Origin of the sequence: Gluconobacter sp. (assembly GCF_047723935.1) — a bacterium.
GTDB lineage: Bacteria > Pseudomonadota > Alphaproteobacteria > Acetobacterales > Acetobacteraceae > Gluconobacter.
Window position 1 is genome coordinate 72,837 of record NZ_JBDOBO010000004.1, and the last position, 48,402, is coordinate 121,238.

A 48,402-nucleotide genomic window follows, 5' to 3' on the forward strand; every position below is an offset into this window, starting at 1 on the left:
TAATCGTATATTTCGGCCGCACCAGTCACAGTCGGTACAACCCAACTGTATCCATGGACCCCCTGTTGCGGGCGGGGGCGTTTTCGTGGCCCGGGCATTTCGGTACTACCCCCCGGGCGGAGTAAAAACGGTCGGGGTCACTGTTACCCCCTCCGCTATATTCCCCAGAGACACGCTGAAATGGTTCTGCCGGGCATCCACACCCTGCAAACCAATCAGCAAGAGCTTTCCGGCGGTGTCGGAGAACTGGAGTGTCAGCAGTCCCTGTGAAGGGTTATCCGCTTCTGCGACCGAAACCTGAAGAGACCCCTGGCCGCGTCGCACATCCGTCACCTGGATCCCCTGGTCAAACCGGATTGGGTAATGAAGCAGCAGCCCCAATGGGTTCCGCTTCAGGGACAGATGAGTCACAGCCCCGCTATCCATATCATCCAGAACCAGATGACCATCCCCGGCCACAAGTTCCATTGTGTGCGGCGTCACGTAATCAAGTCGCAGATGCCCGGGCATGTAAACGAATCGTCCGGCACTGACCCCATTATCAGGGCCAGTCTGATTGAAAGACGCCTGCATCCCGGTCACACCGTTCATGTAGGTTTCAATTCTATGAACGTCTGCCTGCTGGTCTGCAGGGAGATGCCCGTACCCACTCGTGGCGCAGCCAGACAGAAAAAGAAGAGCTAGAAGTGCACGCTTCATGGAGTAGCTTCTCCGTGCAGAACAAGAGACAGGGCATGAAGCCCTGTTTCAAACTCTCCTGCCAGCAATCCGTTCACCAAGCGATGCCGGGCAATCCGGTTCAGTCCGTCAAACTTCGCACTGGTGATGGCGACATTGAAATGCGTTTCTCCCATACTCCCCAAAGCTTTTGCTCCTGCATGATGGGCATGCCGGGCACTGTCATCCTGAATTTCAAGGACGCTCGGCGCCAGTTCCCGCTGGAGAATTTCAGCTATTCGATCCCGTCTGGTGAGGGGCTGCGTCATGGTCAATTAAATCCGACTTGGTTTGTCCGCTTGCATCAAACGGCTCACATTGCCCATATCAGACACCATGCAGCGTAAATCTACCAGACATCGGGCTTTTGACCCCGATCCAGAGGCACCAGACCAGACCTGCGATCATCCAGGCTGTGCGGAGCCTGCCGGCTACCGTGCTCCCCGCGGGCGCGATGCCCTGCGGTCCTACTTCTGGTTCTGCCTTCAACACGTTCGCGACTATAACGCGCGATGGGACTTCTATCGCGGCATGACACCGGCCCAGATCGAAGCCCAGCTCAGAGCTGACACGTCGTGGCAGCGCCCTTCGTGGAAACTTGGGACTGGTACAGCACAGAAAGCCGAATTCAACGAAGAAGATGTTCTGGACCCTCTGGATATTCTCGGCGCCAGCCGCCGCGACAGAGCCCAGCGCGCCAAGGACAGTGCGCGTCAGCGCGCCGCAGCTGATGGCCCACCAGAACCGCTTCGACTGCCTCTCGCAACGTTGGACCTGACATGGCCCGTGTCGTTGAATGACGTCAAAAGCCGATATCGTGCCCTTGCCCGCCGTCACCACCCTGATGCGAATATTGGCGACAAGCAGGCTGAAGAGCGTTTCAAGGCCATTGGATCCGCGTACGCCGTGCTGAAAACGCATTTCAGTCGCGAGTCAGAGTTCGTTTCCTGATTTTCTCTCTGGAAGAATAGAGCCTAAAGGCCCATCTTTTCAGAACATTCCTGAATTCAATGAAAGTCCGCCAGTCTCATGAGTGATTTCGCGACGATCGACGCCCCGGAAACCGTCACCACCGCCGAAAGTTCTGCGGTCCCAACCAGTGTTCTTGGTGCGCCCGACCTCACGGTGTCTTCGCGTGAAGTCTTCGGCATCAAGACTGATCTTCAGATCCCAGCCTATTCCGTCCGGACAGAGCACGTCCCTGACATCGATCCATCCTACAAGTTCGATGAAGACACGACGCGCGCCATTCTTGCGGGTTTTGCCTATAACCGCCGCGTAATGGTTCAGGGTTTCCATGGAACGGGAAAGTCCTCCCACATTGAGCAGATCGCTGCGCGCCTGAACTGGCCCTGCGTCCGTATCAACCTCGACAGCCACGTGTCCCGTATTGATCTCATCGGCAAGGACGCCATCGTGCTGCGCGACGGCAAGCAGGTAACGGAATTCCGTGAAGGTTTGCTGCCTTGGTGCCTGCAGCATCCGTGTGCGCTGATTTTCGATGAATATGACGCAGGCCGTCCGGACGTGATGTTCGTGATCCAGCGCGTTCTCGAAGCAGAAGGTCACCTTACCCTTCTGGACCAAAACCGCGTGATCCGTCCCAACCCGGCCTTCCGACTCTTTGCGACCGCAAATACCGTTGGCCTTGGTGACACGACAGGCCTGTATCACGGCACGCAGCAGATCAATCAGGGCCAGATGGATCGCTGGAACATTGTCGCGACCCTGAACTATCTGCCGCTTGAACAGGAAGTTGCGATTGTCACCTCCAAGCTGAAAATCGGTACGGAAGACAAGGACAAGACGAAGATGGTCGAACGTATGGTCGCTCTGGCCAACCTGACACGCTCGGGTTTTATGGCCGGAGACATCTCCACAGTCATGTCCCCACGAACTGTCATTGCCTGGGCTGAGAACTTCAATATTTTCAATGATGTCGCATTCGCATTCCGTCTCACCTTCCTGAACAAGTGTGACGAAGCCGAGCGCGGCATTGTCGCGGAATACTACCAGCGCTGTTTCAACACCTCCCCGGTGGAGTAAAAAACCTTGTCCGCGCCCAAGAACTCCCCTCCTGACGAAAACCGTCAGGAAGGTTTCCGCCGCGCCACAATCGCAACCCTTCGCGCCATGGGCGGCACGCCTGAACAGAGCGTGGATTTTCAGGGTGCGGTTGTTGGCAATAGGCTGCCCGCTCCGCCGGCACCTGATGCCGTGCAACTGCCCTACCTGTCCCGCAGCATGCACGACCGCGAAATTCAGAAAATTCGCGGAGCGGCCGATGCTGCGGCGCTGAAGCTGCGCTACCACAAGAGTGGCCTGAACGCGCAGTTTCCAGAGCCACAAGCTCAGGAGGCGTTTAACGTCCTCGAACAGGCGCGCTGTGAAGTTTACGGCTCCCGCCATATGGCCGGCGTTCGTGCCAATCTTGACCAGCGTGTCATCCAGCAGTGTGCCGAAGCTGGATGTAACCGCATGGCGACCAAGGACGAAATGCCTGCCGCCATGGCTCTGAGCCTGCTAGCTCGGGAGGCCATGTCAGGAGAGCATACCCCTTCGCAGGCTGGCCCGGCGCTGGAAGCCTGGCGTGCGTCCCTCTCTCCGTTAGCCAAAAACGCACTGGCGGAAATGGCTGTCACGCAATCTGACCAGAAAGCCTTCGCACGCGCGATCACGCATCTGCTCGGTGCCTGCCAGCTCACAGAACTACCAGAGGAAATCGAACAACAGGCCCCTTCAGACGATCTATCTGAAGACGAACAGCCTTCCGAAGATAAAGCCGCGGTTCCGCAAGAAGATCAGCAGACACCTGCAGGCGATGACCCTGATGAGGAAGATGGCTATCAGCCAGAAAGTGGTGAAAGCGGAATAACAGGCGAGACAGAGACGTCTTCTGACGCGCTTGATTCCCCTGAGACAGGTTCGGAAGAAGCTGCGGGTCCGTCTGATCAGTCAGGTGAAGGCACGGCCATCGGCGGCGGCTCAACTTATAAAGCTTACACCACAAGGTTCGATGAAGAAGTTGGGGCTGCTGACCTCTGTGACCCGGACGAACTGGACCGGCTACGCCAACAGCTCGACCAGCAGCTTGTTCAACTTCAGGGCCTGATTTCTCGTCTTGCGCATCGTCTGCAACGGCGGCTCATGGCTCAGCAACAACGCCGCTGGGAGTTCGAGCAGGAAGAGGGCATCATCGATGCCGGGCGCCTCTCCCGCGTCGTCACGAACCCTACCATGCCGCTTTCGTACAAGTATGAATGCGAAATGGAGTTCCGCGATACGGTCGTCACACTCCTGATCGACAACTCAGGCTCAATGCGTGGTCGCCCAATTGGAACCGCTGCAATATGCGGCGACATTCTCGCCCGCACGTTGGAGCGCTGCGGCGTGAAAGTCGAAGTTCTGGGCTTCACGACGCGTCAATGGAAAGGTGGTCAGAGCCGGGAGCAATGGGTGAAAAATGGGCGCCCACCCGAGCCGGGACGCCTGAATGACCTGCGTCACATCATCTACAAAGATGCAGATACACCTTGGCGCCGGGCCCGGAAGAACCTTGGCCTCATGCTGCGTGATGGTCTCCTCAAGGAGAACATTGACGGCGAATCGCTGCTCTGGGCTTGGAAGCGCCTGAAACGGCGTCCGGAACACCGTCATATCCTCATGGTGATTTCAGATGGTGCACCTGTGGATGACAGTACGTTCTCTGCCAATCCGCATAACTATCTTGAAAACCATCTGCGTGAGGTCATCAAGCGGATCGAAAGCGATCGGAACACGGAGCTTCTGGCTATTGGTATTGGCCATGACGTTACGCGTTACTATCGACACAGCGTAACCATCAGTTCCGCCGAAGACCTCGGCGGCACCATGATGGCTCAGTTGAGTGAGCTCTTTACCCCCGCCGGTCAGCGGCGAGTGCGATAACGGCATCCAGCATACGGTCGGTATCGGCGGTCGTGGTGCGGTGATTAACGATCGCCGCCCTCACCGCCAACCGACCGTTGATCCGCGTTGTGGATGGGGCCGCCACACCGCTTTCATGCAAATCCTGCACCAGCTCGGAAACATTCTGATCTGACAGGCCCTCTATTCCGAAGCAGACAATATTCAGCGTTACTGGCGCGAGCAGAACGAGCCCGGGCGTGGCCTGCACGCAGCGCGCAAGATGCTGTGCAACGTCACAACATTCTTCCACCATCTGCCCCATACGCTGTGAGCCATAATGGCCCAGCGTCATCCAAACTTTGAGCGCCCGAAACCCACGTGAAAGATCTGGCCCAAAATCACAGAACCAGGGCGCGCCACTCGCAAGCCCTCTGGCTTCACGCGTCAGATAGTCGAGCGACTGAGCAAACGCCGCCGCATGAAGTTCACGATTTCTCACGAGAACACAGCCCGCGTCGTAGGGGACTTGTGCCCATTTATGAAAATCGAATGCCAGACTGTCAGCCTTTTCAATGCCGGAAAGCTGCGCCTTGAAACGTGACGACAAACAGGCCAGCGCCCCAAAAGCTGCATCCACATGAAACCAGAGGCCGTTCTCCCGTGCGATAGCCTCGATCCCCTGAAGATCATCAATAGCCCCACAATCCACCGTTCCGGCCGTTCCGGCTACCATGAAGGGCACCAACCCGCTCTGGCGGTCCTCGGCGATCATTCGGCGCAGTGCCGCAAGATCCATCCGATGATCATCCGTCACCGGAACACGGCGCAAAGCCTCACTTCCGAAGCCAGCAAGGTCAAAGGCACGAGGCAGACACCCGTGGGCCGTTGTCGCGGCGTATCCAACCATTCTGCTCTGCCCAACACCATGCCGTCGCAACGATGGATCACGCGCCCGACTGGCCGTAATGATGCTGATGAAGTTGGCCATGGACGAGCCCGTCACGAGGCAGCCCGACCCATCTTCCGGCATACCCACCATGGAAAGAGCCCAGCGGACAACTTCGCGCTCGACTTCATTTGCGGCATGGCTGCGGCCACCACAATTGGCGTTCATGCCGGCCGCCAGCATTTCTGCCAGCATCCCGACGGGTGTTCCGGCGCCATGCACCCACCCCATGAAACCCGGATGAGTATTACCATTGCCATAGGGAACAACGAGCTCTGTGAAACGCTCATGCAGTTCTTCCAGAGAGGTCCCTTCGGCAGGAAAGCCTGTTCTCAGCTCATCCCTGGCTGCCTGCGGCATAGGACGCCAGACCGGGCCTTCCCCGACATGTTCCATGCGGTCAAACAGAGCATCCAGCATCTGATGCCCCATGGCACGAATGCCGCTCCAGTCTTCAGGGTCCAGTCCCGCCATGAAGAGAGATCCTTTTCGCTGCCACGTTTCCCTAGCCGCGATACAGGCCTCCTCTCAGGATGTCACGCAATCGGGTCAGAGAAGTGCGGAATACAGCGATGACGAGGAACTGCTACTGCTTCCTGTAAAAAGGGACAAAATACCGTCCGATGTCCCTCCACTTCCGTAAAGTGTGAGCATACTGGCAGGCGTCGTGGATGCTTCAGGGCTGATTTGCAGAAGCGCAAGATATTGTTCAGCAAACCGCTGCACGCCTTGGGACGTACTAAGACGTGAAAGATCCAGCTTGTTCCCCAGCAGTCGAACCTGCTGGTCGTAATCCAGTGCGCCAAACTGGGTTGTATCGAACCCACACACTTTTTCCGCCACCTTCAACAGTTTCGGATCTGCCATGATGCTGGAAAGCTTCATGTCTGACGTGACGGTTCGGGTAAAATAAAGAGCGTCCCCGAGGCCCGGCGTCTCGTCCTGAACACTGCTTTCATACCCGTTCGTCAGGTAATTCTGGGCAATTTTAGACAAAGTGTCTTCTGACGAGAGAGGAGACGTCGACCAGTCTGAAAACGCGGTCGCAAACGCTTTCCAGGACGCATTCCCGCTTCTCTGTGCCAACGACTTGGAAGACGTAGGGTCCTGCGTCATGAGCTGCTTAAGGACGGCCGTCTGATCAATATTGGAAGACATGTTATAGGCGCCAAGAACGACTTTCAGCGCTTTGTAATTCTTCAGAAGCTGATCAGGCGTCGTGATGGAAGACGCCTCAGCCTTGAACGCCGTCAATGCCTGCTGCGAAGATGAACTGGTCTTTTCCCATCGGTTCACGGAGGCCTGTTCGTCTTTCACGATGGACAGGTATTGCGGCACCGCTGGCATGGCGAAAATGGACGAAGACATGCACACTCACCCGCAAGGAAGGATTATGGGGAACCATTGTCTCTCCATAATCCTAAGAGAGTCTTAACAGTCTTTCTGTCTGAGAGATCAGACACCACAGCATTGAGGGCATGATGTCTTTTAAAACCCTTCTCATAACAGCTCTAGCGACGGCTCTGCCTTCCTTTGCGTCATCTGCTCTCGCAGACACGCTGCCGAACATTCCTGCGTCCTGCTTCACCTATTCCCTGAACGGCCACCAAGCTGCTGCCCACGGCTTTTCAGCATCAGGCCTGCACGCCACCCTGACAGGAACCGGCATCGGCCTCGATATCGGGCCTATCACCCTGAAAGACCCCAAAGGCGCTGTCCCGGAAGCTAAGCTGGAACAGTTCAATGCAACAGCCGCTTATGCAGCACTGAGTGCTTTCCGCGGCGGTATCAGCCCGGCCTGTCAGGGACAGGATGCCACGATTACAGTCCACAACATCCATGAAGGAACGCCCGAGGCCTCATGGAGCAGCGTAAAACTGTCCCGCCCCGGTCACACAATGACCATCCAGCACGCGACGATCAACGCAGTCCAGACCAGCCCTGAGCTCCACATCAAGGTCAATGGAACAGGCATTCACGACTCGAAACAGCCACTCATTCCGTCGTCCCTGTCCGCCGATCTGTCCGTAAGCGGCCTCTCCGGCTCCTCACAGCAGATCACGATCAACGCCTTGCATGCCATTTCCGGAAGCAGCACTGTTGATGGCACAGGAACCATTCAGATCGGCTCGTCAGCTGCAACATCCACCGCAGACACCCATGTCAGCATCACCAATGTTGCGCAGTTGATCGAGGCCATTCGCCAGACAGCCCCAACCAAAGTGGTCACCGCCCTTACCATTGCCCGCCTGATGGGACGCCAGAGCGGCGACACCACCACATGGGATATTGCCCTTCAGGGCGGCGTAGCGACGGTCAACCGTATTCCGCTCCCTATCGCCGTTCCCTGAGCGCCACTGCGGAAACTGGAAAAACGCTTAGTCTGCGTCTTCCAGTTTCCGCACGAGTTTGCACAGAACGGTCGTTACTTTCTTCGCAAAGCCAATGCGGGTAGCGTTCGTCATTTCGCGAATAATGGCCAGCTTCTGATCGGGGCGGATCTTCACGCCCGAATCCTTCTTACGAGTCGCCCAGTCGATCAGCCCGGCGGGGTTCTGGAACCGGTTCTTGCGGAACTGAAGCACCATACCCTTTGGCCCGGCTTCCAGACGCTCCACACCAGCCTCACGGCAAAGACGCTTGATGAGCACGACGTCCAGAAGATTCCCCACCTCTGGCGGCAAGGATCCGAACCGGTCCACGAGTTCAGCGCGCATGGCCTCGACTTCCGCTTCTCCGGTCAGGGACGCAATACGCCGATATAGCCCCAGCCGAACCGGCAGATCAGGCACATAAGTGTCTGGAATCAGCACAGGCAATCCGAGGATAATATTCGGCGTCCAGCTGTCTTCTTCCTCCGCCTTCCGACCACGTTCGCGACGCAGATCCAGAACGGCATCTTCCAACATCTGCTGATACAGCTCGATCCCGACTTCCTTGATATGCCCGGACTGCTCATCCCCCAGCAGATTTCCGGCACCCCGAAGATCAAGATCGTGCGACGCCAATGTGAAGCCAGCACCAAGTGAGTCGAGCGTCTGCATAATTTCCAGACGTTTTTCAGAAGCGGCCGACAATGGGTTCGTCTGCGGCCAGGTCAGATAGGCATAGCCACGCTGCTTACCGCGCCCCACACGCCCGCGAAGCTGATAAAGCTGCCCCAGGCCAAACATATCTGCCCGATGAATAATTATCGTATTCACGCTGGGCATATCGAGACCACTCTCCACGATATTGGTGGAAAGCAGGATGTCATATTTGCCGTCGGCAAATTCGGTCATGACGCGTTCCAGTTCGGTCGGCGTCAAACGTCCATGCGCCTGAATGACCTTCGCATCCGGAACAATCTCAGCCAGGCGCTCTGCCATCCGGTCCAGATCAGCGAGTCGCGGCAACACACAGAAAACCTGCCCACCGCGGAAACGCTCACGCTGAATCGCTTCGCGGATCATGACGCTGTCAAACGGCGTAATAAACGTGCGAACTGCCAGACGATCCGTCGGCGGCGTCGCAATCAGGCTCATTTCCCGCACACCGGACAGGGACAACTGGAGCGTACGTGGCAGCGGCGTGGCTGACAGTGTCAGGACGTGCACGTCTTCCCGCAGGGCCTTGAGCTTTTCCTTGTGAGAGACACCGAAGTGCTGCTCTTCATCAATGATCAGCAGGCCCAGACGTTCGAAAGAAACCGTCTTGGCCAGAAGGGCATGCGTCCCGATGACGATATCCAGACGCCCATCCGCCATCTCTTCGCGAACTTTTGTCGCTTCCTTGGGGGTCACCATGCGTGACAGTTGCCCGATCCGAACTGGCAGACCTTCGAATCGCGCCACAAAGCCACGATAATGCTGACGAGCCAGAAGCGTTGTCGGAACAACAACAGCCACCTGCATTCCTGAGAGCGCAGCAACAAAGGCAGCACGCAAGGCAACTTCGGTTTTTCCAAAGCCGACGTCGCCACACACCAGACGGTCCATCGGGCGACCGGAGCTCATATCCTCCAGAACATCAGCGATGGCACGGGACTGATCTTCCGTCTCCACGAACGGGAAGCGGGCACAGAATTCGTCCCACAGTCCCTCTGCCGGCGCGAGCGTCGGAGCTTCACGCAATGCACGCGCAGCTGCCGTCCGAATCAGTTCACCCGCCATGATGCGGATGCGCGATTTCATCTTAGCCTTACGAGCCTGCCAGGCCGTACCACCGAGCTTGTCGAGCTGGACGCTGGCCTGCTCCGACCCGAACCGGCTCAGGAGTTCGATGTTCTCTACCGGCAGAAGAAGACGCTGCTCTCCATCATACAGAATGGAAAGATAGTCATGCGCAACCAGCCCTTCGCGGATGGTCTCAAGCCCGACATAGCGCCCAATCCCGTATTCCTGATGAACAACGAGGTCCCCTTCGGAAATCTCGCCCACCTGAGAAATGAACTGTTCACCACGCTTCTTGCGACGGGGCGGCCGGGAAATACGCTCTCCCAGAAGGTCCTGTTCAGACACAAAACACAGACGATCTGAAACGAACCCACGCTCCAGCCCGAGAACGAGCAGACCAACTGTCCCGCGGGACATGCCTGCTGCGGACGGCCAGTCGTCATAACTTTCAACGCCGACACCATGTTCCTGAAGCAGATGGGCAATCCGCTCCCGCGAGCCACGGCTCCAGGCCGTGACATACGTGCGGCGCCCAGACTGCGCCCACTCTTCAACCTGCTTGCCAAACGCTTCAAAAACACCCTCGCGAGACCCGTCCTTGGCCCGGGCAAAAAGCGGTCCGGGACGGCTTCCGGCCTCTACGCCTTCTCCCAGATCCGGCTTGCCAAATGCATTCAGCAAAACAGATGGCGCCCTGGAGAGCATGGCATTCCAGCCATGCTGGTCCAGATAGAGACGATGCGGCGGAAGCGCCCGATACGGCATCTCGCCATCACGAACAGGAACACGACGCGCCTCATAGTGGTCGGCGATCATGTCCAGACGGGCTTTCAAAATCTCCGGTGCATGGCTGTCGAAGCTGATTGCAACGTCTGGCAGATAATCCAGCAGCGTTTCCATCTGGTGGCCATCGCCATCATGGAAAAGCGGCAGATAGTGCTCCAGACCCGGATAACGCCGCCCGTCAGAGACGTTTTCATAAAGCGTGTCAGATGCAGCTGATGGCCCAAACGTATCGCGCCATCCCGTTCGGAAAAGACTGATACTCTCTGGACTGAGCGAGAACTCCGAGACAGGTCGTAACTCGAAACGCGCAAGCTTTTCTGTCGAGCGCTGAGTAGCGATATCAAAGGCACGGATATTTTCGACTTCATCGCCGAAAAGGTCGAGGCGGATAGGGTCTGGTGCGCCGGCAGGGAAAAGGTCGAAAATGCCGCCCCTCGCCGCGAACTCACCCGCTTCCATGACTGTATCAGTCCGCGTGTAGCCATTGGCGACAAGAACTTCGATCAGGAGAGACTGATCGAGCATTTCACCCGTAGCCACACTGATGGACTGGCCTTTGAAAGCCGATCGCGGTGGAACGCGCTGCAACAGACTGTGCACGGTCGTCAGAACAATCCGGCGGGCTTTCGTCGGCTCCAGCAGGCGACACAATGTTCCAACACGCTCCGCAACCAGAGCGGCGTTGGGAGAGACACGATCGTAAGGCAGGCAGTCCCACGCAGGCAGACGCAGAACCTCAACTTCCGGCATCAGATAGGACAGCATGTCCATCAGAGCCGCAACAGCAGCGTCGTCCCGCGCAACATGCAGCAACGGCCCTTCATGCTCTGCCAGCCGCTGGCGAAGCAGCAGCGCCACACTCCCGTCCGGGACACCCCAGACGGTCGGACCAAAGGATGTGAGGGGCATTTCACGGCTCATGGTTTCGTTTTGTTCCATCCTGCTCTTGCCCTATACCTGCCGTTCCAGACCCTGCCATACCAAGAAAAGCCCCGGGGAGCGCCCGTTGCAATGCAGTCCGAACAGCCCTCTCCAGATTTTCTTGCTCCACTCTTCGCACCACTGACGTCCCTGCCCGGAATCGGGCCAAGACATGCAAGTCTGCTGGAAAAGATCGCAGGAGGACGGCGCGTCCTGGACCTGCTGTTCACCCTTCCCGAGCGAATTGTTGACCGTCGTATTCTGCGCACAGTTGCCGCAGGACACAATCTCGCACCCGGAGAAATCCTGACAACGCGTGTCCGTGTCCTCTCAATCCGCAAGGCTGCACGCCCCGGCCAACCCTCCATCATTCGCACAGAAGACGATACAGGCAGGCTGGATCTGGTTTTTTTCCAGCAGAAAAACATGCCTGCCCCAACGGCTGGGGTAGAGCTTCTTGTCTCTGGCAAGACCAGCCGGTTCCAGGGGGAATTGACGATGCCCCAGCCGGATCACGTCACAACATGGGAAAAGCGTGACAGCTTTCCCAGACTTGAACCCGTCTGGCCCCTGACCGCAGGCCTGTTTCCCTACACCGTGCGCAAAGCCATGCGCGCTGCCCTGACGCTTCTGCCCGATTTTCCAGAATGGCAGGACCACGCTCTTGTCCAAAAGCGCCGCTGGCCAGCTTTTACACAGGCGCTGCATATCCTGCAGGCCCCGGAGAGTATTCCTGCTCATGTCGAATGGGCGCCGGTGAGAGAGCGCGCACTTTCCCGTCTTGCTGCGGATGAGCTTCTCGCTGACCAACTCTGTTTTGGACTGGCTCGCCTCAAAGCACGCAGCCGGATGGGCCGCAGCATGCCAGGCACGGGCGCACTCCAGGCAGAGCTAAATCGTCGCTTTGGTCATAAGCCCACGGCGGCCCAGTCTTCAGCTATCATTGAAATCCGTCAGGACATGGCGGCCACTGCTCCCATGATGCGTCTTCTGCAAGGAGACGTGGGCGCCGGCAAAACATTTGTCGCGATGAATGCCATGCTTCAAGCCGTGGAATCCGGTGCCCAGGCGGCCCTCATGGCGCCAACGGAAATTCTGGCACGCCAACACTTCGAGACAGTGTCCCGACTTTGTCCCACGCAATGCGTTTATCTGAGCGGGACGATCAAAGGCGCAGCACGCCGCGAGACACTGGCGGCCATTGCCGATGGCACCGCGCGAATCATTGTGGGAACTCACGCCCTGTTTCAGGAAGGCGTGACGTTTGCGGACCTTGGACTGGCCGTCATTGACGAGCAGCACCGTTTTGGCGTGAAGCAACGCATGAATCTGAGCGCCAAGGGACAGGCCACAGACATTCTGGTCATGACCGCCACCCCTATTCCGCGAACGCTTCAGCTCATGGAATGGGGAGAAATGAGCGTAAGCCGCCTGGATTCCAAACCAGCAGGCAGACAACCCATTCGCACCACTCTGCATAACATGGACGCCATGCCAGACATTCTGGCGGCTATATCCCGTGCCGTCGCTGACGGGGTTCAGGTTTTTTGGGTTTGCCCCCTCATTGAAAACAGCGAAACACAATCCGCAGCGGCAGCAGAAGAGCGTTGGGCCATGCTGGGAGAACGCTTCCCCAACATCGTAGGGCTGGCCCACGGCAAGCAGGACATAGCTATTCGACAGGCTGCCCTCGAAGCATTCCGGCAGGGCGAAACACGCATACTGGTTGCCACAACCGTGATTGAAGTTGGTGTGGATATCCCTAACGCCTCCGTCATGGTGATCGAACAGGCAGAACGTTTTGGTCTGGCCCAGCTCCACCAGTTGCGAGGTCGCGTAGGTCGTGGATCGAAAAAATCCTTCTGCCTGCTACTGCATGATGGACTGGCAACACCAACCGCCGTCAGGCGACTTACACTTTTACGAGACACTAACGATGGATTTATGATTGCTGACGAGGATTACCGAATCCGAGGCGGAGGCGACCTTGCCGGGGACCGTCAGTCAGGCCTGCCAGGCTTCCGACTAGCTCAAGGAGCAAGAATTTCACTCCTTTTGACTGCAATGCAGCAAGATAGCGAACGAGAACTAATGCGTAATCCATCTTTAAAAGGTTCTCGGGGCGAAGCATTGAGAATTATGCTAACGCTCTTTGACCGCTCCGAGCCCGACCGCCTTTTGATTTCTGGTTAAAGGACCTTTAAGAAAGAATTGTTAATCTGTCTTCCGAGAAGGAACTTTATCGTTCTTTGACGGTTTTACGACTTATCCATAATCGGGTTTACAGTATGTTCTCAACTGGTGACGATCAGCACGCAGCTTCTTTCCTGAAAGGGACGTCGTCCGCCAGTTACCTGCCTCTGCTCAGACTGGCGCGCTCCTTAACCGGCGCCTCCTCAGCGGGAATAGTCGCCCTTTCAAAGCAGGCCTTACCGCTTGAAATTGCTTATGTCGGCGCTCCCCTCACCGATACGCTGGGTAATTTTCCTTTCGCTGAACTCTCTGTAACCCCCTCATCACAGGCCTTCCAAGTCGCACAAGGGCTAACCGTTGCAGGGATCAGTATCGGCAGCGCGCATCGCCACATGCGAACGGCAACTTCTCTTTTTCTCCTGATTGCCGGTGAAACGACTGAGCTTTCAGGCCAGAAGACTTTGGACGCGCTTGAGGATCTCGCAAGCCTGACACGGAACCCGATTTACAACACAGGTTCTGTCCTGCCGAACCGCATGCAAAGCATGGAATCTGTGCAGTGGTACATCGAGCAGACTGCGACCCTGACAAGGCGGGCGAAGTTTGGATTAATACGTTTCAATCTCGATCACCTGTCTTTCATTAATGAGCGTTACGGCTGGGACGTCGCCGACATCATTCTGGAAGAGATCATTCGGAGAATTGAAAAGCTTCTGCCGCAAGGCGCATTCCTTGGCGGCATGGGCGGCGGCAATTTTATCGTGCTGACGCCACCTGGCTATACGCAGGTAACAACACGATCATTAATGACATCCATCCTTCGGATTTCTGAAACTCCCGTTGCTCTTGCCAATTCCTCTTTGCCATTTTCTTTATCCGTCGGATGGGGAATGTTCCCGGAAGATGGGAATACGGTCGATGATCTTCTCACGAGCGCCAAGGCTGCACTCATGGAAGCCCAACGCCTCGGCGGTGGCCATGAAAGGCGCGCAGACGAAGAAACAACGCGGATGCATATCCTGTCCTCCAGCCTGGAACAGGATCTGGCCGTTGCCGTAGAACAGAACGGCCTGTTCCTGAACTGGATGCCGGTCGTTGACACAGCATCCCAGCAGATCGTCGCTCATGAAGCTCTTCTGCGGTGGACCAGACCGGGTTATGGCGAAGTCCCGCCCGCACTCTTCATTCGTTGCGCCGAAGAAGCAGGTCTTGTTGAGATGCTGGATAGCTGGAGTCTCAGAACGGCTTGCATGGCGGCGGCAAAATGGGATGTTCCTCACAGGGTCTGCGTCAATATCTCACCGGTCTGGCTGGTCAGCGAGCGCCTCTCAAAACTGGTCAAGGAAATCCTTCAGGAAAGCGGTCTCGCCCCTGAACGCCTGCAGATTGAAATGTCCGAACCTCGCTTCTTTGGGCCGGAAGACATCACATTCCGTGAGTTGTCACGTGTTCGCGCGCTCGGTGTAAGGCTTGCGCTTGATGACTTTGGCTCCGGCTTTTCATCTCTGGAGCGTCTACGCTTCTATCCCTTGGATCAGATCAAACTTGATCGCAGGTTTATCAACAGCCTCGGGGAAAATAATCGCGCGAACGAAGTCATGTGCGCGATTCTCGCACTTGCACGCGCCTTGAACATCACGACGTGTGCCAAAGGTGTAGAGACTGAATCCCAGATGGCCTTTTTAGACGCCTATGGGTGCGAAGAGGTTCAAGGATATCTCCTTGGCTCCCCGGTCGGAGATCAGGCTAAACCTGCGTCGCAATCCACTTAAGAAAAAAGCCCGTCCCGCTTTCTGCGGTCGGGCTTTTTAGTGTGGGCGTTACCCTAAAGTTCAGTCTTAGAATTTGACGGAGAGCTTGAGCGACCCGTAGTTGAACAGGCCAGCTTTCTGAGACTTGAACTGAGCCGTCTGCCAGTTCTGGCTATAGGAGAGACGCATGCCGTGCCACATGACGGCAACGCCGGCGTGAATTTCGCCAACATCCCAGACTTTCTCAACATGCGGCGAGTTGGGGCGCACTGTGTTGCCCTGCAACGACGCATCATACCCGACAGCCTGACCCTCTACGCCGCCATAAAAATACCAGGCAACAGGGCGCGTTCCACGGAAAGCATCCGTACCATCCAGCCCCGGCCCGATCGTGGAGTTGCCAAAGTCACTGTCCAGCCCCTGACCGATGCGGAAGGTTGCAGCAGCGTCTGCATATGTCCGATAGTCACCTGCCGCTCCGGAAACCGCAGGCAGGACATCCATTCCGATGCCATAAACCTTGGCAACTGGCAGACGCCAGATTCGACCAGCCTGAATCTGCATGACCGGCTGATTCGCAAGCTGATGCTTCCAGCCTTTGTTCGGTGTATCGCTGATCAGATTATGGAACCCGTTCTGCACCTGACGTCCCAGGCCTGCGGGGCCCATGACACCGAACTGGATTCCCATAACCGTACGGGACAGATCCGTATCGTTAATAAGATTGACCGTCCCCAGCATCAGGCCTGTGTAAGGGCGATCACCCTGCGGCGGCTGCGCCATCTGCGTTTCCCGCGGCGTAAAAATCAACTGCTGCAAACCGATGCTGATGCGCTGCATCCCATTTCCCATCAGGAAATGATTCAGATTCGCAATCGGCTCAGGAAGATTGTCGGTTCCTGACGTCCAGTTAATGCGCAGGCCAGATGTATAATACTGATCTGACGTCCCTTTTAGAGTAGAGACGGCATCATTCTCGCCCTGAATCGTCCAGGTGCCGTAAGGATCCTGCAAAGGCGTTGCCATGGCAGTCGAAGATGCCAGTGCGAGTAGGGCACAGGCCCCGAAGGAAAGAGTCAGTCGGGTCTGCATGGGCACCTCTGCATCTCGCGTACGATCAGGGTAATGACGCTATTAATTTGTGTCTTTATGTCATTACTGGGCATCAAAGCAAAGCCTTCGGAGCCCCTTGGTGGACTGAGACAATCTTAAAATCCGCGCGAGTTGGGCACTTCTCGCACTTTCGTTGTGGCAGTGCGGGAAAAAACCATGCTAGTGATTCCCTCAGAGGAAGGCCTGAGGCTTTTCTCACCTTTTTGAAATACGTCATGGCAGGGGATAGAAGCCCTCCGTGGCACCCCAGTCTCGGGATTAGACCGTTGAGAAACAACAGAACCGACCGCAGCTTTAACTCACCTCGCCGCGGCGGGTTTGACGGGGACTATTCGTCCCAGCCATCCTATGGTGACCGTGGCGGCTTCGGCGGCGGCGATCGTGGCGGCTTCGGCGGCGGCGATCGTGGCGGCTTCGGTGGCGGCGGTGGTGGTGGCTTCGGCGCACCTCGTCGCGGCGCAGGCAGCAGCTTCGTTACCGCTTCCGGCCCAGAAATCAGCTCCCGCGTTAAGTGGTTCAACACCGAAAAGGGTTTCGGTTTCGTTGAACTGGCTGACGGCTCGGGCGATGTTTTCCTGCACGCCAACGCTCTTGGCAACGCTGGCGTAAGCAGCGTCAACCCGGGTGCAACCGTGGTTGTTCGCATTGGCCAGGGTCCGAAGGGTCGCCAGGTTGCTGAAGTCATTTCCGTTGACGAAAGCACGGCTGAAGCTCCTCGCCCGCGCGCCCAGTTCGGTGCAGCTCCGCAGCCGCGCTTCGGTGGCCCGTCAGCACGTCCGGGCCGTCCGGCTCCTGACCTGTCCGACGCACAGGACATCCGCGGCACCGTGAAGTGGTACAATGCCACCAAGGGCTTCGGCTTCATCACGCCTGACTCCGGCGGCAAGGACATCTTCGTCCACGCTTCCGCTCTCGAGCGTTCACAGCTCCCGACTCTCGACGAAGGCCAGGCGATCAACGTCAAGGTTGTTCAGGGTCAGAAGGGTCCGGAAGCTGCTGCAATCAACATCGATTGATTCGGTTGCTTCAGCATCTCGCTGAGCTTTAAAAAAAGCCGCTGTGGATTTTCCACAGCGGCTTTTTTAATGGCTGTTTTTAAGAGCGTTCGTTTCCAAGCGGTTTCGACCCGCCGGAAATTAGTAGTCCTTACCCTTGTTCCGGATCAAACGAGCCTTGTCACGTTGCCAGTCTCGCTCAGCGATTGCGTGTCGCTTGTCTTCTTTCTTCCGCCCCTGTCCCAAGCCAATCGTCACTTTTGCGACTCCGCGAGCATTGAAGTGAATATCCAGTGGCACAAGTGATGCGCCCGCACGCGTCACAGCTGACAGATAGTGCGCCACCTGTTTGCGGTGCAGCAGCAATTTGCGAGGTGCTCTGGGCTCAAAGCGGGAAAGGACACCCCCTTGATATTCCGGAATGTAGGAATTGAAGAGCCAGATTTCTCCATCACGTTCGGCGGCATAGGCCTCGGTAATGGTCGAACGTCCCAAACGGAGGCTTTTGACCTCCGGTCCTTTTAGAACGATTCCTGCCTCTACAGTTTCCAGAATCGTATAATCGAACCGGCCTTTACGGTTCTGAGCGACGATCCCGTGAGAGATCATCCCGCTCTTCTCTTTTTTTCCGGCCATTAAAAATTTCAGTCCAATAGATCGAGAGATCGTAAAGCTGCATCGATAGCCTTACGCGTTGCCTCCTGAGGCTCCACGAGCGGAAGGCGCAGCGTTGCATTGCATAGACCCAGCCGAGACATAGCGTATTTCACCGGCCCAGGGTTGCTTTCCATGAACATGGCATCATGCAGCGGAGAGAGACGATCCTGGATTTCGATCGCATCTTCGATTCGCCCTTCCTGCCAGGCACTATGCATTTCTGCACACAGCGCAGGAACAACATTTGACGTCACACCGATGCAGCCATCACCACCTGCCGCAAGAAACGACACCACTGTGTTATCGTCGCCAGAAAGCTGGTTGAACGGCTTCTTCACGTTTCGCCGGACCGCGATGGGACGAGCCAGATTGGCCGTAGCATCCTTCACGCCAGCAATATTGGGATGCTGAGCGAGGCGTCCCAATGTCTCAGGGGTCAGGTCCACTACAGAGCGACCTGGAATGCAGTACACGTGAATCGGAAGCGGGGTGGCATCAGCAATCGTCATGAAATGACGATACAGGCCTTCCTGCGTCGGCTTATTATAATAGGGAACAACAACCAGAAGACTGCTCGCGCCCACAGAGTGAGCATGGCGTGCCATCTGCACAGCTTCAGATGTACTGTTTGAGCCAGCCCCGGCCATGACAGGAACGCGACCGTTCGATGTCTCAACGCAGTGCGCAATGATGCGGCCATGTTCCTCGTGCGACAGCGTGGGGCTCTCACCTGTGGTTCCTGCGGGCACAAGGCCACTGGTGCCAGCTTCAATCTGGCGCTCAATAAGCTTTGTCGCCACCTCGAAATCAATACGGCCATCCGTATCCATCGGAGTGATCAGAGCCGTCAGCGACCCCTGATACATGCCCGTCTCCACCATTGTCTCGCCTCTGCTCATCATGCGTTCCATCCTGCTCTTCCGATCCGCCAGCGTCATGCGCTGGAACGAGCAAGACTGCGTGGGTATGCACCCAGAATCTTCAAATTATCGCTGACATGCTCCAGCTCTTTCAACGCGGCAGCCAATGCGGGCTGCTCTGGATGTCCTTCAACATCCATCAGAAACTGCGTCGCCGCGAACGAGCCGTTCAGCATGTAACTTTCAATTCGCGTCATATTAATACCATGACGTGAGAATCCACCCAATGCCGCGTAAAGCGCCCCGGGTTTGTTGCCGACTTTCATGAGCAGCGTCGTCAACGTGTCATTACGTTGAGAATCGGGAAAACTTGGCACAGGCGCCACGTGATAAAAGCGCGTCGTGTTGTGGGCCGCATCTTCAACGTTACACCGCAAGATGACGAGACCGTTCAGCTCTCCTGCGAGCGAAGAAGCGATGGCAGCATCTTCTTTCCGGCCCCATTTCGCGACCATTTCGGCAGCACCAGCTGTATCGAACTCCGGTACGACTTCCAGATCCAGCTCATGAATAAGCTTACGGACCTGCCCGAGTGCAACTGGATGCGTGTGAAGACGCCGGATGTCAGAGATTTCGGTACCCGGCACTCCCAAAAGGCAGTGCTCGACACGCTGAAAATGCTCACCAACGATATGCAGTCCAGCATCCGGCAGCAGAGAATGAATGTCAGGCACACGCCCGGCGAGCGAATTTTCACAGGCCAGAAGCGCTTCATCTGCCCGACCGACATGCACGGCCTCAATCGCAGCTGCAAAACTTGCGCAGGGAAGCGTTGTCCAACCTGGTCGAGCCTCTCGGCATGCAAGGTCTGAATAGGCGCCAGGCCGCCCCTGAAAAGCAATTACCGGCATCAGACCAATCCTCTCACTCGTTCCAGATCTTCTGGTGTATCCACACCTTGAGGAGCATGTTCTATCCGGGCACACCCGATGCTCATTCCTGCTTCCAGGGCGCGCAGCTGCTCCAAACTTTCACACCGCTCCAGAGCCGACGGTGGCAGACTGACAAAGCGCTCCAACGCATTTCGACGCCAAGCATACACGCCAACATGATGCCAATGCTGCCCCGCGCCCCATGGAATGGGCATACGCGAAAAATAGAGAGCCCGTGTCACCGTGGCCTCGCCAAAGTCGCAGGCAATCTTGACCACCTGCTCGGCGTCTCGTTCCCAGTCTGACTGAACGGGAGCGGCCAGTGTGCCGATATCACAGGATGGATTTTCCAAAGGCTCGAGCACAGCGGTCAGACTGCCCGGATCAATCAAAGGCAAGTCTCCCTGCAGATTGATCACGACGTCATAAGTTCCTGTCGGGTCGAGTTTTTGAATGGCTGCATGCACACGATCCGAACCGCTGGCCAGAGACGAGTCGGTCAGGACACCCTGAACGCCTTCCAGTCCACTAATGGCATCGAGAATGTCCTGATCGCCCGCAGCAACAACCACTGGTCCGATCTTTGCTTCCAGAGCCCGTTTCGCAACGCGGACAATCATGGGAAGACCGCCAATGTCTGCAAGGGGCTTGCGTGGGAGGCGGGTCGAGGCAAGTCTGGAGGGAATGACGATGATCGGACGCATGGCCCTTCTGATGCCGCCCGCCTGATCGGGCGTCAATCTCACACACGGCTTTCTGGCAGGAATTGAAAGAAAATATGAGCGAAACAGTTCTGGAAAAGGCGCTTTTAGTCGCCGAAGCCTGTGCAGACGCTGCCCGCGAGACAGTCATCCCCCATTTCCGCACGTCGCTACAGGCTGATGCCAAGTCTGATGACAGCCCGGTCACTGTTGCAGATCGTGCTGCTGAAAAAGTTATGCGGTCCATTCTGGAAGACGCTCTGCCAGAACACGCTATCCTGGGCGAAGAAAGCGGAATGAGCGGTTACGAAGGAGACTGGCTCTGGGTGCTGGACCCGATTGATGGAACACGCGCGTTCCTGACCGGCCGCCCAACCTTCGGAACCCTTATTTCGCTTTTTCATAAGGGTCGCCCTGTTCTTGGGTTGATTGACCAACCTCTGACGGGCGAGCGGTGGATAGGCCTTGCCGGGCAGCGGACACGCTTTGTGTCCGCCCGACTGCCCGGTCAGATTGGCACACGCGTATGCCCGGTTCTTGGGCAGGCAGAACTGTCCTGCACATCCCCGGAAATCATGACACCCGATCACGCACCACGCTTTGCGAACCTCCAGAAGCAGGTCCGACGGACATCATGGGGCGGCGACTGTTACGCCTACGGACTACTGGCGCTTGGCCAGATCGATATAATCGCCGAATGCACCATGAACCCATGGGACTGGGGTGCACTTGTTCCGGTCATTGAAGGCGCAGGCGGCAGCATCACGGACTGGCAGGGCAACCCTCTTACGCTCGAAAGTGATGGAACAGTTCTGGCGTGCGGCAACCCTGCCCTGCTCACAGACATCGTGAACCACCTTTCCCATCCGGGAACGATGGGCTAGGCATGACGCCCCGGTGATCATGGGCCGGGACAGGTTGGAATGAGAGCCGGAGCCTTCCGGTTCAGGACCGGGATGGAAATATGGAAACGCACTTCTCTCTCCCCAAGAACAAGATCCGCATCCTCCTGCTTGAAGGCATCCATGAGAGTGCTGTCGAGCATTTTAATGTGCAGGGTTATGCAGAGGTTACGCGTCTGAAAGGCGCTCTTGAAGGCGATGCCCTCAAGGAAGCACTGCAAGGCGTGCACATGGTGGGTATTCGCAGCCGGACGCAGTTGACGCGCGAAGTTATTGAATCTGCGGATCGGCTGATGGCCATCGGCTGCTTCTGCATCGGGACAAATCAGGTCGATCTGACCGCCGCCCGCATGGCCGGTATTCCGGTCTTCAACGCGCCTTACAGCAACACGCGCTCTGTCGCCGAACTGGTGATGGGTGAAGTGGTCATGCTGATGCGCCGCATTCCATCCCGTTCTGAACAGTGCCACCAGGGTGGCTGGGACAAATCCGCCATTAATGCTTGGGAAGTCCGTGGTAAGACGCTCGGTATCGTGGGTTACGGTTCCATCGGTTCACAGCTTTCCGTTCTGGCTGAAGCCTTTGGCATGCGCGTCCTGTATTACGACATCATGCCCCGCCTCCCGCACGGTAATGCCGTTGCAGTCGCGACGCTCAAGGACCTTCTTGCCAAGTCCGATATCGTCACACTGCACGTTCCCCAGACACCGGACACAGACCTCCTGATCGGAGAAGCCGAGATCCGGGCCATGAAGCCCAACTCGATTCTTCTCAACAACGCTCGCGGTAGTGTTGTTGACCTTGAAGCTCTGGCCGCAGCCCTCAAGGACGGCCATCTCATGGGCGCTGGCGTGGATGTGTTCCCAGTCGAGCCCAAGATTGCAGGGGAGCGTTTTGTTTCTCCGCTTCAGGGCCTGGAGAACGTCATCCTCACCCCGCATATCGGCGGCTCCACCATGGAAGCACAGGAGCGGATTGGCGTTGAAGTCGCCCGCAAGCTTGTGGACTACTCTGACGTGGGCTCCACCATCGGTGCCGTGAATTTTCCAAGCGTACAGCTTCCAGAACGCCCTCGTGGCACGCGTTTCATGCACGTTCATGCCAATCGCCCCGGCATCATGCGTCAGATCAATGAGTTGTTCGCGGCCGAGAACTGCAACGTGACAGCGCAGTATCTTCAGACGGACGGTGAAGTTGGTTACGTCGTTGTGGAAGCCGAATCTGCTGGACCGGACATGGACCAGCACCTTCTGGACGGTCTCCGCGCCCTTGATGGAACGCTTCGTGCGCGCCTGATTTACCAGCGTTAACCATCCAGTAATATGTTCTGGCTAAGATCTCGTTTCATGACGACATCTGGCCAGAACACTCCTACCCTCGCCCGTATCCAAAGCTTTGCCTTTGCTGGCATCGAAGCTGTTCCGGTTACAGTTGAAGTTCAGGTTTCGACAGGGCTTCCAGCGTTTCTGCTGGTCGGCATGGCGGACAAATCAGTCGGCGAAGCACGCGAGCGTGTCCGTGCTGCCCTGACGGCCATGGGCCTGGCCCTTCCTCCAAAACGTATTCTGGTCAATCTCGTCCCCGCAGACCTCGCCAAGGAAGGTGCACATTTTGACCTTCCCATCGCGCTCGGGCTTTTGGTCGCCATGGGAATTCTGCCGTTCGAGGCTGTCTCTGCCTATGCGGCCGTTGGGGAGCTTTCGCTGGATGGACGGATCAACCCGGTCAACGGTGTTTTATCCGCAGCACTTGGCGCTGCAGCACATTCTCTAGGGTTAATCTGCCCGGCGCTGCAGGGAAGAGAGGCTCGCTGGGGCAATCCAGACCAAGACATTCTGGCGCCAGACACCCTGCTCGGCGTTGTGTCTCATTTCCGTGGCGAACAGGTTTTAACGCCTGTTCCCGCGGCAGAAGGATACACCCCGGATTATGGCCCTGACCTCGCTGACGTAAAGGGCATGGCTCTTGGGCGTCGAGCACTGGAAATTGCCGCCGCTGGCGGACATTCCGTTCTTATGAGCGGACCACCAGGTGCTGGAAAATCCATGCTCGCATGCAGGTTGCCCGGTATTTTGCCGGATCTCACGACTGAGGAAATGCTGGAAACAAGCCGGATTCACAGTGTGTCAGGGCTCTTGAAAGACGGTCGCCTGACAATCCGGCCGCCGTATCGTGCGCCTCATCACAGTGCCAGTTTGCCTGCGATGGTCGGTGGCGGGGCCAAAGCACGACCCGGCGAAGTCAGCCTTGCCCATAATGGTGTGCTTTTCCTGGATGAATTGCCAGAATTCTCGCGGTCATGTCTGGAAGCTCTCCGACAACCTATCGAGACCGGCTCAATTTCGATCGCCCGCGCTGCCCAGCACACAACCTACCCAGCCCGTTTTCAGTTCATCGCGGCCATGAATCCCTGCCGCTGCGGATATCTGGGAGACCCTGACCGGAGTTGTCGCAAGGCCCCTCGATGCGGAGAAGATTACAGCGCAAAGATCTCAGGTCCGATGATGGATCGCATGGATCTCTGCGTGCAGATTGACCCGCTCTCGCCTATCGAGATCAGTCGTTCGCCTCGGGGTGAAGACAGTGCAACCGTCCGTGCCCGTGTTGAAAAAGCACGCGATCGACAGATTACCCGTCAGAACGTGTGCAATGCTCAGGCCTCGCCAGACCTGTTTGTCATGGACGATGATGCGAGGTCCCTGGCTGAACAGGCTGCCGAAAAACTGCGCCTTTCAAATCGCGGCCTGACACGCCTGATGCGCGTCTCCCGAACGATCGCTGATCTGGAAGGAACGCAGCAGATCCAGCGCCACCATGTAGCGGAAGCGTTAGGATTTCGGCGGCGTTAATCCGTTCTTACGCCGCTTCAGATCCAGAAAAGATGGGATCATTGCGGCCATGATGAACAGCGTGATCCAGAAATTAATCCTCAGGAAAAACGCCGTTCCAAACAGCCAGACGCCATAAAGCAGGGTCGCAGTCATCAAGACATACCCGCAGACCATGACCCACCAGATCATCCATTCCTTGCGTGGCATTACTGATCGACCTGCCGCAAACCGTCCAAGCCCCGCGCCAGATCTGCCTTGAGATCATCTACACTTTCAAGACCGATATGCAGACGGAACGTCGCGGCCTTTGGAGCCCCAGCCTCGGTCACACGGCGGACATGGCCTGTGGTCGGAAGAACAAGGCTCTCGTAACCGCCCCAAGAGGCACCGATCCCAAACATGCTCAGACCATCAATCATGCGTTCCGCAGCCTCGACACTGATATCCGGTTGCAGTTCAACACCGAACAAACCGCAAGCCCCCGTAAAATCGCGCTTCCAGAATTCATGCCCGGGGCAGTCTTGCAGAGCGGGGTGCAGAACCCGGGCAACTTCCGGGCGCGTCTTTAGCCACTGTGCAATCTCAAGAGCCGAACGCGACTGATGCGTGAGGCGCACTCCCATGGTTCGCAGGCCACGCAAGGTGAGCCAGCAGTCATCCGGGCTTGCGCACTGACCTAACTGGATGGATGCGTCACGCAAGGTTTTCCAGTGTGTCTCATCATTAACCGTAATGGACCCGATAATGACGTCAGAGTGGCCGCCGGGATATTTCGTCAGAGCCTGAATGGACACGTCCACGCCATGTTCAAACGGCTGAAACACGCCAATGCCCCAGGTATTGTCCAGAAACAGCAATGCGTCCGCCTGATGAGCGACATCCGCCAGCATCGGTACATCCTGCACCTCGAATGTATGGCTTCCCGGGCTCTCCGCCAGAATAATCCGGGTCTCGGCTCGGATCAGCGCCTCAATCTCTGCGCGTGTCGCCATGGGAGCATAATAGGTTGTGCTGATGCCCATGCGCTTGAGCATCGTATCTGCGAAACGACGTGTCGGACCATAAACCGAATCGGGAAGCAGGAGGTGATCGCCCTGCCCCAGAAATGCCAGAAGCGGCGTCGTGCAGGCACTCAGGCCAGAATTGACGACCTGCGTATGCGTTCCCCCCTCAATGAGCGACAGGAGCTTTTCCAGCTCATGCTGAACGGGCGTCCCCATGGCGCCATATACGGCCTTATGCGAATGGCTTCGACCATCCATCCGGTTCATGGCTTCAAGACTTGGGAAAAGAACTGTCGAGCCCCGTGTGACAGGAAGGTTCACAAGCGTGCCGCTCTCCCTGACATCGGCCCGGCCACCTTGCACCAGCGTTGACGCCAGACGGTTCCAGCCCGCACTCACCTTCGTTTCAAGGTCGCTCATGTTTTATTCTTCTCCGGTCACGATTGGTGCCTGTGGATCGCTGCCCCATTCAGCCCAGGACCCATCATATAACGCGCCATCTGGCAGCCCAGCGATTGCCAGACCAGCCAAGAGCGTTGCCGCCGTCAAACCCGACCCGCAACTGGTAATCACCCGCCGCCCAGCGACCGGAGCAAACAGATCTTGCAGAGACTCAACGGGCAGAAAATGACCGGCCTCATCCACAAGCTGCGTCCAGTCGAGGCTGAGAGCTCCCGGCATATGACCTCCTCGGACACCAGGGCGAGGTTCTGGCACAGACGCTGTGAAACGGGCATGGCTCCGCGCATCCAGCACGATAGTCCGCGAGTCAGCGTTCAGAATGTCGGCGCTTCCAGCGAGTAACCGGTATTGTGGACGCGTCCTGTAGGACACTGGCTGTGTCGGCGCCGGGGCACCATGTTCCAATGCGCCGCCGGCAATTTCCCAGGCTGCCAGTCCGCCATCCAGAATCTTTACATTCTGATGCCCAAAAAGACGGGCCAACCACCACCCTCGGCAGGCTCCAACGCTTCCTTTGCCGTCATAGAAGACAAGAGGTGTCTCTTCACTCAGCCCCAGTTCACCCATGAGACGGGAGAACCGGGCTGCACCCGGCACCGTATGTGGGAGCGGACTATCCGGATCAGCAAAAACATCAATGTCGAATCGGCGCGCATTTGGCAGGCGACGTTCAAGAAAAGCTGCGTCCAGATCGCCCTTCTGACCCGGCAGAAGAACACTGGCGTCGAGCGGAACATATGCCGTCCCAACAGAAAGGAGGTCTTTTGCGGTGATAAGGGGGGAGTTCGTCATGGATCCACCATAGGTCGAGGGATGCGCAGAACGCCAGAGCGTGGCACAGTGTCCAGTCATGAACATGCAGGTCCCAGCCTTGAAGCCCCTGACCGTCCGGAAAACCATTGCATGAAGACCGAACGGATCATTCTTGGCTTCGTCCTTGTCGGAATTGCCTATGGATGTGGAATCATCCTCTGGCCATTCCTTTCGGCTATCCTCTGGGCGGCAATCCTGACTTTTGCGAGTTGGCCCATCTATCGGTGGCTGCGACGCCATATTCGTCCGGCTCTCGCTGCACTCACTATGATGATGCTCAGCGCCGTGACCATTATCGTGCCTTTGTCCGTTCTGACATCTGCCGGAATCAGCGATATTCCAGCAACCATCGCCAGCCTGGACACGCTGCTTCTCAAAGCCGCCTCAGCTGGCCCACCCCCAGCATGGATGGGGCGCATCCCTATGGCTGGCCCACACCTGGTCGAAGGTTGGTATCATCTGACGCATGACGTCGGTGCCGCCACGGAGATGCTGCGTCCTTACTTCGGGCAGATCGCTCATTTCACGCTTGCCGTTCTTGTAAAACTGGCTAGCGGTCTCGTTGAGCTGGTCATGGCGCTGTTCGTCGCATTCTTCCTCTGGTTGAACGGCGACGCCCTCGGCATGACCATTACGGCCCTCATCGCTCGCATTGCTGGCCCACGCGCTACACCACGACTCATCAATGTCATTGGTCGGACCATTCGTGGCACTGTGTACGGCGTGCTCGGCACGGCCATCATTCAAGGCGTCCTGACCGGGATTGGCCTTATGATCGCAGGTGTCCCATCGCCCGTTCTCCTGGCGGGTATCGCAGCTTTCGTGGCTGTCTTTCCCATTGGCGCCCCGTTGATCTGGATTCCAGCGGCCATCTGGCTGGCTATGACCCATCACGTCGGACACGGCCTCTTTCTGGCGGCTTATGGCGTCATCGTCATTTCAGGCGCAGACCACCTGATCCGCCCGATTTTCATTTCACGAGGTGCACAACTCCCCTATCTCCTGACCGTTCTGGGAGTTCTGGGCGGCGTGGTAGCCTTTGGCGGACTAGGGATTTTTCTCGGGCCTGTCCTTTTGGCCATTGGCTACACCCTGACAAGTGAGTTCGCTGCTGGCCCACACAGGCCCCAATCAGGCCCTCTTTATATTTCGGAGTCTCCCAAGTGACGGCATCCCTTACGTCTGGCTCACCGTTTCGCGTTCTGAGCTGGAACCTTCTGCGCTGGGATGGCGCATCGCTCGAAGACATCCTGACAGTTATTCGTGCGGAAAATCCAGACGTCGTCCTGATGCAGGAAGCTCAGGAACCCGTCGATGTCCTGCCAGAAATTCTGGGAGGATATTACGATCGTATCCCTCTTCCCGGCCGCCCACACGGCACAGCCTGCTGGAGCCGTCTGCCTTTCACGCAGCCTCCATCCTTCTGCCATCTACCGCGTGGCCTGATGGTCAAGCGTACGGCGCAGATCCTCGACTTTGGAAATTTCTCTCTCGCCAACGTTCATCTGTCGCACGGTCAGATCCTGAACCGCAGGCAATTACGCAGTCTGACAGCCAACATGCACCGGCGTGCCGTCATCATGGGGGACTTCAATCTTGTTGGCCCAGTGCTCCTGCCCGGCTTTCACGATGTTGGCCCTCGTGAAAAAACACACCGCATGCTGGATCGCCTTCCCTTGCGACTGGACCGATGCCTCGTGCGTGGCGTGAACCGTCTTGAGGCGAAGGCCCTGCCACGCTTTGGCTCTGATCACCGGCCCATCTCGGTGACGCTGCGCCTCAATCCCTGACGGTTACAGGTAAGGAAGAAAAAGCCGGAGCGCCAAATTGCGAATCTGGATTAGATAAGGCGTCCGATCAATATCATGATGGGTCAGGCGGTTTTTCCGATGACTATCCATGAACGCAGACAGGTCGCGCGCGACCCCCGTATCGTAAATCTCCAGATTGATTTCGAAATTCAACCGCAGAGACCGTACATCCAGATTAGTGCTGCCAACAAAGCTCCATTCATCGTCCACAACCATAAGCTTGGAATGGTTGAAAGGCGGATCGGCCATCCATACGCGGCATCCAGCATCCAGAAACGGCCTCAGGTTGGCATCTCGTGCATAATCAATGATGGCATGGTTGCTGCTCCTGGGCACGACAACGTCAATCACTACGCCTCGTAGAGCGGCCAAATTTAGTGCGGCTGAAAATCGATCGTCTGGTAGAAAATATGGTGTCATGAGGCGAACATGCGTCTTTGCCAACGTGATGGCCTGAAGCATTCCGTACTCGATCTTCTCCAGATCCGCATCCGGCCCAGACGTAACAATCCGCATGGGTACATCACCAACCGGAACCGGCTCAGGCAGATACGGCTCCCCACGAAGCTCTTCTCCGGTTGTAAAAGACCAATCCCAGGCGAATGCTACGGAAAGCTGATGCACAATCGGGCCACGCAACTGGAAATGCGTGTCGGCCACCGGCAGTTTGGTGCGAAGACGAAGCATATTCTCCTCACCGATATTCAGGCCACCCATGAAACCTAGACGACCATCCACCACCAGAATTTTACGGTGATTGCGGAGGTTGATGAACGGCATGCGCCACGGCCACACAGAATGCATGAACCGCGAACACTTCACGCCGTCCCGTCGCAGGCGGCGTTCAATCGCACACCTGAAATATCCACTTCCGATTCCATCGACCAGAACACGAACCGCGACGCCCCGTCTGTGTGCTTCCACCAGAGCTTCCGCAAACATTTCTCCGATCCTGTCGGCCCGGAAAATGTAAGAGCACAGCACGATCGACGTCTGCGCCTGATTGATGGCTTCGATCATGACGGGATAGGCATTATCCCCATCATGCAACACCTTGACGGAGTTCCCTCCCATCAGCGGCCGCTCTGTCAGTCGCCCGAGCATCTTCGCCAATGGCGCCAGATGACCATCCATCACTTGCCGGTATTTGGCGAGCAGTTCCCGTCCTTCCCAGGAATGATGATCGATCATCTTCCGGGCCCGGCGATGCACTCGGTTGATGCCGAACATCAGATAAAGCGCCGTCCCGACAAACGGCCCGACCCAGCACACGCCAATCCATCCGGCACAGGCAGAGGTATTCCGTTTGTGCCGTAACGCATGGAGCGTAACGAGAATAGGAAGCGCCCAGCGGAGAAACGTCAGAACACAACCCAGAATAGTCCAGTGCCTCATAAAACTCCCAATCAGGCCGAGGCTATACTCTTCCCGCAAAGATGATGGATGCGCCAGCGTCCTGTCTGGGCTAGGCTAAAGAACGCATCTGGTTTTCCATTGGAGGAGCGGCCCTGTGCAACACCGCCCACAGCTCTTCTACACAACCGAGCCAGCACCATGCCCGTACCTGCCTGATCGCATGGAGCGCAAGGTTCTGACTGATCTTTCCGGCCCGAATGCTTCGGCATTGCATGACCGTCTGTCTCAGGCGGGCTTCCGGCGCAGCCACACAATTGCCTATGCACCGGTCTGCATCGACTGCCGGGCCTGCAAGCCCCTACGCCTTCCTGTGGGACTCTTCACGCCTTCGCGTGCGCAAAAGCGCGTCTGGAAGCATCACGAAACTACCAATGCTGTCATCATACCGCCGGTGCCAACGCAGGAGCAGTTTGCCCTGTTCCAGGCTTATCAGGAAAGTCGCCATACAGATGGCGATATGGCGCATATGTCTTGGCAGGACTACGTCGAACTGATTTCCAACACGCCCGTGGAAACGGTTGTCGTAGAATTTCGAACTCTGGAAGGCCAACTCGTCTGCGTCAGCCTCGTGGATATTATGTCTGACGGCCTGTCCGCAGTTTATACGTTCTACGATACATCCAGCCCGACGGCCTCCTGGGGAACCTTTTCAATCCTGACACTAATCGACATGACCAAACGGCGTGGAAGCCTTCACCTTTATCTAGGCTATTACGTTCCCGGCAGCCGTAAGATGGCTTATAAAGCCACCTTCAAACCTGCCGAAATTTTTCAGGGTGGCCACTGGGAAACACTAACCACCTCGGTCTGACGTCAGCTTGGTTTACGCAGGATCCATTGCGGCGCGGCACGACCAACCGCTCCCCGGCGCCCCTCAAGCGGCGCAAGGTCGGCTGCCGGTCGTACACGTTGCCCTGGCTGCCACAGAAGGCCTTCCTCAAGCGTAAAGGCCCTGAGATCCCGCAATGTGCTCTCGCCCAGCTTCTGAAGAGACACGCCTGACCCACGCGTCATCTCAGGAACCTGTTCCATTGGGAAAATAAGAACGCGCTTGTTATGCCCGACCGCCAGAACATGCGTTCCAACTGCCGGAATACAGGCAAAAACGCTTTCCCCATCCTTGACGTTAAAAACCTGCTTGCCGGTCCGCTTCTCGGCAACAATCCCAGCTTCAGACACAATCATGCCACGCCCACTTTCGGAGGCGATCAGGCGCTTGCCATCCTCCGTCACAGGGAACATGGCAACGATGCGCTCTTCCTGCGCAATGTCCATCAGCGTCCGCACCGGCTGACCAAAACCACGTCCACGGGGCAGATCCGCAGCTTTGAGTGTGAACGCCTTTCCTCCGCTGGCGATCAGGCAGACCCGGTCTGTGCTCTGACATTCCGCCATCAGTCCCGGCGAATCACCTTCCTTGAAGCGATGGCCTTCCGGGTCCAATCCATGGCCTTTCATGGCCCGTATCCAGCCTTCGCTGGACAGCAGAATTGTCAGAGGCTCACGATCAACCTCCAGAGCCGCTGAAATATCGATGGCTTTGGGCGGTTCAGCAATTGTTGTCCGGCGATCACCTAGTGGGCCACTGCCGAATTTCTTGATCGTGGCGTCCAGATCTTTGCCGATCCGTGTCCAGCGCCGCTTTTCAGAACCCAGAAGGGTTTCAAGAGATTTCCGCTCATCCGCCAGTGCATCACGTTCTTTACGGATTTCCATCTCTTCCAGGCGCCGCAAAGAACGCAGGCGCATATTCAGCACGGCTTCCGCCTGAATATCCGTCAAAGTAAAGGTCTTCATAAGGCAGACCTTGGGCTCATCTTCTTCTCTAATGATGCGGATGACCTCATCAAGATTCAGATAGACCGCGAGAAAGCCGTCAAGAATTTCCAGTCGGCGCAGGACCGCCGCAAGACGATGGTTGGAACGTCGAACCAGCACTTCATGCACATGTGCGAGCCAAGCCTGAATGACCTGCTTGATCGACAGAACACCCGGTACACGATCCCCGCCCAGAACATTCATGTTCAAACTGAACCGGCTTTCAAGTGCCGTGTTGCGGAACATCGTCTCCATCAGGACCTCAGGATCACATCCCTTGGTCTTGGGCTCCAGCACCAGACGAATTTCCATGGTGCTTTCATCCCGGACATCTCCGAGCAAGGGCAGCTTACGCTGCTCCATCAACTCGGCAATCTGTTCGATCAGCCGGGATTTCTGCACCTGATAGGGAATTTCAGTGACGACAATGCACCACGTACCAAAACGTCCCTGTTCAACTTCCCAGCGCGCCCGTGTCCGGAAACTGCCTCGCCCAGTTTCGTAAGACCGGATAATCGAATCCCGATCTTCCACCAGAATGCCGCCCGTCGGGAAGTCAGGGCCTGGAATGTAATCGACGAGTTCCGCAACCGTTGCTTCAGGCTTCTCAATCAGCAGCTTTGCAGCTCGGCAGATTTCACCAGCATTGTGAGGCGGAATGCTTGTCGCCATGCCCACCGCAATACCCGCGGAGCCATTGGCCAAGAGGTTCGGGAACGTCCCAGGCAGCACGATCGGTTCGTGATCTTCGTTGTCGTAGGTCGGCCGGAAATCGACAGCATCATCGTTGATGCCATCCAGCAGCGTCTGGGCAATCTCCGTCAGGCGGCTTTCCGTATATCGCATGGCAGCCGCGCCATCACCGTCGATGGAACCAAAGTTACCCTGCCCCTCCACCAACGGATAACGGACGGCAAAATCCTGCGCCAGACGCACCAGCGCTTCGTAAACGGACGCATCACCATGCGGATGAAACTTACCGATCACGTCACCGACGACACGTGCACACTTTTTAAACCCTGATGTGGGATCAAGGCGTAGCTGCTGCATCGCATAGAGGAGGCGCCGGTGCACCGGCTTGAGACCATCACGCACATCCGGAAGGGACCGCGACATGATCGTCGACATCGCATACGCAATATATCGCTCGCTCAGAGCCTCCGCGAGCTTGGTATCCTCAATATGACCCGCCAGATCAACGCCCATGCACTTCCCCTTTTCTCCGCAGGAATTAGACACTGGCGCCCGCTTCTGTCCAGCGCCGCCCTCGTTCTTCTTTCGGCCTGTTCACCCTACCGGCCCATCCTCCATGAGGAAGATACACTGGCTCGCAGCGGCTTTGTCGCCCATCCAGCCGATACAACAGCCCGCTGGCAAATGATGAACCTGCTTCCTGCCAACACCATGACGTACCGCATGCAAGGCAATATTCCGGTCCTGCTCTATGCGGATCCGACAGCCTGCGGGTGCGTCTATATGGGCAATATGTCAGCTTACCACGCTTATCAGTCCGGCCACCATGTCTCTGCGAATGAAGAACAACGTATGACCGCAGAAATTAATCAGCATCCGGGATGGGACTGGTCAGTCTGGAACTGGCGCGCGGACCCGGATGTCGTCAGCGGCCTTCGTCCAGGTCCGGTTCAGGTGCAATACTGACCGCATCACTCTGCAACTCGTTTGGCTCTGTCAATTTACGGACACGTTCGAAAAGCCTTTCGCGGGCTGCAGGCAATGGTTGATGCCGGACGCCAAAAACCCAGCGTGCCAGGAAATGACCTGTCAGGGTCATTCCCTGTAGCCATTCGTCAGGCAGGCCTTCTTCTTCGTCATGTCGGAGGAAGGCCGGAAGCGGCAATAGACGGTCCCGCCATTCTCCTGCTCCCGCAACGCTGACAGCCCGGCCAGATCGTGGAGAGACAAAATCTAGATCTTCAGTCGTCTCCGTAACTGCACAGGTCGAAAGATCCAGACCGTACCCAAGGCCACCGAGCAGTTCACGTTCCCAGCGAATATAGGCCGCCATGGGAGGCGGCTCGGGAGCAACAGCAATCAATGTAAGTAGACGGATCAAGCGCATGAAAAGCTCAGGATGAGGCTCACCCTGTGGGAGCGCCCCGTCAGCGAGGGCACACGCACTACTGACCATCGCCAGTTGCAACGGCAAGTCCAGCAATCTGGCTCCCACACTTTGCACTGGCTCGGCAGTCACACCTCCAAGCTGATCAGACAACCGGGCGCGCCATCTGGCCATAACAAGATTACCGGTTTGCCAAAGTGGGGCCTGTTTCCGTGAACCACCACCACGGACCATTCCATGCGAAACACCGTGCTCTTCGCTCAACAGGTGAACAAGTGCACTGCCTTCGCCGTAGGGTCGAACGGAGAGAACAAGCGCAGCGGCTTCCCATTCCATCATTGCAAAGCAGCCCCACAGCCCCTCAAAACAGAAAAACTCCCGCACGATGACCATGCGGGAGTTTCCAGTCTCTCGTATCCAACTGAACAGGCAAGCCCATCAGCCGGAAAAAGAAAGATCTTACTTCGTGCCAGCAGCAGCAGCCACTTCAGCAGCGAAGTCGTTTTCTTCCTTTTCGATGCCTTCGCCAAGCTGGAAGCGCTCGAAACCAATCAGCTTCGCGCCAGCCTTCTCAACGACCTTGGACACGCGGCTTTCGCCGTCCAGCACCCAGACCTGCTCAAGAAGAACAACTTCTTCGTAGAACTTGCGGACACGACCTTCGACCATCTTTTCGATGATGGCTTCCGGCTTGCCGGACTCACGAGCCTGCTCGATCAGAACAGCGCGCTCACGCTCCAGAGATTCCGGATCAACGCTTGCAACGTCCAGAGCAGCCGGACGGGTTGCAGCAACGTGCATACCAATCTGGCGGCCGAGCGTCAGAATAGCTTCGCTCTCGGACGGTGCTTCAAGAGCAGCCAGAACGCCGATCTTGCCAATGCCCGGACGCAGTGCACTGTGCACGTAGCTTGCGACAACGCCGGTCTCTACGGACAGAACCTTAGCGCGACGGATGGACATGTTTTCACCGATCGTGGCGATCAGGTGCGTCAGTTCGTCTGCAACCGTACGGCCAGACGGAACCTTGGAAGCCTTGATGGTTTCCAGGTCATCACCAACTTCCAGAGCAACCTGCGCAACCTGCTCAACGAAAGCCTGGAATGCTTCGTTACGGCCAACAAAGTCCGTCTCGGCATTGACTTCAACCATAGCGGCACGGTTCGGGCCGGAAACAACGCCAACCAGACCTTCTGCCGTGGTACGGCCAGACTTCTTGGCAGCCTGGGACAGGCCCTTCGTGCGCAGCCAGTCGATGGCGGCTTCCATGTCGCCAGAGGCTTCAGTCAGAGCCTTCTTGCAATCCATCATGCCTGCGCCGGTGCTTTCGCGTAGCTCGCGAACCAGGGCTGCGGTGATCTCTGCCATGTTCTCTTATCCCTCGAAAAGATCATGCGGCCGAGCGTAAACGCCCGACCGCATGCATGTTTTTCAGTTGCCGTGCCATCAGAGAGAACACGGCACGCTGTCTCAGTTAGCGGCTGGAGCCTGCTCACCTTCGGCGACGGCAGCTTCAAGAACTGCAGTCTCAGCCGGAAGCTCTTCTTCAGCGCCGATATCGTGGCCGGAAGCAGCCAGCTCAGCAGAAATGCCGTCCAGAACTGCGCCAGAAATCAGGTCACAGTACAGGGTGATGGCGCGGATAGCGTCGTCGTTGCCCGGGATCGGGTACGTGACACCGGCCGGGTTGGAGTTGCTGTCCAGAATGCCGATGACCGGAATGCCGAGCTTGTTGGCTTCTTCAACAGCCAGCTTTTCCTTGTTCGTATCGATCACGAAAATCAGGTCAGGCAGGCCGCCCATTTCCTTGATACCGCCGAGGGAGCGCTCGAGCTTCTCACGGTCACGGGTGATGTCGAGAACTTCCTTCTTCGTCAGGCCAGCCGTGTCACCGGACAGCATGTCGTCAATCTGGCGCAGACGCTTGATGGAACCCGTGATGGTCTTCCAGTTCGTCAGCATGCCGCCGAGCCAGCGGTGGTTCACATAGTACTGGCCGCAACGCTGGGCAGCTTCAGCAACATGCTCAGCAGCAGCGCGTTTCGTTCCAACGAAAAGAACGCGACCACCGTTTGCAACCGTCTCGCGGACCAGCTTCAGGGCGCGGTCCAGCAGGGGAACGGTCTGCTGCAGATCGATAATGTGGACCTGATTGCGAATACCAAACAGGTACGGCGCCATTGCAGGGTTCCAACGGCGGGTGTGGTGACCGAAGTGAACGCCGGCTTCAAGGAGCTGGCGCATGGTGAATTCTGGCATTGCCATGATTCAAATTCCTAGCATCTGGTTAGACCTCCGCATGACGACGTCCCTTGCGGAACACCAGAAAACCTCATGGTCATGCGTGCGGATTGTCCGCCAACCTCCTTGAAGGGAAGAAAACGGACGAGCGCGATATGGCTGATACGCGCCCTTATTGCAAGAATTTTCTCTGGTTTATCGTTGTTCAGCCTTCTCTACGCCACGAATGGTGCGCATCCGCTCCGCCAACCGAGGCGTCACGCGATATGTCCCGGGCAGAAGGATTTCCACATCCTGCGTCTCTTCCAGAGATGGAAGCAGTACGACACGCCCATGTCCGCCACGCATTTCTTCAAGCATTTCGGAAAGACTGGGCAAAGCGGATGACTGGCGAAGCCACACACGCATTTCAGACCGCTCAGCAGCAGCCGCGACCTCCAGATCCATGACGCTCTGGGCCGTAATCCGCAGAGCGTCCCCGTCCAGTTTGAGTTCAGCCTGCACAAGAATAGCTTGCCCTGCGACCAGAAGATCTCGGCAGGAAATCAATGTCTCAGCAAAGAGCGTAACTTCACAACCACCACCACTATCCGAGAGATTGACCCACGCCATTTTCTTACCAGTTCGGGTAGGACGCTCTTTCTTATCCACGACGCATCCAGCGATTTTGACGCGGGTACTCCCTGTTTTTGCAGCATTTTCCAGTGCGTTCGACGGCGTGACCCCAAGGCGTCTAAGGACCGTGCGGTATGCATCCAGAGGATGGGCGCTCATATGGAAACCAATAGCAGACGCTTCCAGCGAGAGACGTTCGAAGTCCGGCCACGGGCGTCCTTCATTCAGACGGAGAATTTCCCGCTCCTGTCCGCTCCCGCCAAACAGACCCGTCTGACCAACCTGCTGTTCCTGCGCTCTCGCTTGCGCCCGGCGGATGAGAATGTCCGCACTCGCGAATACGGTGTGACGGTCTTTAAGAAGACTATCAAAAGCTCCTGATTTTGCGAGATTTTCTATCTGGATTTTGTTGATGCTTTTAGGGTCACATCGCTCTGCAAAATCTGTTAGATCCTTGAAAGGACGGTCCCCGCGAACTGCCACCACCGCCTCCATGGCGGCAGTCCCGACGCGCTTGATGGCTGAAAGCGCATAACGAATGCCCTGACGCCCGTCCTCCAGTGTCTCAATGGAGAAATCCGCCATTGAGCAATTGATATCAACGGGAAGTACCGAAATTTTCATACGCTTTGCTTCCTGACAAAGCGCAGCGAGTTTATCCGTCTTTTCCCGCGCCAGAGACATACAGCCAGCAAGGAATGCGACTGGATGGTTCGCTTTCATCCAAGCCGTTTGATACGAAACCAGAGCATAGGCAGCTGCATGTGACTTGTTAAAGCCATAGTCCGCAAAACGAGCCATAAGATCAAAGACTTCTACGGCTTTATCTTTTGGAATTCCTCGGGCCGTAGCGCCATCAGTGAAGATCTCGCGTTGCTTCTCCATTTCAGACGCAATCTTCTTGCCCATGGCGCGTCTCAGAAGGTCAGCACCACCAAGGCTGTAGCCCGCCATCTTCTGAGCGATCTGCATAACCTGTTCCTGGTAGACCATGATCCCATAGGTCTCTTCCAGAATATCCCGAATTTCTTCGTGAGGCGGCTCCCATGCTTCGCCATGTTTACGCCGACAATAGTCCGGAATGTTGGCCATCGGCCCCGGTCGATACAACGACACACCGGCAATCAGATCTTCCAGACGGCTGGCGGCCATCTGTTTGAGCATATCGCGCATGCCCGCGCCTTCAAACTGGAAGACACCAGCCGTGTCTCCCTTCGCGAGCATTTCAAAAGTCTTTTTATCGTCTAACGGGATACGTGAGAGATCGACTATAATTCCTTGTTCTTTAAGGAAATCCAGACCACGCTTCAGGATGGTTAATGTGGTCAGACCAAGGAAGTCGAACTTGACCAGTCCTGCCTGCTCAACAAACTTCATGTTGTACTGAGTGACCAGCATGTCGCTCTTCGGGTCTCGATAAAGCGGCACCAGTTCGACCAGTTCTCGGTCACCAATCACGACGCCTGCAGCATGTGTTGAAGCGTGTCGATAGAGACCTTCAAGCTGAAGAGCAATTTCCAGAAGCCGTTTCAAAGCTTCATCGCTGTCTCGCATCTCCTGCAGGCGCGGTTCGCCCTCAATCGCCTGCGCCAGCGTCACTGGTTTGGCAGGATTATTCGGGATCAGTTCTGCAACGCGGTTAACCATGCCGTAAGGCAAACCAAGTACACGACCAACGTCACGGACGGCAGCTTTGGCCTGAAGCTTACCGAAGGTAATGATCTGAGCGACACGGCTTCCACCGTATTCCTCACGAACATAACGGATAACTTCGTCTCGCCGGTCCTGACAGAAGTCGATATCAAAGTCAGGCATCGAGACACGTTCCGGGTTCAGGAAGCGCTCGAACAGCAAGCCGAAGGGTAGCGGATCAATATCGGTGATGGTCAGTGCATAAGCCACCAGTGAGCCTGCACCTGATCCACGCCCGGGCCCGACGGGAATATCATGCGCTTTTGCCCACTGAATGAAGTCGGCAACGATCAGGAAGTAGCCTGGGAAGCCCATCTTCGCGATGATGTCGAGTTCAGTTTGCAGACGATCTGAATAGATTTTTCGTTTATCTTCGTCCGCACTGATCGCTTCAAGGCGCTTTTCCAGCCCTTCCCATGCCATGGCACGAAGCGTTTCTTCTTCTGTTGAGCCCTCACGAACCTTCGGGCAAATCGGCAGAAGTGGCTTTCGCGTGCATGCAGCGATGGCACATTTCTGCGCAATAATGAGCGTATTGTCGCAGGCTTCTGGCAGATCCTTGAAAATCTCACGCATCTCGGCCGGCGTCTTGAACCAGGCCTGCGGGGAAACATGCCAACGATCAGCTTCAGCCATCGTACGCCCCTGCGCAATACAGATGAGCGCATCATGGGCTTCATGCATCTGCGGCGTCGGGAAAAAGCATTCGTTGGTAGCGACAAGAGGAATATCAAGCTTGTCTGCTAGTGGGATCAGAACGCTTTCGATTTCGCGTTCACCCGCCGCGCCGAAGCGATTGAGTTCCACCGCAATATTACCTGGAAAAGCGTCTGCCAGACGACGCAGCAGTTCTTCTGCCTCACCTTTCTGCTCGTCATAAATCAACCGATTGATCGGCCCACGATTGCCACCAGTCAGAAGAAACAACCCGTCGGCATGCTGACACAGCACATCCACAGCGATTGTTGGATCAGCCGGATCACCGTTCAGAAAGCCCTCAGAGGACAGAATCTGGAGATTGGCCAGCCCCGTCTCGTTCCGGGCCAGCACTACCAGCGGCTCAGAAGGAGCTCCGGGCTTGGTACTGCGCGATGGGAGTGAGAGCTGGCAGCCGACAATCGGCTGCACACCGCTGCTTCGGCAGTAAAGAGAAAATTCCAGAGCACCAAATAGGTTGCCACTGTCCGTCAATGCAACGGCAGGCATACCGTTCTTCACAGCCAGACTAACCAGATCTGGAATGCGAATGGCGCCCTGGCTCAGGGAGTAAGCTGAGTGATTACGGAGATGGACAAAATCGGCATGAGGCATGCCTCTATTCTATCAGGACCGGCGAGCAGATACAGCGCTCTTCTTGCCGGTCACCTCAACTCAAAACGGTACGAGCTTCCCATCCCGTAACGTCACCGTCCGGTCCATACGGGCCGCAAGTTCCTGATTATGCGTTGCAATCAGTGCTGCAACGCCTTCCTCACGAACGGCACGCAATAGCTCATCAAAAACGTGATCAGACGTCCCAACATCCAGATTACCGGTTGGCTCATCCGCAAGGAGAAGTTTTGGCCTGTTGGCTAACGCCCGCGCGATAGCAGTCCGCTGCTGCTCACCGCCAGACAGACGGCCGGGCAGAGAATTCAGGCGATGAGACAATCCAAAACGTCCCAATAGATCTTCGGCACGCGCCTTTGCCACCTTTGCGGACACACCCGCAACCAACTGGGGCAACATGACATTCTCGCGTGCCGTGAACTCACCTAACAAATGGTGAAACTGATACACAAACCCGATTTGATCACGTCGGACAGCAGTGCGAACGCTATCACTCAGTCCACTTACGGCGTTGCAACTGATATAAACTGTACCTTCGGTGGGAGCTTCCAACAGCCCGGCGAGATGCAAGAGCGTAGATTTTCCGGTCCCGCTCGGCGCCACAAGGGCGACAATTTCACCGGGGTAAAGCGTAAACTCGGCATTCGATAGAATTTCGAGCGTTTCTTCGCCTGACCGAAAACGACGCGTCAGATTCTCCAGCTTTAATGCTGGCACCTGTGCCTCACTCATGACGCAACGCCTCAATTGGATCAGTTCGCGCCGCTCTCCAGGATGGATACAGCGTTGCGAGAAGAGAAAGCACCAGAGACATGGCAATCACTTCTCCAACCTGCGACCAGACCAGCTTCGCCGGAAGACGCTCGAGAAAGTAAACTTCCGGGTTGAACAGGTTGGTTCCGGTAAGAGACTGGAGCCACTGCCGGATACGTTCGATATTCAGGGCGAACGCAATACCAAGGGCAGAACCAGCAGCCGTCCCGACAATCCCGACAAAAGCACCATTCATGAGGAATATCCGCATGATTGCGCCACGGCTCGCACCAAGCGTTCGTAAAACCGCGATATCACGTGTCTTGTCCTTCACCATCATGATTAAGGACGAGATAACGTTGAAAGCAGCCACCAGAATAATGAGCGTCAGAATGAGGAACATGACGTTCTGCTCAACCGTCACAGCATCAAGGAAGCCGTTCGCGCTCTGCGTCCAGTCCAGAACCCGAAGACGCGGGTCATCAAGGCGTTGCGCGATGGCCTGACGTGTGGGCTGAATGTTCGAAGGGTCGTTGGTTGAGACCTGGATCAGGGAGACGGCGCTCCCGAGCATCAGAAACTTCTGTGCGGCAGGGAGCGGCACCAAAACGATGTTCGAGTTGTAATCGTTCCAGTTGGCATCGAAGATGGCGGCCACATGGTACGTCTTCACGCGCGGCATCGTGCCAAACGGTGTGGCCTGGCCGTCCGGAGACAACAGGGTGATCGGAGAACCGACCGTCAGACCAGCGCGATCGGCCATGGTCGTCCCGATGGCAACAGCATCGTCGCCGGTAAAACGATCAATCGAACCGGCAATAATCCCGTTACTTAGAGCACGCCAATCACGAAGATCCTGCTGGGCGACACCCTGAACCTCTGCACCCGTCGAGTATCGTCCGGCTTCCACGAGCACAGTCCCCTGCGCCATGGGAATGACAGATTTCACTCCAGAAACAGAGCGGATAGCCTCAACGTCGTTCTGATAGGCTTCAATAGGGCGACCGTAGCCAAACACAGTGAGATCACCGTGAAGGCCAAGGATACGCCCCATGAGATCGGCCTTAAACCCGTTCATCACCGACATGACGATGATGAGCGTGGCCACTCCAAGCGCAATTCCGACCAGTGAGAAAACTGCAATGATCGAGGCGAAGCGTTCGCCACGGCGGGCACGCAGATAGCGCCCCGCCACCATACGCTCGAAGCGGCCGAACATCAGGCTGCTCCGATCTTGGCCAGCGCTTCAGCCACCGGCAGTTCGAACCGGTCACCGTCTGCACGGCGCTTCAGTTCAACCTTGCCTTCCTTGGCACCGCGCGGACCAACGATGATCTGCCAGGGATGGCCCATCAGGTCGGCATCATTGAACTTCACGCCTGCACGCTCGGAGCGGTCATCGTACATGAAGTTCTCTGGATCGGCCCCGTAGATCTCTTCGCAGATTGCATCGCAGGCTTCGTCGCCTGGACGCAGGTTCAGGATCGCGGCCTTATATGGAGCAACAGAAGCTGGCCAGATGATGCCCGCATCGTCGTGAGACGCTTCGATGACCGCACCCACCAGACGGGAGACACCGACGCCATAAGACCCCATGTGAGGCGAGAATTTCGTCCCGTCGGCACCGCTGACTTCGATACCCATGGATTCCGTGTACTTGGTGCCGAAGTAGAAGATGTGGCCGACTTCGATGCCACGCCCTTCCCGCTTCCGGTCATCCGGCACTTCCGCCCAGGCAGCCTCGTTGTGCTTCTCATCAGTTGCGGCATAGTGATCCGTCACGGAAGAGAAAAATGCGGCGAGATCTTCCTCGTTATCACAGTCAACCGGCCGTCCCAGCCAATCCTGTTCTTCAAGGGCAGCGTCAAAGAATACGCCACTTTCACCAGTTGGTGCGAGAACCAGGAACTCATGGCTGAGATCACCACCGATCGGGCCGGTATCAGCAACCATTGGCACAGCGCGAACACCGAGACGCTGGAAGATCCTCAGATAAGACAGCATCATGCGGCGATAGCTGTTAACCGCGCCCTGATAGTCTGCATCGAAGGAATAAGCGTCCTTCATGAGGAACTCGCGACCGCGCATCACACCGAAGCGGGGACGTACCTCATCACGGAACTTCCACTGAATATGATACAGCGCTTTGGGAAGCTGCTTATAGGAACTCACGGACGATCCGAAGATATCCGTGATCATTTCCTCGTTCGTCGGTCCGTAAAGCAGCTCACGACCATGACGGTCCTGAATGCGCAGCATCTCCGGACCATAAGCGTCATAACGCCCTGAACGACGCCACAGATCAGCAGACTGAAGCGTCGGCATCAGGACTTCCTGTGCGCCAATCGTATCCTGCTCTTCGCGGATGATCTGCTCGATGTTCCGAAGAACACGCAGGCCCGCTGGCAGCCAGGCATAAATACCTGAGGAGGTCTGGCGAACCAGACCTGCACGTAGCATCAGGCGATGAGACGCAATTTGCGCCTCCGCCGGAACTTCCTTCAGCGTCGGCTGAAAGGCTTTACTCAGACGCATACTCTATTCTCTCAGACGCGCAGCAGATGAACATCAACAAGCGGACGCTTCTGGAGCTTACGCCCCAGGGCACGGCGCAGGGCCGTCTTGGCCGCATCACGGAATGCCGTGTCGTCCTTTCGCAGTTCATCAGGAATTTCGTCAATAGAATCAGCGAATTCTTCCTGAATGCGAATGCTTTCCGGATCTTCCGATTCCAGAAGACCTGGCGCGCTGATCTTTGGCTCACCGATCACATAGCCTTCGTCATCAACAGCGAAGCTCGCAAGAACCATGCCGTTGAAGAGCATCTTGCGACGTGCTGCCAGAACACCACCCGTCATGGGCAGAAGACGGCCGCCATCCAGCGCCAGGCGACCAGTCGGTGCCGTATCGACAACCTTCACTTCACCCGGCGACAGGTTCAGGATGTCGCCATCTTCCAGCAGGATCGGATCAGAACCCATTTCATGAGCCAGAGCCGCGTGCGCCGTCAGATGACGCCATTCGCCATGCGTCGGAATGCTGTATTTCGGACGAACAATGCCATACAGAACGCGAATATCATCGCCCGTTGCATGACCGGACGTGTGAACCTTCGCGTCCTTGTCCGTCAGAACAGTCACACCACGACGGGACAGGTTGTCCTGCACAGCCATGACAGCCTGCTCATTCCCCGGAATAACGCGGGAGCTGTAAATGACCGTGTCACCCTCACCCAGCGAAATGTTCGGATGAGTATCGGACGCGATACGGGACAGGGCAGAACGAGGCTCGCCTTGGCTTCCCGTGATGATCATCAGAAGGTTGTCATCATGGACGTCGCGTGCGTCCTGCTCCGTCAGGAACGGCGGCAGATCGCTGAAGTAACCGCACTCACGGGCAGCAGTTTCAAGATTACGCAGGGAACGGCCCACGATCATGACAGCACGACCAGCCGCCATGGCAGCCTTCGCAATGCTCTCAACGCGCGCCACGTTGCTGGCAAAGCACGTTACGGCCACACGCCCCTGAAGGCTTGTGATCAGATCCGTCAGGCCTTTGCGGACGTCCGCTTCGGACTCTGAACGGCCTTCCTTCATGACGTTGGTGCTATCACCCACCATCGCCAGAACGCCTTCGTCACCCAGACGACGGAACTCTTCCAGATCAGTAACCGGGCCAACAAGCGGATTTTCATCCAGCTTCCAGTCACCGGTATGAACGATCAGCCCATGGGGCGTCCGCAGAGCAACTGCCTGCGCTTCCGCGACAGAGTGCGTCACCGACACAAACTGAAGATCAAACGGGCCGACATGGAAGCGTGAGCCCGGCATCACCACATGAATTTTTACCTGATTAACCAGGTGCGCTTCATGCAGCTTGCGACGCAGTACTGCGGCAGCGAACGGCGTGGCATAAACCGGGCAGCGCAGATAAGGCCAGAGATGAGCTACTGCACCCAGATGATCTTCATGGGCATGTGTAATGACCAGCCCACACAGATCCTTTGCACGATCCGCGATAAACGTCGGGTCCGGCATCAGCACTTCAGCTTCAGGCGTGTCGTTACCTGAGAAGCCAATGCCGCAATCGATGGCGAGCCAGGTTTCCTTACTGTTTTTAGTGAGGCGGTAGAGATTAAAATTCATGCCGATCTCGCCCGTCCCGCCCAAAGGCAGGAAGGACAAACCGTCAGGTGTATCCGTCATAGTTATTCCTTACGTGTGTTACCATCATGAGCGATATTCATTGCCGAAAGCCTACATGCCTTCGGGGGAATTTGAGATCGGCAGGAGCGCATTGCGATCCGCCAAAAGACGGAGGCCATCCAAGGTCAGATCAGGGGCCATCACGTCAAACAGGTTGGTGCCCTCTGAAAACAGAGGCGCAAGACCGCCTGTTGCAACAATCTTGGGGCGTCCGCCCATTTCTTCGGAAATTCTTCCTACGATCCCTTCAACCAGGCCAACATAGCCCCAGAAGAGTCCGGAACGCATGGCAACGCTTGTGCTTCGGCCAATTGCGTTCAGAGGGCGCCCGATGCTCATCCGTGGCAATCGAGCGGCCGCTCTGTGCAAGGCATCGATGGAGAGATTGACGCCCGGAGCAATCGCTCCACCACAGTATTGACCATATTCATTCACGACATCAAACGTTGTTGCCGTGCCAAAATCAACAACAATGAGCGGGCCACCATAAAAGTGCTGGGCTGCCAGACCGTTCAATCGACGATCCGCACCAAGTTCTGCCGGATTATCAACTAGCGCTTCAATGCCCCAATCTAGGCCCGCATTGGCCACAAGTGGCTCCACATCGAGCCACTGGCGACAGAAACGCCGCAAATCATATAATGCTGCGGGAACAACAGTTCCGATAATCGCGCGCGTGACAGACGCAGGCGTCAGCCCGATACGATCAAAAAGGCCCAGTAACCAAACGGCATATTCATCTGCTGTACGGGAGTCGCTGGTGGACATGCGCCACTGACCGATCCACGACTGACCGTCGTGGACGGCAAACACAACGTTGGTGTTGCCAGCATCAATGACGAGAAGCACGTTCCGATCCGGTCCCTTTAACCCAGCAGGATATCACCTGTTACGACCGGTATGGTTTCACCACCCGGGAGAGCGAGAAGCAGTCGCCCCTGTTCATCCAACCCTGAAAATGAACCTGTTATATAAGTTTCACCACGCTGAACCGCAAGATGACGTCCAACCGGATGCGCTCTTTCGAGCCATGCGCGACGAATGACTTCAAAACCATGATCATTCCACGCGGCAATCCAGCGGTCCATTTCCGCCGTCAGCGCAGCGCCAAACTTGATGGGATCGACTGCAGGAGCGGCCTCGGAAAGGGCTGCCAACTGACGACCAGGGACGTCAGGCGCCTGCGCCAGGTTTGCACCAATACCGACAACAACCCACCTGTTAGACGCAATACCGCCAGCCTCAATCAGAACTCCCGCCATTTTGCGTTCATTCAGGAGTAAATCATTCGGCCATTTCAGAAAAAATTCTGCTTTTGAGGGGCAGAAACTCTGCGCTGTTTCGTAAAGCGCCAAAGCGGTCAGAAACGGGCACGCAGTCAAAAAAAATTCAGGATTTTGCGGTTTGAACAATAGAGAAATTGCCAGATTACCGCCGGGATCTACCCAACTGCGACCTCGGGTTCCACGCCCTGATGTTTGGAAAAGTGCCTGAACGGCGAGCCTCTCGGGGGCTCCAGCCTCGGCTTTCTCTTTGCAGAGATCGGAAGTCGATCCCAACGTCTCATAAACTTCGAAACGCCAGGCCATAGTCAAAAAACAGTCTTCATGTGGTGGGCGATGACAGGATTGAACTGCCGACCCTCTCGGTGTAAACGAGACGCTCTACCGCTGAGCTAATCGCCCTCTGAAAACACGTGGCCTATATACACGGTTCTGAGCACCCGTAAAGGCACTCAGAACCAAAAAAGCGAAATTATTCGCTTACGGCGTCCTTAAGACCTTTGCCCGGCTTGAAACGGACAGAGGTGGATGCCGGAATGTCGATCTCTTCGCCCGTACGCGGGTTACGGCCCTTGGCGGCCTTACGCGTGGCAGTCACGAAGCTGCCGAAACCGACGAGACGGACTTCCTGCTTCTTGGCAAGCGTCGCCTCGATCGTGCTGAACACCGCATCGACAACTTCGCTGGCCTTGGCCTTCGGAAGATCGGCAGCGTCTGCAACGGCGGCGATCAGTTCCTGCTTGTTGAGGGGCTTCTCCATGATGTGCCTTTCTGGTGTTAAGAGCACCTGAGCCAACCTCCGAAGAGTCTTGCGGCTCAGGCGCTTGTTCGATCTGCGGCCGCACTATGAAGCGCTTTTTGGCCGCGTCAACTGTTAGAATCGTATAAGAACCCAACCGTTAGTGCGGAAGTGCCCTTGGAGCCACTTTCTCAGCCGAAATTCCGCCTACAGGATCGACATTTTCATCCCATTCAATCGCCTCAGGCATACGCGTGAGAGCAATTTTCAGAACGTCGTCGACGTGACTGACTGGAATAATCTTGAGAGCATGGCGGACATTCTCCGGAACCTCGGCAAGATCCTTTTCATTATCCTTCGGGATCAGAACAGTTTTGATCCCTGCCCGAAGCGCGGCAAGCAGCTTTTCTTTCAAGCCACCAATTTCCAGCACACGACCACGCAGCGTAATTTCGCCCGTCATCGCCACATCTCTACGGATGGGAATCTGCGTCAGAATACTGACAAGAGATGTAGCAAGCGCGATACCTGCGGACGGACCGTCCTTTGGCGTAGCCCCTTCTGGAAGATGCACATGGATATCGCGCTTCTCGAAGAGAGGTGGCCGGATTCCGAAATCCTGAGCTCGTGATCGGACATAAGACAGGGCGGCCGAGATGCTCTCCTGCATCACTTCCCCCAGCTTGCCAGTCTGCTTCACCTGCCCCTTTCCAGGCACCATGACGCTCTCAATCGTCAAGATCTCGCCGCCGACCTGCGTCCAGGCAAGTCCGGTCACGACACCGACCATATCTTCCGTCTCGGTCTCACCATGACGGAAGCGGCGGACACCTGCGTATTTTTCCAGGTTGTCCGGCGTGATCTCAACATGCGTCACACCCGTCGTGATAATTTCCTTCACGGCCTTACGAGCCAACCGGGCAATCTCACGCTCGAGATTTCTGACGCCAGCCTCACGCGTGTAGGAGCGGATCAGTTCCATCAGCGTCTCATCGGAAACAGACCATTCATCCGGCTTGAGATTGTGGGCCTCACCCTGCTTTGACAGCAGATGACGCCGCGCGATCTGGACCTTCTCATCTTCCGTGTACCCGGAGAGATTGATGATCTCCATACGATCCAGCAGTGGCTGCGGCATATTCAGGCTGTTAGCCGTCGTCACGAACATGACATCCGAGAGATCGTAATCGACTTCCAGATAGTGATCGGCAAACGTTGAGTTCTGCTCCGGATCCAGAACCTCCAAAAGTGCAGACGAAGGATCGCCTCTCCAATCCGCGCCTAGCTTGTCGATCTCATCCAGCAGGAACAGCGGATTAGACGTTTTCGCTTTCTTCATGCCCTGAATAATTTTTCCAGGCATGGACCCGATATACGTCCGACGATGACCGCGAATTTCCGATTCGTCGCGCACACCACCCAGAGACATCCGAACGTACTGACGGCCCGTTGCCTTGGCGATTGACCGTGCGAGAGACGTTTTACCAACGCCCGGCGGCCCTACGAGGCACAGAATCGGTCCCTTGATCTTCTGGGAACGCGTCTGCACGGCAAGGTACTCAAGGATACGCTCCTTGACCTTCTCCAGACCATAATGTTCGGCTTCAAGCACACCTTCAGCGTGCGTGAACTCCTTGGTGATCTTGGAACGCTTTTTCCACGGAATACCCAACAGCCAGTCCAGATAATTCCGGACGACCGTGCTTTCTGCAGACATCGGGCTCATGCCACGGAGCTTTTTCAGCTCGGCATGGGCCTTTTCCTTGGCTTCACGGCTCAGGCGCGTCTTGTTGA

General features: G+C 56.5%; 41 protein-coding genes and 1 tRNA gene. 14 read left to right on the forward strand and 28 right to left on the reverse strand.

Annotated elements, in window-relative coordinates:
* Positions 1-105: 105 nt before the first annotated feature.
* The gene (locus ABF979_RS03990) at positions 106-699 is read right to left on the reverse strand and encodes a LolA family protein (protein WP_215750861.1); all 594 of its coding nucleotides are present in this window, start codon (positions 697-699) and stop codon (positions 106-108) included.
* Positions 696-986, reverse strand: coding sequence for a BolA family protein (locus ABF979_RS03995; protein ID WP_415557936.1), 291 nt, complete (start codon positions 984-986; stop codon positions 696-698). The genes ABF979_RS03990 and ABF979_RS03995 overlap by 4 nt, the downstream gene beginning before the upstream one ends.
* Before the next feature lie 67 nt (positions 987-1,053).
* On the opposite strand from ABF979_RS03995, the gene ABF979_RS04000 reads away from it, so the two are divergent.
* From ABF979_RS04000 to ABF979_RS04010, 3 genes are all read left to right on the forward strand, one after another.
* Positions 1,054-1,668, forward strand: a complete 615-nt coding sequence (locus ABF979_RS04000; RefSeq protein ID WP_415557938.1) for a J domain-containing protein — start codon at positions 1,054-1,056, stop codon at positions 1,666-1,668.
* A gap of 78 nt (positions 1,669-1,746) precedes the next feature.
* Positions 1,747-2,763, forward strand: a complete 1,017-nt coding sequence (gene cobS / locus ABF979_RS04005) for a cobaltochelatase subunit CobS (protein ID WP_211508394.1) — start codon at positions 1,747-1,749, stop codon at positions 2,761-2,763.
* Positions 2,764-2,769: 6 nt separating this feature from the next.
* Positions 2,770-4,644, forward strand: a complete 1,875-nt coding sequence (locus tag ABF979_RS04010; RefSeq protein WP_415557940.1) for a cobaltochelatase CobT-related protein — start codon at positions 2,770-2,772, stop codon at positions 4,642-4,644.
* On the opposite strand, the gene ABF979_RS04015 is transcribed toward ABF979_RS04010, so the two are convergent.
* Together ABF979_RS04015 and ABF979_RS04020 are read right to left on the reverse strand one after the other, a co-directional pair.
* The gene (locus ABF979_RS04015) at positions 4,613-6,025 is read right to left on the reverse strand and encodes a pyridoxal phosphate-dependent decarboxylase family protein (RefSeq protein WP_415557942.1); all 1,413 of its coding nucleotides are present in this window, start codon (positions 6,023-6,025) and stop codon (positions 4,613-4,615) included. The genes ABF979_RS04010 and ABF979_RS04015 overlap by 32 nt on opposite strands.
* Positions 6,026-6,100: 75 nt before the next feature.
* Positions 6,101-6,919: a DUF1217 domain-containing protein gene (locus tag ABF979_RS04020; RefSeq protein ID WP_415557944.1), complete on the reverse strand. Its 819-nt coding sequence runs from the start codon at positions 6,917-6,919 to the stop codon at positions 6,101-6,103.
* 110 nt (positions 6,920-7,029) lie between these two features.
* On the opposite strand from ABF979_RS04020, the gene ABF979_RS04025 reads away from it, so the two are divergent.
* Complete coding sequence (locus ABF979_RS04025; protein WP_415557946.1) at positions 7,030-7,902, forward strand: DUF2125 domain-containing protein; 873 nt, start codon at positions 7,030-7,032, stop codon at positions 7,900-7,902.
* A gap of 27 nt (positions 7,903-7,929) precedes the next feature.
* Here ABF979_RS04025 and mfd read toward each other — a convergent pair whose 3' ends face one another.
* Complete coding sequence (mfd, locus tag ABF979_RS04030; protein WP_099212290.1) at positions 7,930-11,430, reverse strand: transcription-repair coupling factor; 3,501 nt, start codon at positions 11,428-11,430, stop codon at positions 7,930-7,932.
* 72 nt (positions 11,431-11,502) lie between these two features.
* Here mfd and recG point away from each other — a divergent pair, with 72 nt between their 5' ends.
* On the forward strand, positions 11,503-13,605 hold the full coding sequence (gene recG / locus ABF979_RS04035) for an ATP-dependent DNA helicase RecG (RefSeq protein ID WP_415557948.1): 2,103 nt from the start codon (positions 11,503-11,505) through the stop codon (positions 13,603-13,605).
* A 95-nt stretch (positions 13,606-13,700) separates the two neighbouring features.
* Positions 13,701-15,377, forward strand: a complete 1,677-nt coding sequence (locus tag ABF979_RS04040) for an EAL domain-containing protein (protein WP_415557950.1) — start codon at positions 13,701-13,703, stop codon at positions 15,375-15,377.
* A gap of 66 nt (positions 15,378-15,443) precedes the next feature.
* Here ABF979_RS04040 and ABF979_RS04045 read toward each other — a convergent pair whose 3' ends face one another.
* On the reverse strand, positions 15,444-16,448 hold the full coding sequence (locus ABF979_RS04045) for a lipid A deacylase LpxR family protein (protein ID WP_202207361.1): 1,005 nt from the start codon (positions 16,446-16,448) through the stop codon (positions 15,444-15,446).
* 287 nt (positions 16,449-16,735) lie between these two features.
* On the opposite strand from ABF979_RS04045, the gene ABF979_RS04050 reads away from it, so the two are divergent.
* The gene (locus ABF979_RS04050; RefSeq protein WP_202207360.1) at positions 16,736-17,485 is read left to right on the forward strand and encodes a cold-shock protein; all 750 of its coding nucleotides are present in this window, start codon (positions 16,736-16,738) and stop codon (positions 17,483-17,485) included.
* A gap of 120 nt (positions 17,486-17,605) precedes the next feature.
* Here ABF979_RS04050 and smpB read toward each other — a convergent pair whose 3' ends face one another.
* From smpB to ABF979_RS04070, 4 genes are read right to left on the reverse strand one after another with little or no spacing between them, the layout of a single operon-like run.
* Positions 17,606-18,100 (reverse strand): SsrA-binding protein SmpB, encoded by a 495-nt coding sequence (gene smpB, locus ABF979_RS04055; RefSeq protein WP_202207359.1) that lies wholly within the window; start codon positions 18,098-18,100, stop codon positions 17,606-17,608.
* Positions 18,101-18,108: 8 nt separating this feature from the next.
* On the reverse strand, positions 18,109-19,032 hold the full coding sequence (gene dapA / locus ABF979_RS04060) for a 4-hydroxy-tetrahydrodipicolinate synthase (RefSeq protein WP_252347496.1): 924 nt from the start codon (positions 19,030-19,032) through the stop codon (positions 18,109-18,111).
* 23 nt (positions 19,033-19,055) lie between these two features.
* The gene (locus tag ABF979_RS04065) at positions 19,056-19,892 is read right to left on the reverse strand and encodes a prephenate dehydratase (RefSeq protein WP_415557953.1); all 837 of its coding nucleotides are present in this window, start codon (positions 19,890-19,892) and stop codon (positions 19,056-19,058) included.
* Positions 19,892-20,617: a 3-deoxy-manno-octulosonate cytidylyltransferase gene (locus tag ABF979_RS04070; RefSeq protein ID WP_415557990.1), complete on the reverse strand. Its 726-nt coding sequence runs from the start codon at positions 20,615-20,617 to the stop codon at positions 19,892-19,894. Before ABF979_RS04070 ends, ABF979_RS04065 begins: the two co-directional genes overlap by 1 nt.
* Positions 20,618-20,691: 74 nt before the next feature.
* Between ABF979_RS04070 and ABF979_RS04075 the strand changes: the two genes are divergently transcribed.
* From ABF979_RS04075 to ABF979_RS04085, 3 genes are all read left to right on the forward strand, one after another.
* The gene (locus tag ABF979_RS04075; RefSeq protein ID WP_415557955.1) at positions 20,692-21,498 is read left to right on the forward strand and encodes an inositol monophosphatase family protein; all 807 of its coding nucleotides are present in this window, start codon (positions 20,692-20,694) and stop codon (positions 21,496-21,498) included.
* An 80-nt stretch (positions 21,499-21,578) separates the two neighbouring features.
* Positions 21,579-22,826, forward strand: a complete 1,248-nt coding sequence (gene serA, locus ABF979_RS04080) for a phosphoglycerate dehydrogenase (protein ID WP_415557957.1) — start codon at positions 21,579-21,581, stop codon at positions 22,824-22,826.
* Positions 22,827-22,862: 36 nt separating this feature from the next.
* Positions 22,863-24,365, forward strand: coding sequence for a YifB family Mg chelatase-like AAA ATPase (locus ABF979_RS04085; RefSeq protein ID WP_415557959.1), 1,503 nt, complete (start codon positions 22,863-22,865; stop codon positions 24,363-24,365).
* Here ABF979_RS04085 and ABF979_RS04090 read toward each other — a convergent pair.
* From ABF979_RS04090 to ABF979_RS04100, 3 genes are read right to left on the reverse strand one after another with little or no spacing between them, the layout of a single operon-like run.
* A complete protein-coding gene (locus tag ABF979_RS04090; protein ID WP_215750847.1) occupies positions 24,345-24,554 on the reverse strand; it encodes a hypothetical protein in 210 nt (69 codons plus the stop codon). The two genes, ABF979_RS04085 and ABF979_RS04090, sit on opposite strands and share 21 nt — an antisense overlap.
* Positions 24,554-25,771 carry a cystathionine beta-lyase gene (gene metC / locus ABF979_RS04095; RefSeq protein ID WP_415557961.1) on the reverse strand — a complete coding sequence of 406 codons (1,218 nt, stop codon included), beginning with the start codon at positions 25,769-25,771 and terminating at the stop codon, positions 24,554-24,556. The genes ABF979_RS04090 and metC overlap by 1 nt, the downstream gene beginning before the upstream one ends.
* A gap of 3 nt (positions 25,772-25,774) precedes the next feature.
* Complete coding sequence (locus ABF979_RS04100) at positions 25,775-26,665, reverse strand: sulfurtransferase (RefSeq protein WP_415557963.1); 891 nt, start codon at positions 26,663-26,665, stop codon at positions 25,775-25,777.
* A gap of 51 nt (positions 26,666-26,716) precedes the next feature.
* Between ABF979_RS04100 and ABF979_RS04105 the strand changes: the two genes are divergently transcribed.
* Positions 26,717-27,793, forward strand: coding sequence for an AI-2E family transporter (locus ABF979_RS04105; RefSeq protein WP_046901442.1), 1,077 nt, complete (start codon positions 26,717-26,719; stop codon positions 27,791-27,793).
* Positions 27,790-28,416, forward strand: a complete 627-nt coding sequence (locus tag ABF979_RS04110; protein ID WP_415557965.1) for an endonuclease/exonuclease/phosphatase family protein — start codon at positions 27,790-27,792, stop codon at positions 28,414-28,416. Before ABF979_RS04105 ends, ABF979_RS04110 begins: the two co-directional genes overlap by 4 nt.
* Before the next feature lie 3 nt (positions 28,417-28,419).
* Here ABF979_RS04110 and cls read toward each other — a convergent pair whose 3' ends face one another.
* Entirely contained in the window at positions 28,420-29,832 is a 1,413-nt protein-coding gene (gene cls / locus ABF979_RS04115) for a cardiolipin synthase (RefSeq protein WP_415557967.1), read from the reverse strand.
* 115 nt (positions 29,833-29,947) lie between these two features.
* Between cls and ABF979_RS04120 the strand changes: the two genes are divergently transcribed.
* Positions 29,948-30,664, forward strand: coding sequence for an arginyltransferase (locus ABF979_RS04120; protein WP_415557969.1), 717 nt, complete (start codon positions 29,948-29,950; stop codon positions 30,662-30,664).
* A gap of 2 nt (positions 30,665-30,666) precedes the next feature.
* Here the strand turns inward: ABF979_RS04120 and parC are convergent, their stop codons facing one another.
* On the reverse strand, positions 30,667-32,877 hold the full coding sequence (parC, locus tag ABF979_RS04125; protein ID WP_415557971.1) for a DNA topoisomerase IV subunit A: 2,211 nt from the start codon (positions 32,875-32,877) through the stop codon (positions 30,667-30,669).
* Between parC and ABF979_RS04130 the strand changes: the two genes are divergently transcribed.
* The gene (locus tag ABF979_RS04130; RefSeq protein WP_064273156.1) at positions 32,854-33,330 is read left to right on the forward strand and encodes a hypothetical protein; all 477 of its coding nucleotides are present in this window, start codon (positions 32,854-32,856) and stop codon (positions 33,328-33,330) included. The genes parC and ABF979_RS04130 overlap by 24 nt on opposite strands.
* On the opposite strand, the gene recO is transcribed toward ABF979_RS04130, so the two are convergent.
* From recO to lon, 13 genes are all read right to left on the reverse strand, one after another.
* Positions 33,290-34,087, reverse strand: coding sequence for a DNA repair protein RecO (recO, locus tag ABF979_RS04135; protein WP_415557992.1), 798 nt, complete (start codon positions 34,085-34,087; stop codon positions 33,290-33,292). The genes ABF979_RS04130 and recO overlap by 41 nt on opposite strands.
* A gap of 123 nt (positions 34,088-34,210) precedes the next feature.
* Positions 34,211-35,119 (reverse strand): translation elongation factor Ts, encoded by a 909-nt coding sequence (gene tsf, locus ABF979_RS04140; protein WP_046901436.1) that lies wholly within the window; start codon positions 35,117-35,119, stop codon positions 34,211-34,213.
* Positions 35,120-35,221: 102 nt separating this feature from the next.
* Positions 35,222-36,016 (reverse strand): 30S ribosomal protein S2, encoded by a 795-nt coding sequence (gene rpsB, locus ABF979_RS04145; protein WP_046901435.1) that lies wholly within the window; start codon positions 36,014-36,016, stop codon positions 35,222-35,224.
* Positions 36,017-36,187: 171 nt separating this feature from the next.
* Entirely contained in the window at positions 36,188-39,610 is a 3,423-nt protein-coding gene (dnaE, locus tag ABF979_RS04150; protein WP_415557974.1) for a DNA polymerase III subunit alpha, read from the reverse strand.
* Between the two features lie 60 nt (positions 39,611-39,670).
* Positions 39,671-40,360, reverse strand: a complete 690-nt coding sequence (locus ABF979_RS04155; protein ID WP_415557976.1) for an ABC transporter ATP-binding protein — start codon at positions 40,358-40,360, stop codon at positions 39,671-39,673.
* Positions 40,353-41,600 (reverse strand): lipoprotein-releasing ABC transporter permease subunit, encoded by a 1,248-nt coding sequence (locus tag ABF979_RS04160; protein WP_202207343.1) that lies wholly within the window; start codon positions 41,598-41,600, stop codon positions 40,353-40,355. The genes ABF979_RS04155 and ABF979_RS04160 overlap by 8 nt, the downstream gene beginning before the upstream one ends.
* Positions 41,600-42,916 (reverse strand): proline--tRNA ligase, encoded by a 1,317-nt coding sequence (gene proS, locus ABF979_RS04165; protein WP_415557978.1) that lies wholly within the window; start codon positions 42,914-42,916, stop codon positions 41,600-41,602. The genes ABF979_RS04160 and proS overlap by 1 nt, the downstream gene beginning before the upstream one ends.
* A gap of 11 nt (positions 42,917-42,927) precedes the next feature.
* Complete coding sequence (locus ABF979_RS04170) at positions 42,928-44,586, reverse strand: ribonuclease J (protein ID WP_064273152.1); 1,659 nt, start codon at positions 44,584-44,586, stop codon at positions 42,928-42,930.
* Positions 44,587-44,637: 51 nt separating this feature from the next.
* Positions 44,638-45,435 (reverse strand): type III pantothenate kinase, encoded by a 798-nt coding sequence (locus tag ABF979_RS04175; RefSeq protein ID WP_046901429.1) that lies wholly within the window; start codon positions 45,433-45,435, stop codon positions 44,638-44,640.
* A gap of 17 nt (positions 45,436-45,452) precedes the next feature.
* Positions 45,453-46,175: a biotin--[acetyl-CoA-carboxylase] ligase gene (locus tag ABF979_RS04180; RefSeq protein ID WP_415557980.1), complete on the reverse strand. Its 723-nt coding sequence runs from the start codon at positions 46,173-46,175 to the stop codon at positions 45,453-45,455.
* 21 nt (positions 46,176-46,196) lie between these two features.
* Positions 46,197-46,271, reverse strand: a tRNA-Val gene (locus ABF979_RS04185).
* A 70-nt stretch (positions 46,272-46,341) separates the two neighbouring features.
* Positions 46,342-46,629, reverse strand: coding sequence for an HU family DNA-binding protein (locus ABF979_RS04190; RefSeq protein WP_415557982.1), 288 nt, complete (start codon positions 46,627-46,629; stop codon positions 46,342-46,344).
* Positions 46,630-46,768: 139 nt separating this feature from the next.
* Positions 46,769-48,402 (reverse strand): endopeptidase La (gene lon, locus ABF979_RS04195; protein WP_415557984.1); only part of this gene is annotated, 1,634 nt, incomplete at its 5' end.

Excerpts from the sequence above, each read along its gene's own strand:
- ABF979_RS03990 (WP_215750861.1), bottom strand. The coding sequence starts at position 699 with ATGAAGCGTGCACTTCTAGCTCTTCTTTTTCTGTCTGGCTGCGCCACG.
- ABF979_RS03995 (WP_415557936.1), bottom strand. The coding sequence starts at position 986 with ATGACGCAGCCCCTCACCAGACGGGATCGAATAGCTGAAATTCTCCAG.
- ABF979_RS04000 (WP_415557938.1), top strand. The coding sequence starts at position 1,054 with ATGCAGCGTAAATCTACCAGACATCGGGCTTTTGACCCCGATCCAGAG.
- cobS (WP_211508394.1), top strand. The coding sequence starts at position 1,747 with ATGAGTGATTTCGCGACGATCGACGCCCCGGAAACCGTCACCACCGCC.
- ABF979_RS04015 (WP_415557942.1), bottom strand. The coding sequence starts at position 6,025 with ATGGCGGGACTGGACCCTGAAGACTGGAGCGGCATTCGTGCCATGGGG.
- ABF979_RS04020 (WP_415557944.1), bottom strand. The coding sequence starts at position 6,919 with ATGTCTTCGTCCATTTTCGCCATGCCAGCGGTGCCGCAATACCTGTCC.
- ABF979_RS04025 (WP_415557946.1), top strand. The coding sequence starts at position 7,030 with ATGATGTCTTTTAAAACCCTTCTCATAACAGCTCTAGCGACGGCTCTG.
- mfd (WP_099212290.1), bottom strand. The coding sequence starts at position 11,430 with ATGGAACAAAACGAAACCATGAGCCGTGAAATGCCCCTCACATCCTTT.
- recG (WP_415557948.1), top strand. The coding sequence starts at position 11,503 with ATGCAGTCCGAACAGCCCTCTCCAGATTTTCTTGCTCCACTCTTCGCA.
- ABF979_RS04040 (WP_415557950.1), top strand. The coding sequence starts at position 13,701 with ATGTTCTCAACTGGTGACGATCAGCACGCAGCTTCTTTCCTGAAAGGG.
- ABF979_RS04045 (WP_202207361.1), bottom strand. The coding sequence starts at position 16,448 with ATGCAGACCCGACTGACTCTTTCCTTCGGGGCCTGTGCCCTACTCGCA.
- smpB (WP_202207359.1), bottom strand. The coding sequence starts at position 18,100 with ATGGCCGGAAAAAAAGAGAAGAGCGGGATGATCTCTCACGGGATCGTC.
- dapA (WP_252347496.1), bottom strand. The coding sequence starts at position 19,032 with ATGGAACGCATGATGAGCAGAGGCGAGACAATGGTGGAGACGGGCATG.
- ABF979_RS04065 (WP_415557953.1), bottom strand. The coding sequence starts at position 19,892 with ATGCCGGTAATTGCTTTTCAGGGGCGGCCTGGCGCCTATTCAGACCTT.
- ABF979_RS04070 (WP_415557990.1), bottom strand. The coding sequence starts at position 20,617 with ATGCGTCCGATCATCGTCATTCCCTCCAGACTTGCCTCGACCCGCCTC.
- ABF979_RS04075 (WP_415557955.1), top strand. The coding sequence starts at position 20,692 with ATGAGCGAAACAGTTCTGGAAAAGGCGCTTTTAGTCGCCGAAGCCTGT.
- serA (WP_415557957.1), top strand. The coding sequence starts at position 21,579 with ATGGAAACGCACTTCTCTCTCCCCAAGAACAAGATCCGCATCCTCCTG.
- ABF979_RS04085 (WP_415557959.1), top strand. The coding sequence starts at position 22,863 with ATGACGACATCTGGCCAGAACACTCCTACCCTCGCCCGTATCCAAAGC.
- ABF979_RS04090 (WP_215750847.1), bottom strand. The coding sequence starts at position 24,554 with ATGCCACGCAAGGAATGGATGATCTGGTGGGTCATGGTCTGCGGGTAT.
- metC (WP_415557961.1), bottom strand. The coding sequence starts at position 25,771 with ATGAGCGACCTTGAAACGAAGGTGAGTGCGGGCTGGAACCGTCTGGCG.
- ABF979_RS04100 (WP_415557963.1), bottom strand. The coding sequence starts at position 26,665 with ATGACTGGACACTGTGCCACGCTCTGGCGTTCTGCGCATCCCTCGACC.
- ABF979_RS04105 (WP_046901442.1), top strand. The coding sequence starts at position 26,717 with ATGAAGACCGAACGGATCATTCTTGGCTTCGTCCTTGTCGGAATTGCC.
- cls (WP_415557967.1), bottom strand. The coding sequence starts at position 29,832 with ATGAGGCACTGGACTATTCTGGGTTGTGTTCTGACGTTTCTCCGCTGG.
- ABF979_RS04130 (WP_064273156.1), top strand. The coding sequence starts at position 32,854 with ATGACCCGCCAGATCAACGCCCATGCACTTCCCCTTTTCTCCGCAGGA.
- parC (WP_415557971.1), bottom strand. The coding sequence starts at position 32,877 with ATGGGCGTTGATCTGGCGGGTCATATTGAGGATACCAAGCTCGCGGAG.
- recO (WP_415557992.1), bottom strand. The coding sequence starts at position 34,087 with ATGGAATGGGAAGCCGCTGCGCTTGTTCTCTCCGTTCGACCCTACGGC.
- tsf (WP_046901436.1), bottom strand. The coding sequence starts at position 35,119 with ATGGCAGAGATCACCGCAGCCCTGGTTCGCGAGCTACGCGAAAGCACC.
- rpsB (WP_046901435.1), bottom strand. The coding sequence starts at position 36,016 with ATGGCAATGCCAGAATTCACCATGCGCCAGCTCCTTGAAGCCGGCGTT.
- dnaE (WP_415557974.1), bottom strand. The coding sequence starts at position 39,610 with ATGCCTCATGCCGATTTTGTCCATCTCCGTAATCACTCAGCTTACTCC.
- ABF979_RS04155 (WP_415557976.1), bottom strand. The coding sequence starts at position 40,360 with ATGAGTGAGGCACAGGTGCCAGCATTAAAGCTGGAGAATCTGACGCGT.
- ABF979_RS04160 (WP_202207343.1), bottom strand. The coding sequence starts at position 41,600 with ATGTTCGGCCGCTTCGAGCGTATGGTGGCGGGGCGCTATCTGCGTGCC.
- proS (WP_415557978.1), bottom strand. The coding sequence starts at position 42,916 with ATGCGTCTGAGTAAAGCCTTTCAGCCGACGCTGAAGGAAGTTCCGGCG.
- ABF979_RS04170 (WP_064273152.1), bottom strand. The coding sequence starts at position 44,586 with ATGACGGATACACCTGACGGTTTGTCCTTCCTGCCTTTGGGCGGGACG.
- ABF979_RS04180 (WP_415557980.1), bottom strand. The coding sequence starts at position 46,175 with ATGGCCTGGCGTTTCGAAGTTTATGAGACGTTGGGATCGACTTCCGAT.
- ABF979_RS04190 (WP_415557982.1), bottom strand. The coding sequence starts at position 46,629 with ATGGAGAAGCCCCTCAACAAGCAGGAACTGATCGCCGCCGTTGCAGAC.